The organism is Microcoleus sp. B13-B6, from assembly GCF_036705405.1.
Classification (GTDB): Bacteria; Cyanobacteriota; Cyanobacteriia; order Cyanobacteriales; family Microcoleaceae; genus Microcoleus.
Genome location: NZ_JAUBUJ010000008.1, coordinates 1 through 57,297, shown reverse-complemented (window position 1 = coordinate 57,297; position 57,297 = coordinate 1). Strand labels below are relative to the sequence as shown.

Here is a 57,297-nt window from a genome sequence, read left to right as displayed (position 1 = left end):
TAAAATCTAAAATCGATTGACCACCTCTTTTGCTATAATTTGTGAGCATCTTTCGGCTCGCCCGCACCGAGGGGCAAGACCCCTCACCCAGACAGCGACCGAAAAGCCGAGGATAGATATCAGTTTTCAGAGGATATTGCAATGGGCGAATTTTTTACAGTCGATGTGTTTGCGAACACGATAGCGGTACTCGGCGCTTTGGGTTTTTTCTTTTTGGGATATCAAGCTTTGCAGATGTTGAAAAAATAAAGTATGTCCGAACTGAGATGTTACACCATTGTCAAGAACGGGCAAGATGCCCGTTCCACAAAGAATGATTTTTCTTGTGGAACAGGCATCTTGCCTGTTCCTAAACAAGTAATTGAGAATGGTGCAATATCTCAGTTAGAACTGAGATGTTGCACCCTTGTCAAGAACGGGCAAGATGCCCGTTCCACAAAGAGTGAGTTTTCTTGTGGAACAGGCATCTTGCCTGTTCCTAAACAAGTAATTGAGAATGGTGCAATATCTCAGTCAAAAGTCAGAAGTCAGAAGTCAGAAGGAAAGAGGTCTGAAGGAAAGAAGTCAGAGGGAAGAAGTCCGATGGAAGTCGGAAGAAGGAAAGAAAGAAGAAGGAAAGAAACAACTATTCCGAATACCCACTGCCCTGTTTTGCCCATGCCCAATGCCCTGTTTTGCCCATTCCCCGGAACACCTAATTTACCTGAAAAAGGCTATACAACTGACTCAACAGTGCAACTGTTTCTTGCGAAAATCAACCAAAAAAAGGCTGCGTTATTATCATGGTGAGCCAACTTTTAGATGGACGCTATCAAATCATTGAAGTCATAGAAACAGGAGAATTTGGGCAAACCTATCTGGCCAAAGATATTCGCCGTCCCGGAGAACCGCAGTGCTTTGTCAAGCACCTGCGTCCCGGTACCACCGAACCGAAATTAATTAATACTACGCGCCGTCTTTTTCAAAAAGAAGCAGAAGTTCTAGAAAGGCTCGGTCAACACGACCAAATTCCTCAGCTATTCGCTTATTTTGAAGAAAATGAAGAATTTTTCTTAGTTGAATCTTTTGTTGCCGGTCACTCGCTATCAACCGAGATTGTACCGGGCAAACCTATGAGCGAAGAAAAAATGATTGCTTTGCTGAAGGAACTGTTAGAAATTTTAGTGTTTGTACACGGACAGGGAGTAATTCACCGAGATATTAAACCAGCAAATTTAATCCGCCGCTATTCAGACAACAAGTTAGTTTTGATTGACTTTGGCTCGGTGAAAGAAATTCACATCGCTCAAAGACAAGCACCGGTAACGGTGCGGATTGGCACGCTGGAATATATGCCGATCGAACAATTTCAATACAACCCCCAACTCAATAGCGATATCTACGCTTTGGGAATGATTGGCATCCAAGCAATGACGGGTTTGCCGGCTTACGATTTGCCGAAACTGCGGGATTTGAAAAATTCTAATAAAGGCGAAATTGTTTGGCGGCATTTAGCCGTGTGTTCCCAAGCGCTGGCCGATGTTTTGGACAATATGGTGCGCTATGATTTTCGGGAGAGGTACCAGTCGGCGGCGGAAGCTTTAGCCGATTTGAGGAAAATTGGCGATCGCTCGCGGGCACGGATTCCCAAGCTAACAATATATCGCGAAGAAGTCGATCGGCGCAGCAGCAGCCGGGGTGATATTACAGTCGTCGGTCGGAGAATATTAGATGAACTGCGCGTCAGTTTGGAATTGCTGCCAGAAGAAGCAGAGGCGATCGAAGATGAGGTATTGAACCCTTACCGGAAATACAGGGAAAAAGGCGAACGCTACGAACAATCACTGCAAGAAGCAATGCAGCAAGAATATCCTTTTTCTCTGGAAACTCGCGAGGAGTTAAAACGCTTGCAGCAAGTTTTAGGGCTTACTGACGAAGATGCCGCGACAATCGAAGAATTAGTCATTCCTAAATCTTTATTCGCTAAATTGTACAAGGCGATTACCACAGTTTTGGAGGGACACCGCAACCCCAATGGGCTACCACCGAGTAGCGCCCCTCACCTCGAATTGCAGGCAAGTCCGGCGGTATCCCCGCAGGTAAATCTGAACGGAAAAACCGATTTGTCGAGATCCAGCCCAGCAGCACTTGTCCCCAAAGAAACTCGCAAATTCAATCCTTATCTTGCCGGGGCAACAATTGCGGCTATCTTAGCTGCGATCGGCGGAGTTTACGGATATCTCAAGTGGCAAGAATGGCAGCAGCGAGTCCAGAAAGAATCCCAACAGATCACTCAAATTGAAGCTCTTTATACAGCCAGCAATTATGAAGGCTGCATCAGTCAAATACCAACAATTGCCAACACTTCCAGCACCTATTCGTCCGCTCAGGAGTTACAAGAACAGTGCCAAGCAGGTCTGCGTTGGAAGAACGCCAAAGTCAAAAATTTCGCTCAGCATTCAGATGCAGTTGGGTCTGTTGCTTTCAGTCCAGACGGCTTAATGTTAGCCAGCGGTTCTAAAGACAAAACCATCCAAATCTGGGATTTAGCTACAGGCAAGTCGATCCGCACTTTTCCAGGAGATTCCTCCACTATTTGGTCGGTTGCTTTTGACTCAAACGGTACGAAACTGGCGACTGGCACCGGTTTTTGGCGAGTCATGCTGTGGGATTTGAAAACAGGGCAAGTGATTCGCAGTCTCGACCACACTGCTTCTGTTTGGTCTGTCGCCCTCAGCCCCGACGGACAGCTTGTGGCTAGTGCCAGCGGAGACAAAACCACGAAGATTTCGGATGCAACAACTGGCCGTTTGATTTACAATTTGCCCGACCATACAGATTTTGTTTATTCTGTTGCTTTCACTCCCGATGGAAAAAGTTTGATTAGCGCTTCTAAGGATAACAAAATTACAGTTGTTGATGTAGCAACGGGGAGGTTGCTCAAAACTCTTGAGGGACACGGCGACGCGGTGAGGTCGGTTGCTGTTAGCCCGGACGGGAAGACAATTGTTAGCGGTTCCTATGATGAAAGTATTAAAATCTGGAATCTCGAAACCGGAGATTTAATTCGCTCTATCAAGGGACATTCTGACGATATTGTCTCGGTTGCTATCAGCCCGGACGGGCAGTTTATTGCCAGCGGGAGCAAGGATAAAACTATTAAAATTTGGGATTTTGCTACCGGAGAACTGCTGAATACTTTGACGGGACATTCCGATGAAGTTTATGTGGTGACTTTTAGTCCCGATGGTAAAACTATTGCTAGCGGTTCTAAAGACAATACTATTAAGTTGTGGTTGAGGTAATATTATTTTAGATTTTAGATTTTAGATTTTAGATTTTAGATTTTAGATGGGAATGACTTACTGCATAATGGTTGGGAATTTCCCTACAGTTGCATCCTTTTGAGGAACTGGTGTAATATCAATTCCGGTCGATTACCCCTAATATCATGTCCGATCGATTGACCGCGATTAAAGGCCGGGGCGGGTTTACAGATTTTCCCGTTTCTATTCAATATCTTGGTGAACCCGCCCCTACAGGAATCATGGTTAATTGACCGGACATGATATAATACAGTAGGGGCGGGTTCACGAAAAATATCTGCCAATAATTGACAATCTCAAAAACCCGCCCTTTTAATCGCTCGATCGTAAATGATATAATTAGTCATTGGTCATTTAATTGCTGTAATTAAGCTCGCTTTTTAAGGTTTGGGGAAAGTGCCAATAAGGCGTTTCTAATTCGTCCTCAGTTGGAGAATTTTCAGTTGAGTTTTCTCGGATTTGAAAAAAGTGGTAGAGGTTAGCGACAGTTAAATCGGATATTTCTTGCCAATTCGAGGCAGCTAAACCTTGATAGCCAGTAGCGATCGCCTGCTGGCTGACATAAAATTCGTATCTCCGCCGGATTTCCGGCGACACAGCGAAGGTTAGTTGGTCGCGCAAGGAGAGAAAGTGAGACTTTTGCTTTAAAGTTTCATAAAGTGAAGGTTCGGCAGCTAATACCGCGAATGTAGTGTACACGCTGCTTTTTAAACTATCGCCGGTGAGTTTATCTAAACTAGCTAACTGGTGCTGCTCTTTTGGAGACAAAGTTTGCATCCAATCCACCTCATTTTGCCAAAATTCTATTACACTTAAATCATGACCCAGAATCCTAGTAACTTCGGGAAATAAAAAATCTAGTTCGGGTTCGGATTCACATCCTTTAACAACAGTTAGAATATCTTGACAAATTTTTGATTGGAGTTCCAGCAGGCGATCGCTCACCATATCGTAGGCCCGCTGCAAGTGAAACGTGACCCCGATCGCCTGCTCGATCGCCCAAACACATTCCATTTGCCTGAGCTTTCCGGCAGAACACAGCCCATCCAACAAACTGGGATTGTCATAAATTTTTAAAGCCTCAAACAGCATATCCCGCCCGCCATTAATTTCGGAATTCCGAAGTTTAAGATCGGGTACTGTCAGGGCTGACTGACAGCGTTTGACAGCCTTAGAAAAAATATCGTAACCGTTAACCCATTTCTGGCGGTGCATTTCAAAATTAGAGTCGTGAGCCACCTTAAAAATCTGCTGGATCACCTCTACTCCCCTATCTTTGAGGATGTGTCTGAGATCGATAAATCCGTCTTTAATTTTTAGCTTCTGGTGCTTTGCCTCTTCTCTGATTTTTAATACTTGGTTGAGGTTTACTGCTGACAAAACTGTGCTCGATACAGCGCCAATACCAATGACAGCAGCAGTTGCTTGCATCACTGCCAAATTAATTTTCAGACAGTTAAGCATTCTGTATGTTTTTTGAAACCCCTGATGAGTTTGAGCAACCTGCAACGGCGCCACTGTCACGTACACGGGAGCTACCAGCGGCTGTATGGGGCCACCTCCGGCTAACTGTGCGAGCAATCCTAGAACTCCGCGCGAGGAGCTAGTTCCAGTTGTTGATTGATAAAAGATTTTTGCAAGCTCCACAAACTCCCCTGTCACTGGATCTCTAGCTGCGGGGAGCAATTTTCCTGTTTTGGTAGTAGGCTGTACCAGTTTGCCAGTATTAAGTAGAGCCTGAGTTGCAGGGGTGAATATATAATCCATGTTGTGACACCAGTTTTAAAAAAATGCAACTGTAGGCAAGCTCCAAACCACGATAGTCACCAGTCATTCCCAATTCTTCAATTCTTTAATCTAAAATCTAAAATGGTATGACTTAGCTCGTATTCAAAAAGGCAGATGTTCTGTATTGTATGCTATTTAGGGAAACGAGGCATCAAAGGAAATGAATGAGTATCTCAAGGTATTCCAGGCTCTTACCCAGTTTAGCGATCGATTGCTGGCCGACGAACATCAATCCCTAGAGATCAAACAGTCAGCTACCCAACTCAGCTTAGATGTGGAACCTTGTATTCAGGAAATCAAGCAATCAGCCCTCAGACTCAAGGGGCTACTTCAGGTATGTTTCAAAGATGTATCTCACGCTGAGGATGTCTGGAATAGCAAGCCGAGAATTGCTGGAGCATCTCCTGTTGATGTCTGGGAGCAAATTGGCGAACTAAGCGGATGCGATGTGAGAATTCGCAGTTTAGGAAAACAGGGCCAATATGATGCTGTTTTTAAAGTTCGCAAATCGTGGAGCGACAAGGCTACCAAGTTAAAAAATCAGTGGTTTTTGTGGGATAAAAACCATCAAATATTTCAAAGAGATACTCTCGGTTTTTTTGAAAAAGATAATTTGCACAAAGAGTTACGGAATGAAGTTGATTACCAGGCAGAGCGAGTGATTTTAATTATGGAGAATGAACTCCATTTGATTTTTAAAGAATTACAATCTATTGATATAGAAAAAATTGAATTTTATATTGAATGCTTCGATCTCAACAGTCAATCGAGATTTAGAGAGAGACTGCAATCAATAGGCGGCGAGATTGTGTCGAAGTTTACGGAACCTCTGAAATATTTACCTGGCTCTTCTGTGAAGACTTTTAAAGAAACGCTGAAAGCCCCTGTAGAAGCTCTGGTTCATAAAAGCAAGATGGGAATCAGTTTGGTCGATTTTGAAGATTCCTGTAAAGTGATTGGGTCAATCATGGATAGTTTGATTGTAGCCATTTTTGAGGAGCGCATGAAACTGGCAACTCACACAGTTGAAAAAGCGATAAAGTTCTACAATGATTTTTTAGAGAAGCAGGCGCGGTATCAGCAAGAGACGCCGGAACAGCGAGCGGCGGAAAAAGATTGGATCGAATACCAGCGGCAGCAACTCAGGGAAGTTCAGGAGTATATTGATGCAGTCATTAGTCATTAGTCATTAGTCATTAGTTATTAGTCATTAGTCATTAGTCATTAGTCATTAGTTATTAGTCATTAGTCATTAGTTATTGGTCACTGGTTATTGGTTAGTAGTTATTGGTTATTGGTTATTAGAACGAACAACTAACAATTAACAAATAACCACTGACCACTAAAAACAGTCAACAGTCAACAGTCAACAGTCAACAGTCAACAGTCAACAAATTATTGATATTGACCGCTGATTTCGTAAACGATCGCGCCCAAAGATGCCAAACTAGCTAGAATCAGCATTCCGGCCGGCATGAATTTGCGAGTTTTTACAAGCCGTAAAATAAAGACTATTACTAAAACAGCCGAGATGACTGCTGCTAATGTTAAACCCCAACTTTGTCCCATAAGCTGCGCGGTGCCGGCAAAAATTAGCAGCGAACCGCTAATCAAGCCCGAAATGAGCGAGGCTTGGCTTTTGGCCTTGATATAACCCATGATGCCGCCAACCAGTGTTAAAATGCCGTAGCCGATCGCCGCTGCTGTACCTAAATTCATTTTTAATCCTCCCGATTTCACAAGTGCATCTAAATTTATACAGCGCGGCCTGCAATGAGTGTCACGAATTGTTAGAAAATTTATTAAAGCCAGTCAGGATATCTAACTGTTATACAATTGCCATTATGTCAGCCCTAACTTCTGGTGCGATCGCCCAAATCCGTTACCTCCAGCGCCTCGCAGCATCCCTGCTGCTGTATCAATCGGTTCTCAAAAGCCCCGCCGGCCAAGCTTTTCTCGATTTGCTGCAAGCCCTTCACCACAGCGAAGTCAGCGGTTTGGAATGTCAGATAGCTTACGGGAACTGGTTCAAACTTCAGGCTGCTAAAAATTTAAGCTGGAAAGATTCTTTGATTTCCGAAATTCTCAAAAACGAAAACCCCTTTTCACGCCGAGCACAGCAAACAGATTTTGCAAGTTTGCCCCCCGCTTTGGTGGAGGCCGCCCGACATGATTTAGAAGTGCTGCAAAATATTTACGAATGCAGCAGCGAACAGTTGAGCAAGTGGGTGCGGGTAGCGGGTCAACTTGACGCAGTGCCTCCGATTTGGCATTCAGAAAGTGTAGCAGAACAGGGAGATTTGCCGCTGCACGGAAAACTGGAAAAATGGTCGAGCGCTACGGAATCTTTGGCAGCTTATTACCGACAGTTTGGCACGGGTTTGTTTGCCGAATATCGCGCTTTTGCGTGGCGGGAAGGGCAGTTGGCGACTATTTCGCATCCCGATGGCATCACTTTAAAAGAGTTGGTTTGCTGCGATTGGCAGCGGGATGCTCTGGTGAAAAATACGGAGTTTTTGCTTGCTGGTTATCCGGCTTTGCACGTTTTGCTGTACGGAAGCCGCGGTTCGGGCAAGTCTTCTTTGGTGAAGTCGCTGTTAAATGAATTTGGATGTCGCAATCTGCGCTTGATTGAAGTATCTAAATCGGATTTGCAAGATTTGCCGCTAATTGTCGAGCAGTTGCGGGGAGTTCCTCAAAAGTTTATTATTTTTGTGGACGACCTTTCCTTTGAAGAAGATGACGATGCTTTTAAAGCTCTGAAAGTTGTTTTGGAGGGGAATGTCACTGCTCGCTCTCAAAATGTGGTAGTTTACGCCACATCTAACAGGCGGCATTTAATTCGAGAGTTTTTTGACGACAGGCCTCGTCCCAGCGACGGAGATGAAGTTCACGCTTGGGATACTGTGCAGGAAAAACTTTCATTTAGCGATCGATTTGGCTTGACTTTAACTTTTGAACCGGCAGATCAAAACACTTATTTAACTATAGTCCGACATCTGGCAGAACTCGCTGGAATCAAACTCGCTCCCGATGATTTGGAACACCGCGCTAAAGAATGGGCAACTCGTCGCAATGGGCGATCGGGCAGGACTGCGCGGCAGTTTGTTGATTTCCTGAAAGCAGATTTAGCCATTTTTCACAAGTAGATCGTCTGCGCTGGGAGGGCGGGTTTTAGCCGAGATGTTACACCATTCTCAATAAGTTTTTTATGAACAGGCTTTTCGGCCTGTTCCACAATAAAATTCACTCTTTGTGGAACAGGCCGAAAAGCCTGTTCTTGAGAAGGGTAGAAGATGTCAGTTTTACCTGAAATATGGGAAGGCAATTCAGGATCTGAATAAACCCGCCATTGCAGCGCCGAAGGGCGAAATAAAAATTCTTAATTTTTTCATAATTTTATTGATAATAAATAACTAACAAAATTTGATATAATTATCAAAATCTCCAAAGAAACCTCCAGAGCCAGAACCCATCCTGACTCCCTAAATCCACCACTAAATAAAGAGGAAAATATCATGGGTTTATTTGATAAAGTATCGCAGACTCGCCAAGAAACGGACGTAACGTTAGGGCCTGCCGAAGCATTTGCGGCGATCGCGCTAATTGCAGTAGCAGCAGACGGTTACATCAATGACAGCGAAAGTAAAGCGATTAGCATGACGCTATCTCGGATGCAACTGTTCCGCAGTTATCCCGATGACGTAATGAGAAAAATGCTCGATCGCCTGCTGATGATTCTGCAACGGCAAGGAGTTGAGGTACTGTTTAATGCGGCTTTGGCAACGCTTCCCGACGAACTTAAAGAAACCGTTTTTGCTGTAACAACTGATATCGCTTTAGCAGATGGCGAGGTTTCAGAAGAAGAAGAACAACTTTTGAACGATCTTTACAGTGCATTGGGGCTTTCCGAAGATATTGCCCTCAAGATTATAGACGTGATGTTGATTAAGAACAAAGGTTAAGAAATCAGGGGAAGGAGTGAGGAGGGCGAGTTTTACAATATAAAAAATTAGCGCCTACTTACTTAGCTAATAACTTCTCCAAAAGTGCGGGTTTACGGATATGATGGTTGGTAAAATTGCGATCCAATGTGCGATCGCCAGCTACTACCTCAAATGCCTTTCACTTACACCCGCACTGTTCACTTTCAAGATACCGATGCTGCTGGAGTCGTTTACTTTGCTAACGTTTTGGCGATGTGCCACGAAGCTTACGAGGCATCTCTAGCAGCATCGGGAATCAATCTCAAAGCATTTTTTAGCAATTCCGAGGTTGCCTTTCCCATAATTCATGCTAGTGTAGATTTTTATCGCCCAATGTTTGCGGGCGATCGGCTGATAATTCAATTGACGCCCAAACAAGTTACTGGCGATGAATTTGAAATTGCCTATCAAGTATTTTCTCAGGAAGTTGCAGGAAGAAGCGCTGCTAAAGCTCTGACTAAGCACGTCTGCATCGATGCCGTTAGCCGAACTCGAAAACAGCTATCTGAAGACTTGATGCAGTGGATGAGGAAATTTGAGAGTTGAGATTTCAGATTATACTAATTCTCAAAAGTCATGCAACAGTAGCTGTAGGGTGCGTCGCCACCTGCCAATCCTAAAAAAGAGTGACAATCTCAAAGCGACGCACCTTACCTCATAGTTCAGGAAACAAACCCAACACTCATGATTGTTGCTTTCTGGAGGCGAGAATTGGCATTAGTTCTATCTTTAAATAGTAGCAGGGAATGACAATCAAATTTCTGTTTTGTTGATAATTATTTCTGACTTTTTGATAGTATGTCAAATCGCAATTATGCCATTGTGGGCACGGGAGCTTTAGGCGGATTCTACGGTGCTAGACTGCAACAAGCAGGTTTAGAAGTCAATTTTTTGCTACGCAGCGATTACGATCATGTCAAAAAACACGGTTTGATTGTCGAGTCTCCCGAAGGCGACTTCACCCTCCCCCACGTCCGCGCCTACCACGACGCGCACAAAATGCCTAAGTGCGACGTAGTAATTGTAGCGCTGAAAACAACTCAAAATCACTTATTGCCCAAAATTTTGCCTCATTTATTAAAGGATAACGGCGCGGTTTTAGTTTTGCAAAACGGATTGAATGCCGAACCGGAAGTAGCTAAAATTGTGGGTGCAGAACGAGTGCTTGGCGGGCTGTGTTTTCTCTGCTCTTATAAAGTTGGGCCCGGTCATATCTTCCACCTAGATTACGGCACTATCACGCTGGGAGAATATGCCCAAGACTACAAAGCAATCGGTATTACTGATAGATTGCACCAAATTGCTAAGGATTTTAAACGTGCTCATATTCCTATTAAAATGAGCGAAGATTTGCTATTGTCAAGGTGGAAAAAGCTGGTTTGGAATATTCCTTATAACGGGCTGTCTGTAGTGTTGGATGCGAGAACTGACGAACTGATGGCTAATCCCGATACTCTGATTTTAGTTAAGGAAATCATGGGGGAAGTGGTAGCGGCAGCCAAAAGTTGCGATCGCATTATTCCCGATGACTTTATCCCACATATGCTCGACTACACTGAGAAAATGAAGCCTTACCGCACCAGCATGAAAATCGATTATGATGAATCGCGGCCCCTGGAAGTTGAGGCGATTTTTGGTAATCCGATACGGGTGGCGCAGCAAGCAGGTATTAAGTTGCGGCAAATAGAGGTACTTTACCGAATGTTAAAGTTTATGGATTTTCAAAGGCAAGAAGCGGAGAGGACGAGAAGGCTATTAGGTTTGTCGTAATTAGTCAGTTGACTGTTGACAGTTGACAGTTGACTGTTGACAGTTGACTGTTGACTGTTGACTGTTGACTGTTGACTGTTGACTGTTGTTAGGAGTCGGAAATAAGCATGAGAAATTTTGCCTTCTGCATTGATTGCGATCGCCTAATAATTATTGATATTTTATCGCAATTTCTTGCAATTGTTCTCGATTAACTTTGCCTTGATAATTGCGCGGCAATTGTTCGACGATTACCCAATATTTCGGTCGCTTAAACTTACTCAACTTATCTTCTATTGCCGCTTGCAGATTTTTGACCGTAACTTCGGAATTAGCGGGAACGTAGATAGCTGTAACGACTTGACCCCAATCTTTGTCTGGCAAGCCAATTACAGCAATATCCGCCACTAAATTAGTCGATCGCACAACGGCTTCAACTTCCGCCGGAAATACATTTTCTCCGCCTGTTATAATTTTGTCGCTGCTGCGTCCGACGATGTTTAAGCAGTTATTTTTATCAAAAAATCCCAAATCGTCTAATTGGAAGTATTGGCGATCGGTAAAATTTTTAGGATAATAACCCAACGCCAAAGATTTAGCATTTACCACAATATTTCCGATTTGATTATCGCACAAAATCTCGCCATTGGCACTGCGAATAGTTATTTTAGCGTGCGGTAAAATCTTACCTGAACTGTTATTGCCAGCGAGAAAATCTTGGGGTTTTAGTGTAGCAATTTGCGAGGCGGTTTCTGTCATGCCGTAACTTGGGGCTAATTTGATTTGATAGTTTCTAGCTGTTTCTAAAAGTTCCTGCCAAGCGGGAGCACCGCCCAAAAGTACGGCCCTAAACCGTCCAAGCCAATTAGCAGTATCTGGATTTTGCAGCAGCCGTTGCAGTTGAGTTGGAACTAAAGAAATGAAAAATTCTTCTGGTTCGATATCGCATATTTTACCATTTTCTAATTCTTTAAATGGCTGGATAGCGAGTTTTCCTCCGGTAGTAAAGGAACGCATGAATTGCATTAAACCGCTGACGTGGTATAATGGCAAAACGCAGAACGAGTTGATTTTGTCAACTTGAAAATATTGTTGAAAACCTTGTACTGATGCGGTTAGTGTTTCCCAAGTGTGGATGGCAAAACGGATTTTTCCTGAAGAACCGCCGGTGGGAATCATGATCGTATCAAAACCGCTTTTTGTCGGCGAATGGAATTCGGGCGAATGGAATTCGCGGCTATACAAACGAAGTCCGCCTTCGCGGACTGGGAGATGGGGATTTTTGGGAAGCGGGTATTGTCCCAAAATTAAGTCGGGTTGGACTAAATCAAAGACTTGTTGCCATTCTGGTTTTACCCAGTTGGGATTGCAGAGAAAAATCGGGCATTTGGCGGCGCGGGCGGCGATGAAACTTGCCAGAAATTGCACGGGTTCGGGTTCTGCGAGGCAAATTTTTAGGGGTGTTTTTTGTGCGGGATTTTGGGTGATTTCTTGAAATAGCCGATCGACAATTCTGGCAAATTCGCGACTGTCACAACCGATCAGCCAATTATCGGACAAGCTAGCCGCGATATCCAGGATATTTACTGTGAGATTTGTTGCCATAGATGCTTTCACCAAGTTTCTCGATTCAAAACAATTACAGGAGTTACGCACTCCGACAAAGAAACCGGGTTTTTTACCGAATTTGTCGGCTGCAACGGGTCTTTTCGTAAAAAACCCGGTTTCTGAACCCCAGGAGTAATCTAAAATCTAAAATCTAAAATCCAAAATCGAATGGTTGTCATCGAACCAGGAATCGGTGCCGAAGCCGAGTGCTCTCTTATTTAAAGACAATTGTGTTGCTAAGTTTAAGGCTGCTTGTCGGCCGATTTCGGTTTCAAATACTGATGATAAAACAGCGTCTATATTGTGAGTTTGACAAAATTTTCGCAGTTGGGATGGGGAACCAGCAATCGCAGGTTTAATGACGAAAATGCCCCGCCAGCCTTGGCTGTAGCACTCTTGGATGCGATCGAGGTTGGCGGCAGATTCATCAAGGGCGATCGCGGTTGCATAAATAGCATTCAATTCTACCATTTCCTGAAACTGTGTTACGGGCAGCGGCTGTTCCAAAAATTCAATGTCTGCGGAAAAGTCGGGAGTTGCTTTTACCTTGTCGCAAGCTTCCAGCCATGTTTTAGCCTGCGAGTAACTGAGTCCCCCGTTGGCATCTAACCGCAAAAATGCCGATTCTCGATCGCACAAATTGTGCATTGCTTGGATTAGCTGCTGAAAAATCTTTAATTCTTCCTCAATTGCAGCAACACCAATTTTCCATTTAAACGTGCGATATCCCTCTAACCAAAGCATTGGTAAAGCCTGCAAAGCTGTTTCACCTGCTGGCAATAAACCGCTGAACCGATTTTGCATTTTCTCCCCCTTTTGGGAAAGGTAAGTTAAATTTTCGCTTTTCTCCCCCCCTTGGCAAGGGGGGGCTGGGGGGGGTAAATTTTGCTCGTTTAGTGCTGACTCAAAGCCAAATTGACAAGCCGGCAATTCACCGGAAATAGCAAAAATCATCTCTGATGAAATATTACCTGGCAACGAGTTACAAAAATCTAAAGCTTGGTCAAAAGTTTCGGAACCAAACCAACTCAAAGGGGCAATTTCTCCCCAACCAATTTGATTATTTTCGCCAACAAGTCGCAGGATAATTCCTGATCGAACATCCCAAATGCCGTGACTTGTTTGCAGTGGACGCTTAAATTTTCGCTGATAAGTGCGAAAGTCAAATTGATAAAGCATTTGTTTTTTAGTTAATCATAAAATTGTCTCACAACTGATCCAAACTTATCAATATTTTCAAAATGGATATTGTGGCCAGCTTTTGGTACAATTTCCAGAGTAGCGGCCGGACACAAGCTGGCCATTTCGGTATTTATGGTTGTAAATTTATCATCATATTCTCCCGCTAGCAAGAGGATGGGAATTTGATTTTGTGCGAGTTTTTCCCAGAGAGAGGGCTGGTTACCGGTTCCCATGTTGCGAAGGGATTTGGCTAATTCTAAGGGATTGTTTGCTAAGCGGCTTTCTATGAGTTTGTCGAAGTTGGGAGAGTTTTTTAAAGATTTGAATAAAGGGATATCGTACCAGTTTAATAAAAAATCTTTAATGTTGCTCTTTTCCAGCTTTTGTGCTATCTGTGAATCGGCTTGCAGGCGGTGCGATCGCTCTTTTTCTGTCTTCAATCCCGGAGAAGCTGACTCTAACACTACTTTCTCGAATCTTTCAGGAAAATGTAATGTCATGTACAGTGCCAATCGCCCGCCCATTGAATAGCCCAACAACAAACATTTGCCTATTTGTAAACCATCTAATAACTCGATCAATGCTTGGGCTGTATTGGGCATATTGTAGCAACTTTCGTCGCCGATTACTCTGGTTTCTCCATGACCGGGAAGGTCAACTGCTAGGCAGCAATAATTTTTAGATAGTAAGGAAATGACGCGGCTAAAATCTTGAAAATTTCCAGTAAATCCATGCAAAAATAAAAGTTTTGGCGAGTTTTTATGACCCGTTAACGAATAGTGAAAGTGATAATTATTAAAGTTGACCATTTTCCTTACAACATCACTGCTATGTTATCAGGTATCGAGCCAGTATACTCTATTGCGACAGATTTTCCATTCCTTAATGAAAGCTTACTGTAAATTTCATCGCGTTCTGTTGCATGGGCTAAAACTTCACCTCGAATCACGTTTAATTCTTCATCTAATTCAGGATTGACGATGAGTACCCACTCATCAGGATATAGGCTAAAAATTTCTTCTAAACTCAATATTTTGTCAATTTCTGTTTGCGTAATCATGCTTTGATTCTCCTTTTTTACGATTCAATGTGAGGTACGGATTGCTAAATTAAAGAAGATTTTGAGAAGTCGCCCAACTCTGCCAACTCCACCAACTCCCTCAACTTAGCAAACCATACCTCCATTTTACCCGAATTCTCGATCGCCCGATCTACAAACCAAAGCCCAACGCCAGCAGCAATCCGCTCGAAAAATGCAGCGTAACTGCGATAAACTTAGAGTTGCTGACATGAACAGGTTGGTCGTGATAGTCTGTGACATGGCGGCAAAGGTCGATCGCAAATGGCAAACTCCCAAAAATCAACAGCGTCCAAATTGGGAACATTCCCAAAGCCACAAATAGCACAGTCAAAGCATAAACGCTGCCGCACAACCACTGCAACAACTGGGCACCTTTCTTTGTACCGAGTCGCACAATCGGCGATTTTTTGCCTGCCGCCAAATCGTCATCAACTTGATGAAAGTGGGAACAAAATAAGATGATACTCGTAGTAATTCCCACGATTACCGACGCTGCCAAATTAGTTGCAGACCAAGTTTGAGTTTGACTGTAATAAGCAGCGGCTAAGGCTAGTGGCCCAAAGGTGAAAAAGCAGATTATTTCCCCCAAACCCTGATAGCCAAGACGAAACGGAGGCCCTTGATAAGTGTAGCCCAGAGCACAGCATAAAACTACTAGCAAAATTACTGTTGGGTCTTTTTGCCACCAGCTTATGGCGCAGATTCCAGACACTCCGACTGCTAAAAACAGATTGGCTAGCCCGAAAATTAAAGCTTTATTTCCGGTTAAGTTAACTAGGGAATGCGCTTTGTTTTTATCGATGCCTGTTTCCGAGTCAAATACATCATTGCTGAGATTCAGCCATGCTATAATCAAAATGGCTGACATTAAAAAAGTCGAAAAAATTGACGAATTAATCGTTTGAGTTTCGGCAAAAGCAACTGCTGTTCCTACTGAAATAGGAATCACCGCAACGCTGTACATAGGTGGCTTGATTGCCGCCAGCCACAATTTACTATTTGAACGTTCAATTAACTTTGTTGTCATTACACAAACTTGATGCAATTGATAGCAGCGTAGTAATTTTACAATTTTATTGGTGAAGAAACTCTACTCTGTATCTGGTTGAGTGCGCGGCGGGCATCCCTTGAGAGGCTTTGCGGGCGATCGCGCGCCCGGTAATGCCCGTCTGCAAACCTCTGCGGGGTCGATCGCATGAGAGTCGAAATTGAGTCGCTCAATCTTAAAGTTTTATGTCTAAATGTTTCGATTGATCGCGCCTTGGCGAAAGCGTTGCGATCCGAAGGAAAGCCCGCCCCTACGGGGGCTACGCCAACGAAGACGATCGTCTGTTTTTTGCCCCCCGCTGAGCCCAAACTTTCCGGGAAACTCGAAAGGTCATGTTTTGCGATCGCCCTCCCGTGCTTAGATCGAAATAGGGGTTCTAGCGGGACAAAACCGCACTCTTTCTGACAAATCTGCTATTCTCGCTTTCATGACAGTAATACCGCACCGCGCTAATCTTTTACAAGACCGCAATCAACTGCATCAGTTTCTGTTAGATTGCCAGCAGTCTTTAACCGAAAAAGATCAAACAAAAATAGTTAGTATTTCTCAGGAGATTGCCCCCGTCGATCCGCTAGTTGTACTTCAAGAGATTTCCGAACCTTGCCAGCGGCACTTTTACTTTGAAAAAAGAGACCCGATTTCCGGCAACTGTTTTGCGATCGCCGCCCTAGATTCGGCCATCCATTTAACAGTAGCCGGAAGCGATCGATTTACCCTCGCTCAAAATTTTATTCAATCTTGTCTTGCCCGAACAATTACCATCGGTACAGAACGCTTGCCCTTCAGCGGGCCGCACTTTTTTTGTAGCTTTGCTTTTTTCGATGAGAATGTCGCCACCAATTCTTACTTTCCCCCTGGCACCGTATTTTTACCAAAATGGCAGATTACTCGCCTGAAAGATAGCTGCACACTTGTTGCAAATGCTATTATTAACCGAGATTTAAATATTAATATCATTACGGATAATATTTGGGAAAGTTTTGATAAAATTGCGTCTCCTCCTTACAAAAAAATCACTTCTATTAGAAACAGTTCCATATTTTTAAAACAAATTCCTGTGAATGATGCCACTCAATTTAAAACATCCGTCAAGTCAGCTTTAGAATTGATCCACTCTCAATATTTCAGTAAAATTGTTTTATCCCAAGCAATAAATGTCATTTCCAAAACCCCTTTTAATTTAATAGACTCCTTAAATAACTTGCGCCTTACTTATCCCGGTTGCTACGTATTTTCCACCAGTAACGGCAAAGGTCAAAATTTTATCGGTGCCAGTCCAGAACGGTTAATCAGCATTCACAAAAATGAATTAGTAACAGATGCCTTAGCTGGTTCGGCACCGAGGGGGAAAAATGAAGCGGAAGATGCGAATTTAGGCAAAGGTTTACTCAACAGCGAAAAGGATATTCGAGAACATCGAGTTGTAATTGATTTTATAGTCGATCGCCTGTCGAGTCTCGGTATCAATCCCGACTTTTCTCCGGTTCCCAGGCTGCTGCAACTGTCAAACATTCAGCATTTGTGGACACCCATAAGGGCTAGAATTCCCCGTGATATTCATTTATTAAAGATTTTATCCCAACTGCATCCAACGCCAGCGGTGGCGGGCGTACCGAGAGATATTGCCCTACAGCAAATTCGCGGCTGCGAAAGCTGCGATCGCTCTTTGTACGCAGCACCCCTCGGCTGGATCGATCGCACCGGCAACGGCGAATTTGCCGTGGGCATTCGATCGGCATTAATCGATGGCGATCGGGCTATACTGTATGCTGGTGCTGGTATTGTGGCGGGTTCCGAACCCGAAAAAGAACTAGCAGAAATTCAGCTCAAATTACAAGCACTTTTAAATGCTTTAGTTTAGCAATATATTAGAAAAATGATTGATTTTCGCAACACAAACACTCTCTGGTCTTCAATATTAGCAGAGACATTGCAGCGGTTGGGATTAACTACCGCCGTCATTTGTCCCGGTTCGCGATCGGCACCGCTAACAATTGCCTTTGCCCTGAACAACAAAATAGAAACTATTCCCATACTTGACGAACGTTCAGCCAGCTTTTTTGCATTAGGAATTGCCAAAAAATCCGGTTTACCAACAGCACTAATTTGTACATCAGGAACCGCCGCCGCTAACTTTTATCCTGCGATAATAGAAGCCAGAGAAAGTCGAATTCCGCTGCTAATATTCACAGCCGATCGACCTCCCGAACTGCGGGACTGTCACGCCGGACAAGCGATCGACCAAGTGAAAATATACGGCAATTATCCGAACTGGCAAGCCGAATTAGCGATACCTTCTGCGTCCAGAGGAATGCTAGACTATCTGCGGCAGACGATCGTGTATGCTTGGGAGCGATCGCAATTTCCAACACCCGGCCCCGTCCACCTCAACATCCCCTTTCGTGACCCGCTGGTACCCGTTCCAGACATAGCTGTAGAAGCTTTAGAAACACAATTCAATCCCGAACATTTCTTTGCAGGATTAGAACCCATTTTCGCAGGAGAAAGCTCTACCCCCCCCAGCCCCCCCTTGTTAAGGGGGGGAGAAGAAAGTACCATGCAACAATGGCAAAAGTGCAGCAAAGGCATAATTATTGCAGGCGTTGCACAGCCTCAATTTTCCGAAAAATACTGTAGTGCGATCGGCCAAATTTCCAAATCCTTAAACTGGCCAGTTTTAGCAGAAGGACTATCCCCAGTCAGAAACTACGCCCAACTAAACCCCCATCTAATTTCCACCTACGATTTAATCCTGCGAAACCGCGAACTAGCAGATAAATTAACCCCAGAAATCGCCATTCAAATCGGAGACTTACCCACAAGCAAAGAACTGCGAAACTGGCTAGACAAAACCCAACCAAAACGCTACATAATCGACCCCAGCCACCACAATTTCGATCCCCTACACGGCCAAACAATTCACCTGCGAACCTCCGTAGAAAATCTCGCAACTAATCTCGCAACTATATTAACTCAAGTCCCCTCCCTGAACAAAGGCGAGTCAACTCTTGTCCCCCCCCTTATTAAGGGGGGGTTAGGGGGGGATCGAGCCCCTGCTACCACTAATATCCCCCCTCAAATCCCCCCCCTAAACAAGGGGGAATCAACTCAAATCCCCCCCCTAAACAAGGACAAATCAACTCCAGTCCCCCCCCTTAGCAAGGGGGGGTTAGGGGGGGTTCAAACCTCTCCCTCAAACGAATACCTCCAACTTTGGCACAACACCGAAATCCAAGTCAGACAAACAATAGACCAAAAAATAGCAACAATTAACAACATAATCGAGCCCAAAGTTTCCTGGCTGCTTTCCCAAATTTTGCCACCAGCAACACCGATATTTATTGCCAACAGTATGCCCGTCAGAGATGTAGAGTTTTTCTGGAAGCCGAACAACTTAGAAATAAAACCGTTTTTCAATCGCGGCGCTAACGGTATAGACGGCACATTATCAACTGCTTTGGGAGTTGCTCACCGCAATCAAAGCAGCATCCTGCTAACAGGCGATTTAACACTTTTGCACGATACAAACGGTTTTTTAATTAAAAATAAATTTGTCGGTCATCTGACAATCCTATTAATTAATAACAACGGTGGCGGAATTTTTGAAATGTTGCCCGTTGCCAAATTTGACCCGCCCTTTGAAGAGTTTTTTGCCACGCCGCAGGATATCAATTTTGCTCATTTGTGTGCAACTTACGGCGTGGAACACGAGATAATAGACGATTGGGAACAGTTCAAACAAAAATTAAATTTGCTGCCAAATAGCGGGATTCGCGTCTTAGAATTGCAAACAGACAGGCGATCGGATGCTAAATGGCGGCAAGATAATCTAAGTAAATTTGCCAAAGATTTGTAGTCACGACTTTTGTCAATAAGCTTTTCGCGGGCGGGCAAGATGCCCAACCCCTACTCCCCACAAGCAGAAAATTCACTCTTTGTGGAACAGGCATCTTGCCTGTTCTTGGGAATGCTGCAATATCTCAGTTTAAACTGCTGGTTGAGCTAGCAGCGAATCTAACTCTCCTTCTGCATCAAGTTTGTGAATATCATCGCAGCCGCCTACGTGTTGGTTATTAATGAAAATTTGGGGCACGCTGCGGCGTCCGTTAGCCCGATCGGCCATTGCCTTTCTAGCGGCTTCGTCGCCATCAATTTTGTATTCTGTGAAATTTACGCCTTTCCACCACAGCAAAGTTTTGGCGCGGATGCAGTAGGGACAGGTTTGCCAAGTATAGATTTCCACATTGGCTTTGATGCGATCGGGCTTGCGGCCCAAGATGGGATTGAGAAAATCAAGCATTTTCAGTACGGGGGTAAAAATTAAAGTGGTTGGGGGATTAACGATCATTTTAGCGAAATGCCATCAGCCCCACGTCCTACCCAACAATCGGCGCGGGATGGAATTGCCCGTGGCAACCTGTGGCCCTGTGACCCAAGTCACAACTTGACTCTACTCGGATCACTTGCTTTCACCCCTGACAATCACCTTCGCGGCCTCATTAATATCACTGAGCTTTTGAGGAAAGCAGAAGATGATAAATATATCGAATTCAACCGCACTGCCATGCACCCCGTACAACTCCTCCCCGGCGCTATCTCTGAAATCCTCGCTTCTGTAACGGATACAGGCGTTTTGACTCTGGCCGATCGCTACGGTTTAATGGCCGCCACCTTCGACGACTCTCTGAATGACGAAGACAGAGGCTGTGTCAACCGCTTGCTGCGCGCGGTGCTCCGAGGCCGAGTCCAAGTAGTCAACGAACTTTCAGCAGCATTCTAATCGGGATTTGAAGTTTTGTTCTGAAGGCAAGGTGAGTCAGCGGTAGATAAAAATAGTTGAAACTCAGGCAGGAGTGGAAACAGCAGTAATTTGAATTCGATTTAAAGTTTTCTCCTCTAACTCAACAACGGTTTTTTTGTCAAAGCAGCCTTTACCGGCTGCTTTTTTTTGATCTAATCGCGGATTTCGAGGTTGTACTGGCGGCAGAGGGCGATCAGTTTTTGTTGGAAGCGATCGCGCACTGACTCTGGGGCAACAATCGCGCAATCTTCCCAGTAAGGAGCGATTTCGCGAAAAAACCAGAAGGTATTTGAGATATTCCGAATCACTCGCTTGATAGGCGGATCGCCTTCTGGTTCGCTGACTTCCTCATCTTCCTGCTTGCGTCTGTAGTTAAAGGCAAGTCTGCCGGATAAATGAAATTCTACGGGAATCCGCGCTAAATCTGGCAGCCAAGGTCGATCGACCGAAATCACCGCAGCATCTTCAATGCGATCGAGTAGCAGCGTCCAGTTGTGTTCGAGTCCCGGTACGTCTTGATTACCTTCCGATTCTTCGCAGCGACACATTAAATACTGTCGCTTTTCTATGGGGACAATGCGAGCGTGCAAGATGGTGTAATGCCAAAGGCGATCGGTTGCATCCCGGTAAGACAGGCGGAAGGGTTGCTGTCTGTGAATAAAATTGTCGATTTTTTGCCGCCAAGTAGGTAAGGGGTTGCTCAAAAACTGATCGATTTCAGCCCGGAAAGGGAGAGTCAGTTCGCTGCGATCGCTCAACAATTGGGCAATAGCCAGCGCTTCATCAGTTTTGCCCAAGTCAAGCAATTGCTGTCGGGCGATGTCTAGGGCTTTGATGCGGGTTTGGGGCCAGTCGTGGTTGGGGGCGATCGTCAGTTGGCGGCGGGCGATCGCTTCTATCAGTTTGGATATGTTCGGGCGATCGCCCCACGTCTTCCCGAATTCTTGGGCCAAGGCTTCCAACTCAGTTTTATCTCGTTCAGAAACCGATAGGGTGATCGATTGACCTTTGCGACTCATAAATGTACGGACACTTTATCTTGGTACAGGGTTGATTATCTCTATTGTCGGTGTCAATATGGGAAATATCCAGTTTCTACGGACACAGATTCAGCATATGTCCGATTACCAAATTACTCTCAAATCCGTTTACTCCTGTCCCGCTGCGGAAATTCCCAAGGGAGTCAAATTACCGGAAAATTGGAAACTCTCTTGGCATCAACTCGAAACTTTAAAGGCAATTCGCGATCCGAATATTGATGTCATTATCAATACCGCGATGACCGGCGACGGTAAAAGCTTGGCGGCTTATCTAGAAACACTTCTCCAAGGAATACTCCAAGGGTATTACAATGTCATTGGACTGTACCCAACAAATGAACTAGCTCGCGACCAAGAAATCCAAATTAAGCAATACCTGGAGTTGTTTAAACTCGTTGATGACTTGCGAGTTTCGAGACTGAGTGGCCCGGAGTTAGAAATTTACGCCGAAAGTGAAAACATCAAAAAGTGGGAGGCGATCGCCACTCGCACTCAGCAATCTGAAATAATTCTTACTAATCCTGACATTTTTCACTACCTCCACCGCCATGCTTATTTAACTCCCAAAGATAGTCCGAATAAGCTGTGGAGTCCGATCGATACTAGATTCAAGTTATTCATTTTCGATGAATTTCACGTTTTCACTGCTCCGCAAATTGCCAGCGTTATCAACACCATGCTGTTGATTAAGCACACCAACGGCCGCAAAAAGTATCTATTTCTGTCAGCAACACCAGATGAACAATTAATTCAGCTTTTACAGAAAGCTGGTTTTCAACCGAAGATCATTGATCCGCTGACAGAGAACAAATATCGGTTTCCAGATACAGCAAGCCAAAATCTTGAATTACAAGCAGAGGGATGGCGGCAAGTATCGCGAGCAATTTCTTTAACTTTCATTTCTCTGGAACCTACCTATCAAGCTACCGAAACTTGGCTTTGGGAAAATCGCAATTTAATCGAAGATTATTTTCGGCAGCATCCGGGTAGTAAAGGAGCGATTATTCTCAATTCAATTGCAGCCGTCAAGCGTCTAACTCCCAGATTTAAGGAATTCTTGCATACTCTCAGAGTTGAGGAAAACACCAGTTTGACGGGGAAAGGAGATAAAGAGCGATCGCTCGAAGCCGACTTAATTTTGGGAACTAGCACCATTGATGTCGGCGTTGACTTCAAAATTAATTTCTTAATTTTTGAATCTGCGGATGCAGGCAGTTTCATTCAGCGACTGGGACGGCTGGGACGCCATGACAGTCACGAAAAAGATGGTAAAAAGATAGCATTTAATCAGTTTACAGCTTATGCTCTCACACCTAACTTTTTAGTAGCAAGACTATTTGAAGACAAGGATGAACCGCTAGTAGCAGATGGTATTTACGATCGTCCTAACTTCCACGCTCAAATCCGCGATAACTACCGCAAAATCAATGATTTCCGAGGCTATTACAAACGGTGGGCCGGGGTGCAGTCAGTTTTGCTCAGCAGCAGTCAAGGATTAGCTCACGAAACCATCAAACGGGAATTTGCAGAAAGTCATAAAGCATTTAAGAAAGATTGCGAACAAGTCTTTGACACCAGTTTGGGAAGGGTGAGAGGTTGCGTCAAGAAATGGACAATAGAATGGCAGGAGTTATCGAAACAAAAAACTGGAAATCCCATTGCCGAAGATGCTTGCAGTTTTCGAGGTTCGAGTTCTCTTCAGTGTGGTTTGTACGACCTCACCGAGCGAAACGAAGCAGACCGATTTAAGACCTACGATTTGCCGGGAATTTTGAGCAATTTGGAAATTGAACCTATGACAGAAGCCGCTTATATGCGACTGCTGCAAGAAACCGCAGAACGGACAGGTCAACCCATCCCTAAAGGACGTTTTGAACGTTGTTTAGCCTTTATGAAATTGCAAATTTATCGAGAGGAGCGAATCAATTGGAAATTTATCTATCCCGGAGATTTGGGCGAAGTTGCAGATGCTTGGAAAGTTCAAGTTTTGTTGGGTATTCAGGTTTTGCAGCCGGGAAATCGCTGGATTAATGAAATTAACAAGCGGCTTAAATTGCGTGGTTTGGTGAGTTACGTCATCCGCTATCCGGTTCAGGAAGCTAAAAAACGGCTGCAATTGCCCATGCACTTTCAGATCTACCCAATTGACGAGTCTGGTAGGCACGAACCCGGAGCACCTTACTCGGTGGCCTTCGGTCAATCGGCCCTGCTTTTGGATACTCTCGCTTATCGGATCAAGAGTAAAGGGGGTGAAACGTGGATTTGTTGAAAGCTCAAGCCCTGATAGGGATTTGGGTGAGTGAGACGGAGAGGAAGCTTACGCCAGTAAGTGCAGACGTATTCGTTTCAATCCCTGATAGGGATTTAGACCAAGTATGTTTTTGGTCTTACCCCGCTCAAACATAAGGGTAACACGCGGTAGAGGACAAGTTTAGTAAATACTGACATATTCGACTGTTGTATAAGTCTGAACTTTAATTTTTTAAGCGATCCCTTGATTTGGCCTATGGACAGGTGTTAGCGTCAGATAAATTTAGTTAGGAGGCTCACATGAGTAAAAAACAGCGAATTTTGCAACTTCTGTTAGACGGAAAACCTCACTCCAAAGAAGAGTTGATACCCATAACTCACAGGTTCAGTGCGGCTGTCGAGTCGCTCCGCAAGGATGACGGGTACGACATTGAAACTGTTCGCGTTGCTCACAATGTTTACGTCTACCAGATGGCCTTAGCCAAGAGTGCATAGTTTTATTGAGACTCTTTACTTCTGAAAGAGTCTCTTCATTCACAAGGGAAGCTCATCGGTAGCTTGCGGCGTTAAGTACAGACATAGGTAGTCTCAACCCCCAAAAAATGGCTGGTTAAGTCACTTGTCAACAAAACTGCAAACTCTGAAAAAATTTTATTCTGCGAAAGCTTCCCTTTTCTTTCTACAACCTAATTTTTCACAACTGCTATGAACACTCAATCTCTATTTGATATGAAGATCCTTGATTCACGACTTCAAGAAAAAATTCCTTACCTCAAAATGTTAGTTTTGTTTGGATCTAGAGCAACAGGAAAAACTCATGCTAAAAGTGACTGGGATTTTGCCACACTCTATGATGAAGACAAACGGAAAGCTTGCATTGGAGAGCGTGCTTTTGCTTGGTTTGAGGTTCCTCAAAAACTCGGCGAAATTTTTGAAATCAACAGTGATGAAATTGATGTTGTTGAGCTAAACAGATGCTCCTCACTTATTGCTCATTTTGTCGCTCGTGATGGCAAGGTTTTGTATGAAAGCGAACCGGGAGAATTTGAAAAATTCAAACAAAAGGCTTTGATGAGCGATTCAGAACTGAAGCAAACAGAGTGGGAGCTTCGGAATAAAATTGAGTTGTTTTTGAAGAAATGGGATGTAGTATGAGTATTGAGCCTACAGTTGTTTTAAGCAGATTGGAGTTTATTGGTAATTATCTTCTAGAATTAAGGCGCTTTCGAGGAATGAGTTTAGAAAATTACTTGAGTAGTTTTGACCATAAAACAATTTCGGAGCGAATTATGGAATTAATTGCTCAAGCTGCGATCGATATCAACGAGCATATCCTAAGTCGCGACAAAAATATTCAGCCTCTCTCCAATAAAGACTCTTTTGTCAAGGCTGGACAATATGGAATTATCACCCCTGAACTTGCGACAGATTTAGCACTGTCAGCAGGACTCCGTAATATTTTAGCTCACAGATATTTGGAGATAAATTATGTAGAGCTATTCAATGGTATTCAAGCAGCATTAAATCAATATCCGAGCTATATCCAACAAATCACTGAATATCTTAATTCTAGGAGGAAGTAGAAAATGGCCAAGAAGAATAAACCAACCGAGTCAGAATTTATACAACTATCACTTTTTGACGCACCACAGAATTTGAATGTTGAACAGTTTGATGATTTGGAAGAGGATGATTTGGAAGAAGAAGACGATGATGATGATTTGGGGTTGAGTTTTGAAAGTACCGATCGCGATATTGAGCCGCCCCAACAAGAGTTAATTACCGTCAAGCTTTTGCGCTCGGCAATCTTGGCTCAAAATCCCAATGACCCCATCATGGCTGATTTTGCCGAGTATGTTCTGCCAAATCTGCTGCGAGTGGCGATCGGCGTTACTGCTAAAGGCGGTAAATGGATCGAAGCAAAAGAACAGGAACTCGCAGCAAAAGGCAAAGTGATGAACAGGAGAAATGCCGCCGATCAATCCCTAAATACTCATTTACTTAACGGACTTTTCCCGGCTAATTTAATCGAACAGCGCCTAGAAAAATTGAATACAACCGTTAAGCGCGTGATTCGCGAACCAGAAAGACGGTTACTCGTTGCTGCTTTCATTCTCCACGACTTTGAGAAATTTGATTATTGCAGATTTCCGCAAATGTCGCAGAAATACAAAGATTTTCAGAAAAACAAGGATAATAAAATCCGCGATTTGTCAATCCCAGAACATCGAGAAATTATTGATGCCATCATTCGCGACCTCAATCTGGATCGATTAATTAATTCCAACTATCCAGAAGCCTATCGCGAGTATCTTGATGATTTACTCTGCATCGCTTACAACGCTCAAACGCGATCGGATACCAACTGGAATTTTTCCATACACAGTGGACTTCAGCCTCAACTGGAAGGAGATAAACTGGTTGAATTAGCAAAATTAGCTTGTCTCGCTGACCGTTTAGCATCCATTATCAAACATCCTCAAGACGCTCTTAAACCAGGTGTGAATAATGTGATTGGTCAAGTCAGTGACAGACAACTAAAACTCTCCTATCACAGCATTGCTGAAAATCGCGGTGTCCTCACCAATATTGTCAATAATGCCGTAATGAATGCCCATACTGAAATAAATTCAGAGGATATTCATTACTATGAGCCACTGCTGTATTTACCAACAGGTATCATTTATTTGACACACCGCAATGCACCTTCTGTGACAGTGGATAGCATACCCGATCGAGTTGTCAATCAAATCAAATCTCTCTGTGCCAAAGAACTAGAAGACAGACAAACAGGCTTTAGTCGAGATGGTAAAGGCATGAAATATGCCGATTACTACAATTTATTTTTCGACATCCCTGATTTGATGAAAGTTGCACTTAAAGCAACGTTGAGGATTCTGAAAGATGGAAAAAAGCCTGTTACTAAAGACCGCAGCGATAATCTTGTAAAGTTCCAAAAACAGGAAATTTTATCGGCTGATTATAACTTTCGATTTCCAGATGATATTCGGATAGATCAACTTGCTGAATTTGGGGACGCAGTGAGTCGTAAAATCTGGGGAGATTGCGTTGCTAAAATGGAAGCGGAACGCAAGAAGCGCGACGCGGAACGTAAGAAAGATCCAGAATTACTCAAACTACCAGCAATTGATTTAACTCCCGAAAACTTAATTCATGAAGTTGCAGAGTTCTGGAATCTCTCAGAACACCTGCCAACTATCCGAGAAATTCAACGGATTAATGAAAGCCTCAAAGAACACAAACTTAAAGGCAATACGGGCGGAGTTCCTTACGAATGGTACTATTTAGCCGCTAAATATATAGAACATCACCCTAGCATTGAGGATGTACGTCCAGTTGGTGAGGAGTTGATTGCACATATTACAACTTTAATTCAGCCAATTTTGTCTGAATACAATATCCCCGATGGTTGGGAAGATTTGCGGCTGTGGGTGACGCGAGTTGTAAAGTTGCAAACACCAGAAGCAGAGCCAATCTCAGGTCAGATTTTCTTAGATGAGTTAGAACGTTATCAAGCCGCTAAAAAATCGGGACGGGGAAAACAGTTAGTTTGTTCGATTTCTCACTCGGCTTATACCGTTACCGAACAAATGGAATCAGCCGTTTTATTCACGCCACAAGTTTATACTAACAAGCAAATGCTGGGAGGCTCTAATGCTAAACGCAATATTTCCAGTATTGCTGGCATCGAAATGATGCTGCGGCAGATTTTAATGAGCCAAACTCAGGAAATTGGAGGACGATTTGAGGATGCTAAATACCGATACCTCTACTTTTATCCGACTTATTACTGCACCCCTGAAACGAACGCATTTTTGCATCAGGCTTACGATAATATTTTCCAAACTCGCTTCGATACGGGAGTTCGCAATCACTTTATTAGCAAGGAACTTCAGGCTAATTTTGAATTGAGCCGCTATCAAAGTGTAGATGTCTTTCATTTGGATGAAAGAGCGGAAGGTAAAAAGGACAAGACATTCAAGCTTACTTATCCCGAAAATCAACCGCTTACCTTTTATTTTATGGCATTGCCTCCTGAGAAAAAAGGGAAAGATAAAAAAATAACTGATACAGAATCTTGGATTATGCCAGCTTGGTTAGCGTTTGCATTTCCCATGATTCTGGATGTCAAAACTGTGGTTTCAGAGTCGCCTATTCCGCCATTTAATGACGGTGCAGACTTTGAAGAAAGCGTATTTCTAGATAGCGCACCGCCAGCTTTTAGGGTTTTGACGAAGCGCGATCGCTTTCGCCTCGACTATATCTTAGAAGGATGGGAGGAAAACGGCAAATCTTATCCTGCACCTTTGAATGTTTTAACTGCTGCTTATGCCATTCATCTTGATGTTAATGCGAAACAGGGGAAGTCCGGCTATGACTCCAACTGGGGAAAATTAACTGAACTCGCCACTGATTTTGAAACCAGCCCTCTTTATGTGTTTAGCTACCTCAGTAAGTGGGTGCGGAAACAGAAAAATGAAACGGCGTCAATTCAAAAAATCAAGCTTTATGCTTATCATTTTTACCCTTGTTTTGACGCTTATGCCCAATATAATCATGAAGAGGAACGATTGACTGTGACAAGCGCATCAAGTTTAAACCACCCCCAAAAATTGACGGAATTGTATCGCCGATTTTACCGTGCAAGTAAGCGATATAATCCCAAGGCAAATGCTGTGCTGAAACCGATTGATATTGCTTCTAAAACTATCCTTGAAGCCGATCTGAGTTGTCAAGGTGAATCTTTAGTGTTGACAGTTGCTGCTGAAGTTTCAAAGCTCATGGATCGCGTTCACTCTTCTACTGCGGAAGGACGCTGGATTTTCAGCAATCGAGAGGAAGAAAGACAGGCAATTTTAGAGTTTGGTCGCTACTTTGTTGAGGAGGTATTTGAGAAATCATTTGCGGGCGATCGGGCCCGTTTAGCCGGCCGCCAAATCAACTTAATCCGAGATACCTGCGAATTCATTTATCGTTTAGAGAATGACAAAGAAAATCGCGCTAGAGATGACAAATCCGGTGACGAATCTCAGGAAGAATCTGACAATTAAAGCTGAAGCTAGTGTTTGACAAGCTACACGCAATTTGCACCAGTAACATTTTAACTACAAATTTCACTTAGGAGACAAATCATGCCTTTCTTGAAAACCCTTGATGCTAAATTATTTCATGCCAGCATTCCTTACAAACCAATGGGAAAATATGCCCACTTCCTGACTGTACGAGTGACCGAATCTTATCCTCTCTTTCAGACAGATGGAGAACTAAATAAAGCGCGAGTTAGGGCCGGGATTGAAGATCAAAAACCTATCAGCCGCCTTACCATGTTTAAGCGCAAGCAATCTACACCAGAACGTTTAGTCGGCCGCGAGCTGCTGCGTAACTATGGTTTTATGACCGCTGAAGATTGCGAATACAATGTCAAGTTTGCAATGAATAATCCTGATTGCATTATCTACGGATTTGCGATCGGTGACTCTGGTTCAGAAAAATCAAAAGTAGTAGTTGACACAGCATTTTCAATTACCGCTTTTGATGAATCTCACGAGACTTTTACCCTCAATGCTCCCTTTGAGAATGGCACAATGGCATCTAAGGGTGAAGCAGGTTCTAAACCAGGCGAAGTTACCAGTCGCATCAATCAGCAAGACCACATCAAACCCCAGATTTTCTTTCCTAGCATTGTCACCCTGAAAGACCCTACAGAAGCTAGTTTTTTGTATGTTTTCAACAACATCCTCAGAACCAGACACTATGGCGCTCAAACGACCCGCACAGGTCGAGTCAGAAATGAGTTAATTGGTGTCGTATTTGCCGACGGCGAAATTACCAGTAACCTCCGCTGGACGCAAGCAATTTACGACAAATTGCAGGGTGACGATAAACTTAATTCCAACAACCCTCTCAATGAAGATGATGTGATTATGGCTGCTAGGGCTGCTATCCAAACGTTACTGTCTGAGGAATTTATCGTGCATGAAGACTTTATTGGGGATAAGTTTACACCATTAGTGACAGAGGTTAAAGCTGTTATTGGCAATGAAGATGAACTCAAAAAAATGTTGAAGAAAGCCGATGACGAGGCTAAAGCTTACGCGAAGAAGCATATCAAGGGTAAGGCAGGAGCTACAGCAGCAGCGGAGTAACAACCATGACTTTTATTTACCGCTGTCAAATCGAGTTGCACGATAGCCTTTATTTTGCAACTCGCGAGATAGGGAGACTTTACGAAACAGAGCCGGTAATTCACAATTACGCGCTTTGTTACGCCCTCGGTTTGGTGGATAGCGAAATCTATTCCACCACCGTTTCTGAAGAAGATTCCTATCGCTATTTCTGTCCCGAACAAGTTCCTAAATACGAGACGCATTTAACGGCGCTCAACCAACAGGGGATTTATGTTACTCCGGGGCGATCTATTTCTCACTCCTCTACCCTCAACACTTGGAAATATGCCAACAACAACTATCACGTTGAGATGGAGAAAACTCAGAAAAATATCCCTAGTTTTGGCAGAACCAAAGAAATTGCGCCGGAAAGCAAATTTGAGTTTTTCATAATCTCAGAGAAGTCTCTGAAACTGGCAAAGTGGATACGGTTGGGAAAGTGGATGAGCAAAGCAGCAGTCGAAATCCTAGAACAGAAGGAAGTGAAGCGCTCGACTTCTGAAGCTAACTTAAATTTTCCCTATCTGCTAAATCCTTTAGATGTGATGTTTTCCCATCAAGTGATTAGCTACGATGTGGTTAATATGCCTCCGGTTAGCCTCATCCAAAATGTCAAAATGCTAGGGCGATATTACGAGTTTGAGCCACTCAAAATTCCCGCTTGTATGGAATACCGCTTTCGGGCAGATTAATAGGAGGCAGACCCTCTAGAAATGCGTTCCCAGGTAGAACCTGGGAACGAGCAATTTACCATAATTCCTGTAGGGGCGGGTTCACCAATATCTGTAATAAAAACGAGAGATTCTGTAAACCCGCCCCGATCTTCAATTATGGTCGATCGTTCCCATATCCTATCATATGATATCCCTTGGCTTGACCGTAATACCCCGACCGGGGCGGGTTTTTGAGATTGTCAATTATTGGCAGATATTGTTGGTAAACCCGCCCCTACAATATTATCGGTAATCGATCGCAAATCATATCATTTCCTGGTGGTCTGCAATGCTTTCAACAATCACCAACCATTAACCAAATATGCCACACAGCCTCGTCCTCAACATCCTTCCCCTGGCCCCAATTCCCCCCGGATACCTCACCGGCAGACACCTGCACGCCCTCTTCCTCACCCTCGTGAGCTCCGTTGACAAAAAACTCGGCGATCGCCTCCACGATGCCGCCGCCCAAAAATCCTTCACCCTCAGCCCTTTGCAAACTAAAAAATGCCCTTTCAAAAAACACCATTTCCTGCAATGGGAACACACAGAACCGATTCCAGAACACACCCTCTGTTGGTGGCGAATTACTCTCCTTGATGACACTTTATTCGGCAAGTTAACTCAGCTTTGGCTGAACCTCAATCCCTCGAAGCCGTGGCATCTCGGCCCCGCCGATTTGATGATTACCAAGATTCTCGGAACGCCCCAAGTAGATCAGCCTTGGGCTAATGCTTGCGATTACTCTCAACTGTACGATCGCGCTTCTGAAACCAATCGCTTAATTGCCTTCAGTTTTGCGACTCCTACTACCTTTCGACAGGGCAAATTTGATTCCGTGATTCCTACTAGAGACTGCGTTTTTAATAGTCTCCTTAGTCGCTGGAATAAGTACAGCCCGATCGCACTTCCCGATCTTTCCTTCGATGCACTTTTTTCGACATTTGTCAATATCCGAAGTGAAAAATTGACTAACTATCAAAGCGATTTTGTTGGCATGGTTGGGGAGGTTAGCTATCGGATTTTGGGAGATGTGGAGCCCTTAGTGATTAAGCAAATTAATGCTTTGGCTGATTTTGCTGTTTACTGCGGGGTAGGGAGAAAAACTCCGATGGGGATGGGAATGACTAGGCGAATAGTTGTTAAAAAAGTTCTTGATAACTGAGCGTAAAACCCATAGTCCGCCAGGGGTTGAAACCCCTGCCTAATAGCTAAAGTCCTCTGAAGAGGACTGCAAGAATGAATGGTTAAATTACTTCTTCAGTCGGCTTCAACCTTTGCGCTTACTGTTACCGATAAGCTCAAAATATCATCAATGATTAAATTACTTCTTCAGTCGGTTGAAACCGACATCTTGCAGCAATCTCAATAAGAGGATTTTTCGTGGGAGCGGGCGGGTTTATAGAACCTATTTGCAAGCTTTAAGGCTGTTGGCGAACCCGCCCCTACGGCTAATTGAGAATGGTGCAATATCTCAGTTGAAACTGACATCTTGCAGCCATATCAATAAGAGGATTTTTCGTGGGAGCGGGCGGGTTTATAGAACCTATTTGCAAGCTTTAAGGCTGTTGGCGAACCCGCCCCTACGGCTAATTGAGAATGGTGCAATATCTCAGTTTCAACCGACTTTAGCTATGAGACAGGGGTTTCAACCCCTGGCGGACTGGCGGCTCACTAATTCCTCAAATAACTGGTTCCTAGGCTCTGCCTGGGAACCGATATCCAGAGGCTCTGCCTCGCTTGCTCAGGGAGGAAAATTGGAGGCAGAGCCTCCGGATCTGTGTTCCCAAGCTCTGCCTGGGAACGAGTAGACTCTTGTGGAACAGGCATCTTGCCTGTTGCTAATTCCCCATTACTAATCTCCTACAAACCATCAAAAAAATGAACGATTCTGATTACATTTCGATCGCAACTCTCAACCAGTATTCTTACTGTCCTCACCGCTGTTGGCGAATGTCTTGTGCGGGAGAATTCACCGATAATCAGTATACCATTGAAGGGACAAGTTTGCACGATCGCGTTCACACGATGGGCGAAATTAACCGCAATGAAACTTGGCAGGTGCGGGCGATTTGGCTGAAATCCGAGCGCTACAAACTGATTGGTAAATCGGATTTGATTGAGTCGGCTGAGGGTGAGATTTACCCCGTGGAATACAAGCGGGGACGGAAGGGGGAATGGGATAATGATGAGTTGCAAGTTTGCGCTCAAGCGCTTTGTTTAGAGGAGATGACGGGGAAAACTATTGCGGCTGGATATGTGTATTACGCGCAATCGCATCAGCGGCAATTAGTGGAGATTTCTGAGCAATTGAGACAGGATGCGATCGCCACTATTGAAAAAGTCGGTGCTCTTTGGCGATCGGGAAATATCCCTTTACCAGTTTACACCGCTCGGTGTACGGGATGCAGTCTTTTTCCCCAATGTCTGCCCCAAGCTGCCGCCAAAGTCAACCGCTATCAAGAAGCAAGTTAACCTGCAAATAGGAGATTTCACAATGGGAACAGTTTACATTACTCAAGAAGATGCTTTTATTGGCAAAGTCGATGAACGTCTGACAGTTAAAGCTGACAAAAAAAATCTGTTGGACGTGCCATTAATTAAGATTGATGGTGTTGTTGCATTGGGACGCGCTACAGTTTCGCCGGCTGTGGTTGTGGAACTGTTGGAACGTCACATTCCTTTAAGTTTTTTGACTGTAAACGGACGTTATTTGGGGAGGTTGGAACCGGAGATGACGAAAAATATTTTTGTGCGAAAAGCTCAGTGGCAAGCGGCTGGTGAATCGGAAAAATCGGTGCATTTAGTTAGAGGATTTGTACGGGGAAAGCTCAAGAATTACCGCAATTCTTTGTTAGAATGTCAGCGCAAATATTGTCCCCAAGATTTTGAAAAGCCCATTGCCCAATTGAAACAAGTCATCGCGTCTATTGAGAAAACTTCGAGTATTAATTCTCTGCGAGGATTGGAGGGGGCGGGTAGTGCGACTTATTTTGGCTGCTTCAATCAACTGATTCGCGTGCCGGAATTTAGCTTTGAAGTTCGCCGCCGCCGTCCGCCTACTGACCCGGTAAATTCTCTGTTAAGTTTGGGATATTCTCTGCTGCGGCACGATGTTCAAAGTGCGGTGAATATTGTGGGATTCGATCCGTATTTGGGATATTTGCATTTTGAGCGCTATGGCCGTCCTTCCTTAGCGCTGGATTTGATGGAAGAATTTCGACCTTTGGTTGTTGATGCTGTAGTGTTGAAGGCGATTAATTTGCAGAAAGTTTCGCCTAATGATTTTACGGCAGAACCGTTGAGCGGGGCGGTTTCTTTGACAAAAGAAGCGCTGCACATTTTTTTGCGACTTTACGAAGAAAAGAAGCAGTCAACGTTTAAGCATCCTGTGATGGGAAAGTTGTGCACTTATCAAGAAGCTTTTGAAATTCAAGGGCGGCTGATGGCTAAGTATTTGATGGGTGAAGTTGATAAGTATCCGCCTTTGATTCTTAAATAGGGAGGCAATTAAATTATGTTTGTTTTGGTTTGCTATGATATTTCTGAGGACAAGCGCCGCACTAAGATTCACAAGATTCTCAAGTCTTATGGGGAATGGAAGCAGTATTCGGTGTTTCATTGCGAGGTGACGGATACTCAGTATGCCCGGATGCGCCAACGTCTGAGTAGGGTGATTAAGTCGGAAGAAGACAGCATCCTGTTTCACTATTTGTGTGCTTGCTGTCAGGGCAAGATCGAGCGGATTGGCGGCCGGGCACCGCTGGATACTACGATCTTTATGGTTTGATTTTGCGTCTGGCTGTAGGTGTTAAACTGAGGGGGTGAATTTTAATGGCTGAGAGCTTTACTAGGACTGGGTTTGCAGTGGTTTGTACCTCATGCGGGTCAGACGCAAATGCTGAAACCTTTACTGGGAGAGAGTTTGAGGTCTATTTGAATTTTGCCCCCTTGACAGGGCGATCGTTGAAACGGTATATTGATTGCAGTCAGACGCAACTGAACCTTGAAAACCTTATATTTCAAGCCTCCCAGACCCCGGCGGCCGAAAACAACCTAAAACCCTACCAGGGATTGAAACCGGAATTAACTAATTTGCTGACAGTGCGCGTGTAGGAGCCGAAAACAACCTAAAACCCTACCAGGGATTGAAACAGCCAATCAAAAAAGATAGCAATGAACAGCAGCAAGCCGAAAACAACCTAAAACCCTACCAGGGATTGAAACAAGAGGGCGATCGAATTCTGGAAGAAACAGGGATTGATGGCCGAAAACAACCTAAAACCCTACCAGGGATTGAAACCGCTACCGCCTCCACACAATGCAAACTATCGAAAGCCGAAAACAACCTAAAACCCTACCAGGGATTGAAACATTCCCCCCCGTCAGCTTGGCTTTAATCGCATCGGCCGAAAACAACCTAAAACCCTACCAGGGATTGAAACTTATTTACTTCTAAAACTGCACCAACTGAGGAAGCCGAAAACAACCTAAAACCCTACCAGGGATTGAAACCCTACTCCGGTGCCACCACGAATCCAAATCTTAGTACGCCGAAAACAACCTAAAACCCTACCAGGGATTGAAACGCTTAGAGCATCCACTAAATCTTCCTTCTTGGGATGTAGGGAAGCCGAAAACAACCTAAAACCCTACCAGGGATTGAAACACTTACCTTCTGATTTAGCTGGTGACACGAAAGGCCGAAAACAACCTAAAACCCTACCAGGGATTGAAACTGTGCCAACCAGCGCATGAGAGCAAGCGTGTTCTCTGCCGAAAACAACCTAAAACCCTACCAGGGATTGAAACTTTGCAACGGGTGTAGGCGTGGGTACACGGGCGTGGGTACAGGCCGAAAACAACCTAAAACCCTACCAGGGATTGAAACACGTAAAATTTTGGCTCTCCAGTCTGATTGCTGCCATCGCCGAAAACAACCTAAAACCCTACCAGGGATTGAAACACAGTTAGCGCTGTTCGTGGCAACCTTCGGTTGAGGGCCGAAAACAACCTAAAACCCTACCAGGGATTGAAACCGGCATCCTTGGGGTATTGTGCGCTACCTGTAACCGCGCCGAAAACAACCTAAAACCCTACCAGGGATTGAAACAGGGTCGCGATCCTATCACTGGTGTTTTGAAGGTATGGCCGAAAACAACCTAAAACCCTACCAGGGATTGAAACAGGCAATGGGGCAATATTACCGAACAGAAAGAACATGCCGAAAACAACCTAAAACCCTACCAGGGATTGAAACTTCAAATTCCCCGTACTGGCACTTTTTCTTAAATTGCCGAAAACAACCTAAAACCCTACCAGGGATTGAAACACTCGGCGGGTGGGGCGTCTCCGTGCCCGTGGCGGTGCGGCTTGCCGAAAACAACCTAAAACCCTACCAGGGATTGAAACTTGCATTTGTTAACCATCGTATGCGAGAACTTTAATTACAGCCGAAAACAACCTAAAACCCTACCAGGGATTGAAACTAGCGTGGCTAGAGTCAACCGGGTCTTTCAGATTTGGCCGAAAACAACCTAAAACCCTACCAGGGATTGAAACGAAGATGACTGCTTCTTCTAAACCGATGACGGCGGCTAGCTGCCGAAAACAACCTAAAACCCTACCAGGGATTGAAACTTAATCCAGATGTTTGTAATATATTTTCAGAAAGTGCCGAAAACAACCTAAAACCCTACCAGGGATTGAAACATGATAGTTTTGCTCTTTTGGAAAAACAAGACGAAAAGGCCGAAAACAACCTAAAACCCTACCAGGGATTGAAACGCAGCATCATTATTTCCTACTAGCCAAACGCCAAGCCGAAAACAACCTAAAACCCTACCAGGGATTGAAACGAAACCCATCTAAATCGAAAAAAAGCAAAGCAGACATAGAGCCGAAAACAACCTAAAACCCTACCAGGGATTGAAACACCGACTAAAATCGGCTTGAATCGATTTAAATTTGCCGAAAACAACCTAAAACCCTACCAGGGATTGAAACGGCGATTCGGTGATTAGAAATAAATTTCCAGAGAAAAAAGCCGAAAACAACCTAAAACCCTACCAGGGATTGAAACTTAATTATATAGCAACTGTTCACGCACCCCCGATTTTTGCCGAAAACAACCTAAAACCCTACCAGGGATTGAAACCCAAAATTAAGGAGCTAACAGGGGCAAAACCTAGTGCCGAAAACAACCTAAAACCCTACCAGGGATTGAAACCAGCAATTCCAAAAGCTGTAGCATCAAACTTATGGCCGAAAACAACCTAAAACCCTACCAGGGATTGAAACAAATTACTAGCAGAAATCGGAAAAAGACCGTTAGGCCGAAAACAACCTAAAACCCTACCAGGGATTGAAACCTTTTAATCTTTTCGCCTAAAGTTCCTGGTGCGCCGCCGAAAACAACCTAAAACCCTACCAGGGATTGAAACCCTGGTGCGCCAGACATAGCACCTAGCCCATTTGGCCGAAAACAACCTAAAACCCTACCAGGGATTGAAACACCAGCGGCGCTGACGATATTATTCCAAAAGCGCCGAAAACAACCTAAAACCCTACCAGGGATTGAAACAAAAATTATAAGGAGTAAAAGGGATGCTTGACCAAAGCCGAAAACAACCTAAAACCCTACCAGGGATTGAAACCGCCCGTTCCTTGAGCCTTGCTCGCAACCCTTACGCCGAAAACAACCTAAAACCCTACCAGGGATTGAAACACAAAATATGCTTCTATTCTCATTTCTTTGACACGCCGAAAACAACCTAAAACCCTACCAGGGATTGAAACACCACTTCTCTAGGGTTTCCAAATGTGGCGTTGAGCCGAAAACAACCTAAAACCCTACCAGGGATTGAAACGTGTGAAATGCCCGTGAGAAATTGTCTTAAGCCGGGCCGAAAACAACCTAAAACCCTACCAGGGATTGAAACTTAATTTTTTGACTTCTGCCCATAAAACAGCTAGCAGCCGAAAACAACCTAAAACCCTACCAGGGATTGAAACAAGGCTTTCTGAAGGATCTTCCCAATCCTCCAGCCGAAAACAACCTAAAACCCTACCAGGGATTGAAACCCTCTCCCTTGTACCAGGAGGACGGTAAGTAAGGCCGAAAACAACCTAAAACCCTACCAGGGATTGAAACAAACTCCCATTTAGACTCTGTACCGTGCAGTGCGTTGCCGAAAACAACCTAAAACCCTACCAGGGATTGAAACACACCCCTTAACTGGTAATCAGATTTAGAGTGAAGCCGAAAACAACCTAAAACCCTACCAGGGATTGAAACCAGTAATGAGCCGATCGCACTGATTGAACCCACAGCCGAAAACAACCTAAAACCCTACCAGGGATTGAAACGAAGATATTTTTCATGGGCATCTACAATCTTTTGGCCGAAAACAACCTAAAACCCTACCAGGGATTGAAACTTAAGCGATAGTCTAGATAGTTTGGTATGTTCTGGTAGCCGAAAACAACCTAAAACCCTACCAGGGATTGAAACCTACAGCTTTAGCAAAATCAGCATAACTTGCTATGCCGAAAACAACCTAAAACCCTACCAGGGATTGAAACTCCTGTGTTTTCCTTGATTCTTATACAATAACTGATATGCCGAAAACAACCTAAAACCCTACCAGGGATTGAAACGTATATTTTGGCTTCTTCACCTGCGTATATAATCAATCCATGCCGAAAACAACCTAAAACCCTACCAGGGATTGAAACATTGGCCGCGATGTGGAAACTGTAATTCGGGCAAATCCGCAAGGCCGAAAACAACCTAAAACCCTACCAGGGATTGAAACTATTAGAATTGAACTTTTTCTCCCATTCCTCACGCCGAAAACAACCTAAAACCCTACCAGGGATTGAAACAAATATTTAATCCACAATTTTCAGCCTCCTGCTCCATGCCGAAAACAACCTAAAACCCTACCAGGGATTGAAACCTGCAATTTCCCCTACAACAGACTCTACAATTGAGCCGAAAACAACCTAAAACCCTACCAGGGATTGAAACATCTGCACAAGACCTTCTTGATGAAGGGCATACATTGCCGAAAACAACCTAAAACCCTACCAGGGATTGAAACAATAGCCCTGTACCAGGTTGCATACTTCATTGGATTTCGCCGAAAACAACCTAAAACCCTACCAGGGATTGAAACACTAGAGGCTGAAGAAGCAGTTTTTGAGGCAGAGCCGAAAACAACCTAAAACCCTACCAGGGATTGAAACGGCGACAGAGCGAACCTTGCGGGGAACTTCTGACTTGCCGAAAACAACCTAAAACCCTACCAGGGATTGAAACAATACATCTGACGCTATGTGCTGACAATCAATTTCTGCCGAAAACAACCTAAAACCCTACCAGGGATTGAAACTTCGTTTATACACAGCTCGTTTTTTCATTGAAAAGCCGAAAACAACCTAAAACCCTACCAGGGATTGAAACGAGTTCGCGCCATTTGATAGGCAGATTCAGCAGCGCCGAAGGCCGAAAACAACCTAAAACCCTACCAGGGATTGAAACTTCTAGCGACATTTGGAGAAGAAATTCTCCACGAGAGCCGAAAACAACCTAAAACCCTACCAGGGATTGAAACGTCGATCGAGCGACTTTTGAGCAACGATAACAGGGCCGAAAACAACCTAAAACCCTACCAGGGATTGAAACAAGTTTGAAAATAACTACTGGGAGTCGCGAGAGCAATCTCGCCGAAAACAACCTAAAACCCTACCAGGGATTGAAACGCAAACCAGGACACGGGATGCTAGTAGTTGGAGCGCCGAAAACAACCTAAAACCCTACCAGGGATTGAAACATCTAGCGCTATCAAAAGCTTGCCAGTTGATAGTCGATCGCCGAAAACAACCTAAAACCCTACCAGGGATTGAAACTTAAGTGTATTTGTATAAGTGCTTTTCCAGGTTGTCGGCGACACGCCGAAAACAACCTAAAACCCTACCAGGGATTGAAACGGTTTTCCCTTGAAACGGATACCTTTGCGCCGATCGAGCGCCGAAAACAACCTAAAACCCTACCAGGGATTGAAACCTTGAATCGATAATCCTTTTGAACGTAGCAAGCGGTCTAGCCGAAAACAACCTAAAACCCTACCAGGGATTGAAACTGATAGAGCTAGAGGACGGTAAGGTATTCGAGCTAGAGCCGAAAACAACCTAAAACCCTACCAGGGATTGAAACTCATCCAGTCATACACTTGGTCTTCGCTTCCGTTTAGCCGAAAACAACCTAAAACCCTACCAGGGATTGAAACAGTAAATTTACCCCACCCGTTTGAACTTGATCTAGGCCGAAAACAACCTAAAACCCTACCAGGGATTGAAACTCATATTTTCAAATCACTTCGATAGTGAGTGAGGAGCCGAAAACAACCTAAAACCCTACCAGGGATTGAAACTTACTGTGTACTCTTCATTTTCTACTTCGGCGTAGCCGAAAACGCCGAAAACAACCTAAAACCCTACCAGGGATTGAAACCAGTTGATTGATTGGGTAAATCATTCCCTGATGCAGGCCGAAAACAACCTAAAACCCTACCAGGGATTGAAACTTTCGGTTTCTAGCGTCTAGCCCGGTGTAGTTGGGCCGAAAACAACCTAAAACCCTACCAGGGATTGAAACCGCTACCGCCATCAATTCCATGCAAACTATCGAAATGCCGAAAACAACCTAAAACCCTACCAGGGATTGAAACAATAGCGTGTTTCTTGCGGGTATTCTTAATAGTAATGCCGAAAACAACCTAAAACCCTACCAGGGATTGAAACGAGCAACAGGGAATAATTAGTGATTGTTATTCACTCTCGCCGAAAACAACCTAAAACCCTACCAGGGATTGAAACATATCACGCTAATGATGATTTAATTAAATGGTATTCAGCCGAAAACAACCTAAAACCCTACCAGGGATTGAAACGTAGGAGATTACGTTAATCTCAAATAATCTCTCATCGCCGAAAACAACCTAAAACCCTACCAGGGATTGAAACATATCATCCATAATAAAGACTGATGATATTACCCTTGCCGAAAACAACCTAAAACCCTACCAGGGATTGAAACCTTATTAACTCGATATTAAATACAGAAACAGTGCGCCGAAAACAACCTAAAACCCTACCAGGGATTGAAACAGCATAACCTTCATCAAGTTCACCGCCGGATAATGGCCGAAAACAACCTAAAACCCTACCAGGGATTGAAACTCGACATCGGTAATGTACCGGGTTTTATGATTCTCGCCGAAAACAACCTAAAACCCTACCAGGGATTGAAACGGAATCCTTACAGTATATGGATTTAACGCCTACGCCGAAAACAACCTAAAACCCTACCAGGGATTGAAACGCCACCTTTCCAACTTTCTCAGGAGCTTTGCCCAGCATTGCCGAAAACAACCTAAAACCCTACCAGGGATTGAAACAAAACAAAAACTGTACGATATCCTTGTTGACCAAGAGCCGAAAACAACCTAAAACCCTACCAGGGATTGAAACATCGTTGCGACAATAGGTGGATACTGGGCCCAGGCCGAAAACAACCTAAAACCCTACCAGGGATTGAAACCAAATCCTATCTTTGCTCCGCTAGCAAATAACCAGTCAAGCCGAAAACAACCTAAAACCCTACCAGGGATTGAAACGAAACAGAAACATCGAAAACCTTGACACTTCACGAAAGCCGAAAACAACCTAAAACCCTACCAGGGATTGAAACGTCTTGATACCGCTTGGCGGATACAATTTCAGCGCTAAGCCGAAAACAACCTAAAACCCTACCAGGGATTGAAACATTGGCCTAGTTGGGGAAACTGTAATTCGGGCAGCCGAAAACAACCTAAAACCCTACCAGGGATTGAAACTCTACACAGAATTTTCCGATCGATCGGCCCTGGCTCGCCGAAAACAACCTAAAACCCTACCAGGGATTGAAACCGACTTCTAACTCTCTAATTCGCTGAGATTTTTTAACGCCGAAAACAACCTAAAACCCTACCAGGGATTGAAACTGGAGAAAAAGTTGAGTTTTGTTGGGTTGACGAAAACAGCCGAAAACAACCTAAAACCCTACCAGGGATTGAAACATCAATATTAGTCTGCGAACGAATTGCCTTTATTAACGCCGAAAACAACCTAAAACCCTACCAGGGATTGAAACTTTTATAAACCAGTGGGATTGCCGCCGACAGCCGTAAAGACTGCCGAAAACAACCTAAAACCCTACCAGGGATTGAAACACGATAATCATCGACAAGCTTTACAAAAACGTATCCAGCCGAAAACAACCTAAAACCCTACCAGGGATTGAAACGCAGAAGAAGAAAATCCTTCTAAACCAACAAACAAATGCCGAAAACAACCTAAAACCCTACCAGGGATTGAAACTCAATTTGCCCGTGCTTCCAAACATAGAGCTAAGGCCGAAAACAACCTAAAACCCTACCAGGGATTGAAACGCATCACTGGTATAAAAAAACCAATAATCAGTGCCAGGCCGAAAACAACCTAAAACCCTACCAGGGATTGAAACTACTCCTAAACTAGAAACTAGAAACCTAAATCAAGCCGAAAACAACCTAAAACCCTACCAGGGATTGAAACTCGAGTAAAGCTTTAGAAAAATCACCATCATTTCGCCGAAAACAACCTAAAACCCTACCAGGGATTGAAACTTTCTGAGGAGCGCGTAAACCGGCTGCCGCCTTTCCGCCGAAAACAACCTAAAACCCTACCAGGGATTGAAACCACAAGATTTAGCTAAGGTTGTCACCGATTTTTATCATGCCGAAAACAACCTAAAACCCTACCAGGGATTGAAACGAGGCCGAACAATACGGCGTTACCGTGACCTTTTACGCCGAAAACAACCTAAAACCCTACCAGGGATTGAAACTCCAATTAACGGTTCCATCGCTTAAAGAGATAAGCCGAAAACAACCTAAAACCCTACCAGGGATTGAAACTTCTTCTTGACCGATTCAACCGGCACCGGCAATCCGCCGAAAACAACCTAAAACCCTACCAGGGATTGAAACACCGGTACAGGGCTGCCAGCGGGAACGATAGTTAAGCCGAAAACAACCTAAAACCCTACCAGGGATTGAAACGAACAGGAGTGTTAACAGTAGAAGGAGCGATCGCTTGGCCGAAAACAACCTAAAACCCTACCAGGGATTGAAACGACCCTGATATAAATACGGCCGCTGAAGTATTAAATTTCTAGCGCCGAAAACAACCTAAAACCCTACCAGGGATTGAAACCGCGTGGTGTCAGGGGTCGGTTGTCCATGTGATTGCCGAAAACAACCTAAAACCCTACCAGGGATTGAAACCTTAGAAAATAAGAATCGTTCTCACTATGATATCAGAAAAGCCGAAAACAACCTAAAACCCTACCAGGGATTGAAACCGGGCCGCGATGCGACGCTACGGACAATCACAATGCCGAAAACAACCTAAAACCCTACCAGGGATTGAAACTCGACAAAGCCATGTAAGCAATAGCTGTAAAAATCCGCCGAAAACAACCTAAAACCCTACCAGGGATTGAAACGGAGCTTTTGCCACAGCGCTACACTTTGCAGGCGAAGGCCGAAAACAACCTAAAACCCTACCAGGGATTGAAACCGGCCACTTTATCCACTAATTTGCGAAGTTCAGCAGCCGAAAACAACCTAAAACCCTACCAGGGATTGAAACACAATCCCCCGCAGCGCATCTCGTTCTATCTCATCCCGTGCCGAAAACAACCTAAAACCCTACCAGGGATTGAAACTATTATCTCAGGAACCAGAACAGCCAAAACGTAAAGCCGAAAACAACCTAAAACCCTACCAGGGATTGAAACCCAGACAGCAGACGAGAAACCAGACTCTATCAAATAGAGCCGAAAACAACCTAAAACCCTACCAGGGATTGAAACTATGTAAGTTATCTTAAATCAAGAATACGAAACGGCCGAAAACAACCTAAAACCCTACCAGGGATTGAAACCGCTGCTATTAATAAAAAGAAGCAATCCAAGTACGGCCGAAAACAACCTAAAACCCTACCAGGGATTGAAACGCGGTCGAGAAGCTTAGGCAAAAGTGGGAGTCCCTAAAATCGCCGAAAACAACCTAAAACCCTACCAGGGATTGAAACCCTAAATCAAGTTTCTTTAAGAATGTGACAATTGGTGTTGCCGAAAACAACCTAAAACCCTACCAGGGATTGAAACCAAAGGGCTGGACAAATTAGTGCTGTACGACAATCTGCCGAAAACAACCTAAAACCCTACCAGGGATTGAAACTTTATTCTCACTTCTATAATTGCTTTATGAAAAGAGCCGAAAACAACCTAAAACCCTACCAGGGATTGAAACTTTATTCTCACTTCTATAATTGCTTTATGAAAAGATTTAGCCGAAAACAACCTAAAACCCTACCAGGGATTGAAACGTTTCACTTTGGGGGGAAGCAGAGATTTAAAGAAGCCGAAAACAACCTAAAACCCTACCAGGGATTGAAACTTCCCGAAGCAAATCGGGATGATGCTACGGGTTACAGCCGAAAACAACCTAAAACCCTACCAGGGATTGAAACAAAAGATATACGACAGGAACAGTCAAGGGCGTTTATGCCGAAAACAACCTAAAACCCTACCAGGGATTGAAACAACACCTTTACTGAATCGGCGGGCATCCCTCAACAGCCGAAAACAACCTAAAACCCTACCAGGGATTGAAACAGCCCTCTGCTACTGGCGCGGCCGCATCAACTTTGCCGAAAACAACCTAAAACCCTACCAGGGATTGAAACTAATTGGCTTTTCTACGGTGGGAGACGGGGGAAGGCCGAAAACAACCTAAAACCCTACCAGGGATTGAAACCGTTACCGAGCCTGAGCATGGATCGAGCCAAATTTGCGCCGAAAACAACCTAAAACCCTACCAGGGATTGAAACTTGATAGCAGCCTGTTGATTATCTATAACCCCTGTGCCGAAAACAACCTAAAACCCTACCAGGGATTGAAACTTGAACTATTTTTAACTGATCGTTAGCGCTTTTTTGCCGAAAACAACCTAAAACCCTACCAGGGATTGAAACCTATTAAAGATTTACTCAAGAAGCCGTTACCAAAAGAGCCGAAAACAACCTAAAACCCTACCAGGGATTGAAACTTCTCTAAGTAGTCTGGAACCTGTGAATAAATAGGGCCGAAAACAACCTAAAACCCTACCAGGGATTGAAACACTGGCTACAAGTGCAAGACGGCAAGGGGATTGAGGCCGAAAACAACCTAAAACCCTACCAGGGATTGAAACTTTTTGCAATACCAGGAGAACTCAAGCCGCTCATTCGCCGAAAACAACCTAAAACCCTACCAGGGATTGAAACGAAACCGTTATCCGCGCTCTGAGAAATTCTAAGGCTGCCGAAAACAACCTAAAACCCTACCAGGGATTGAAACTGCTGAATGGCTTTATGGAATTACTGAGCAGCTCGCCGAAAACAACCTAAAACCCTACCAGGGATTGAAACCTGTAGACATTGTAGACAGCACTGTAGACAGCATTGAGCCGAAAACAACCTAAAACCCTACCAGGGATTGAAACCGGAACATTCCCCATGCCATAAGCAGTGCTAATCAGCCGAAAACAACCTAAAACCCTACCAGGGATTGAAACGAAATTAAAAGCCTCAGTCCTCCTGCAAGTTTAGGCCGAAAACAACCTAAAACCCTACCAGGGATTGAAACTAGCGCTGGGGTTAATGCTGCTTTAGCTGAATTTTTCGGCCGAAAACAACCTAAAACCCTACCAGGGATTGAAACGCATTCAGTTTTCATGGTTCGGGATAACTAATTTGCCGAAAACAACCTAAAACCCTACCAGGGATTGAAACTGAATTGGCGATCGAAAAGCTGCACCGCGTCCGGCTAAGCCGAAAACAACCTAAAACCCTACCAGGGATTGAAACGATTGTCCTGGGCGCAAAGGTGAATTTGAAGATTTTTGGCCGAAAACAACCTAAAACCCTACCAGGGATTGAAACCGATCTGAATCGGTAGCCAACGACGCTTACACTCGGCCGAAAACAACCTAAAACCCTACCAGGGATTGAAACTTTCGGTACGCCTGCCGCCACATCTGATAATGCTTGCCGAAAACAACCTAAAACCCTACCAGGGATTGAAACTTGGGCGATCGCCGATCGGCTCGCCGAAAAGTTGGCTGGCCGAAAACAACCTAAAACCCTACCAGGGATTGAAACGGCTACTTTTCCCTAAGTCCCCAAAGAATTTAGCAGCCGAAAACAACCTAAAACCCTACCAGGGATTGAAACCTCTTTTTGCAAACCATCAATCAACTTAATTAATGCCGAAAACAACCTAAAACCCTACCAGGGATTGAAACCTGAATCATTTAATCCTGCGGAAATGTCACCTCGCCGAAAACAACCTAAAACCCTACCAGGGATTGAAACGACAACTTCGGCAACAATTAGTTCTACTATCAATACGCCGAAAACAACCTAAAACCCTACCAGGGATTGAAACAGACCAAATAGAGGTTGATGGAATGCTAGAGGCTCTGTACGTGCCGAAAACAACCTAAAACCCTACCAGGGATTGAAACGATAACCCTACTGGTATCTACCCCTGTTGGTAGGCCGAAAACAACCTAAAACCCTACCAGGGATTGAAACTTTTAAGGTTGTTGCAGCGAAAGCTCCGGTGGCCAAAGAGCGCCGAAAACAACCTAAAACCCTACCAGGGATTGAAACTCTGCAATCGCATTTTCGAGCAAAGCTTCTAAGCCGAAAACAACCTAAAACCCTACCAGGGATTGAAACTCTGCAATCGCATTTTCGAGCAAAGCTTCTAAGCCGAAAACAACCTAAAACCCTACCAGGGATTGAAACATCAGGCGATCGCACTCAATCGGTGAAAGTATTTCGAGCCGAAAACAACCTAAAACCCTACCAGGGATTGAAACCGATCGCCCGTACATTCTCAAGCTTCCAGGCATAGCGCCCAGCCGAAAACAACCTAAAACCCTACCAGGGATTGAAACGGCACATCGCTGGCCATGCTACAAAATCCACATCGCCGAAAACAACCTAAAACCCTACCAGGGATTGAAACCTCGCAGCTATCCATCTCCTTACTCATCTCCTAGGCCTTAAACAAGTTTACTTCCAACACTTGTCACAGTACAGGTGGTGCTCATCGATAATCTCACATTTGATAAAAGTGCTCCGATTCAGGAATTGATTCAAACAGCAGGGTGTAGACTATTATATTTACCCCCATACTCTCCAGAGTTTAACAAAATTGAACAAAGAAGAGTCTTGGCTAAAAAGTCAAAATCGTAAACAGCTTGATGAGTTTGATTGCTTACATTTTGGCGACCCTTGGATGTCTTGCGCCTTGCGTCCTAACACCGGCCGTTGCTAAATGTAATTTCCCAGATTCTTCAGTTGACAAAACCTCAAAATTATGACCACTCAAACAACTTCTCCACTCCTACTCAGTCCCTTCAAAATCGGAGATTTATCCTTAAAAAACCGGGTACTCATGGCACCCATGACCAGAGCCAGAGCCGGTGAAGCGCGGATGCCCAACGCCTTGATGGCAGAGTATTACACTCAGCGAGCCTCCGCTGGTTTAATCATTACAGAAGCCACAGTGGTTTCTACTCAAGCTAATGGTTGGCTCAATACCCCCGGTATTTATTCAGACGAGCAAGGCGAAGCTTGGAAACAAATTGTGACTGCGGTTCATGCCCACGAAACGCCGATTTTCATGCAGCTTTGGCACTGCGGACGAGCTTCCCACAGTAGTTTTCATCAAAACAATCAATTGCCAGTTGCAGCCTCTGCCATCAAAATAAACGGAGAAGGAATTCATACCCCTCTAGGCAAACAACCCTACGAAACTCCCCGCGCTCTAGAAACCGATGAAATCTCCCTGGTTGTAGAAGATTATCGCAAGGCGGCAGAACGAGCAAAAATGGCAGGTTTTGACGGTGTAGAAATTCACGCGGCAAACGGCTATCTCATTGACACATTCCTGCAAACCAAAACCAATCACCGCACTGATTCCTATGGCGGCACAGTTGAAAATCGCTACCGTTTTCTTAAGGAAATTGTCGAGGCAATAATCACAGTATATCCGGCAAACAGAGTGGGAGTTAGACTTTCTCCCAACGGTGTTTACAATGACATGGGTTCTCCCAGTTACCGCGAAGATTTTCTGTATTTCGCGAAGCAGTTAAATGCCTATGATTTAGCTTACCTGCACTTGGTAGACGGTCTGGCATTTGGCTTTCACGAATTGGGAACGCCGATGATGATAGGAGAGTTTCGCGATGTGTTTGCAGGGCCGCTCGTCGGCAACTGCGGATATACTCAAGAACAGGCTGAAACGGCCCTGAGCAGCAAACTTGCCGATTTAATAGCTTTTGGTCGGGATTTTATCAGCAATCCTGACTTGGTAGAGCGTTTTACTAATGGTTGGCCGCTCAATCCGCCTGCTGAAGTCGGCGTCTGGTATTCTTTTGGGCCTGAAGGTTATATCGATTTTCCTACCTATAGCAATCCTAAATCATTTGCATAATTATTGTAGGGGCAATCCCACGCCCGGTTGCCCGATAGATAGGGGGTAGGCACGGGGAGTAGGGGTAGCACTACCCCTACAAATGTATCTGAATCATTTAGGATTGCTATATCAGGAACCAGCAGCTATTTCTTAGTTGAGTTTTTAGGGGCGGGTTTATCAATAAATACCGAGTAAGTGCATCATAGAGAATGGTCAACCCGCCCCTAATATCATGTCCGGTCAATTAACCATGATTCCTGTATGGGCGGGTTCACCAAGATATTGAATACAAACGGGAAAATCTGTAAACCCGCCCCGGTCTTTAATCGCGGTCAATCGATTGGACATGATATAAAAGATGTATGGTTAATTTCTCCAAATAAGAGTCGGAGTTGGACTCATATTTAATTTTCATCCCCCGTTGAAAACGAGTATTTATTATTTGTAAAAACACTTCTTATGGCTCCTGCCTCCCGTCCCCTGCCTCCTGCCCCCTGCCTCCCCTCTCCTGCCTCCAATTTCTAGCTTGGCTGCAAAAGTGAGAGGCTCCCAGTTGAGATCGAGAACGTTTCCCCATATCCTAATAACCATAGGGTACTTCAAAACATCCAAGCTGCTAGCTCAGCGTTTGAGTGCCTGAAAAAAATCCATAGCGGAAGCGCTTTTAACAAGATGGCACAAAATCACAAATCAACGGTTATCATTACCGGCGCTTCCTCCGGCGTCGGTTTGTACGGCGCGAAAGCTCTCGCAGACAAGGGATGGCACGTAGTCATGGCCTGTCGGGACGTGCGGAAAGCCGGAGACGCCGCGCGAGAGTTGGGCATACCTGAAGGCAGTTTCTCCATCATGGAGATTGACTTGGGCGATTTGGAGAGCGTGCGCCGGTTTGCTCGCGCATTTAAAGCCAGCGGCCGGCCTCTGGACGCTTTGGTGTGCAACGCCGCCATTTATATGCCTTTGATTAAGGAACCGCTGCGGAGCCCGGAGGGTTACGAGTTGACGATGACTACCAATCACCTGGGTCATTTCCTGCTGTGCAACCTGATGATGGAAAATATGAAGCCTTCCTATTATTCCGATGCCAGAATCGTGATTTTGGGAACCGTGACTCACAATCCAGACGAGTTGGGCGGGAAGATTCCGCCGCGCCCGGATTTGGGCAAGTTTGAGGGTTTTGAAGCGGGTTTCAAAGACCCGATTTCGATGGTTGATGGCAAGAAGTTTGAACCGGTCAAGGCTTACAAAGATAGCAAAGTTTGCAATGTGCTGACGATGCGGGAATTGCACCGCCGCTTTCACGAATCCACGGGGATTACTTTCACTTCGCTGTATCCGGGATGCGTCGCGGATACGCCGCTTTTCCGCAACCACTATCCTTTGTTTCAGAAGCTGTTCCCGCTGTTTCAGAAGAATATCACCGGGGGTTACGTGTCGCAGGAGTTGGCGGGGGAAAGGCTGGCGATGGTGGTTGCCGATCCAGAATACAAGCAATCTGGGGCTTATTGGAGTTGGGGAAATCGCCAGAAAAAAGATGGTAAGTCTTTTGTGCAAAAGGTTTCTCCCCAGGCCCGCGATGATGAAAAAGGCGAGCGGATGTGGGAGTTGAGCGCTAAGTTGGTGGGATTGACTGACGGCGCTCAAATGGGTGCTGCGGCTGGTGCGGGCCGGTCTGCATAATTCATTACCAACCCCCTTTATCAGGCTTGGCGGTTGAAACGGCGTCTACGCACAGGATGTGGGTAGACGCGGACTCCATAATAAAGGGGGTATTACAGTCGGATTTGGGATGATGCACCACAATCAAAGAAACCGGCTTTTTTAGTGGCTATGCGCGTTGTAACTCACATCTTCCACCATTCTCAAGAACGGGCAAGATGCCCGTTCCACAAGAGATGACTTTTCTTCTTGTGGAACAGGCATCTTGCCTGTTCATAAAAAGATTATTGAGGATGGTGTCCGAGCTCATTGCACCATTCTCAAGAACGGGCAAGATGCCCGTTCCACAAGAGATGAATTTTCTTCTTGTGGAACAGGCATCTTGCCTGTTCATAAAAAGATTATTGAGAATGGTGCAATATCTCAGTTGTAGCGCGTTTCTGGTTTACCCTGGTGTCCAGGACTGTTCTGGTCGCTGCTTTAGCATGAAAGCGTAGGTTTTGCAACTAAAAAATTTTGGTTTTTTTTACGGTTTACGATCGACTTACACGATATTTTTTCGGATAAGAACCTGGTTGATGCGTAAGTGTTGGGAAATGAACAGCCGTCGATCGACCTTTTGGTTTGTAGCCGTCGCCGAAACTGTTGGCTGCGACGGCTGTTTCTTTTTTTTGCTGTTAAGATTGATTTTTACTTGAGGGTGCTCTATTGCGGAAAATATTTTCACCCAATTATTCGAGATAATTAGATTCTATGGCTTGTCGCTCGCAAAAAATATTTTTATTCGCTGGTATTTTGGGGTTAGTTGTGTTAGCAAAACCAGCGAAAACATCCGCTAGCACAGTTGAAATTTTGACCTCAAATGTTGAGGATTTGGCAGCAGTTAGCAGCAGAGGCGATCGAGCTTTCCTTCCCGATACTAATCTTGACAAACGCCAAGAATTGCCCGTAAAAGACGAGGAAACGCAGTTACCCGCTGAATCAGAACACCCGGTGGCGGCGGAAACTCCCGACTTACCGCCTTCCTCGGCAAATTCAGTCGATGTGACATCTTACACCATTCTCAAGAACAGGCAAGATGCCTGTTCCACAACGAGTGAGTTTGATTGTGGGGTGGGCATAGAGCCCGCCGGTAACAGGCTTATTGACAAGGGTGCAACATCTCAGACCGTTAGCGAAGCCCTCGGAGAGGATCGCACATTTAGCACAAAAACTCAAGAAACCGAGCTTTTTAACTCAGATCAAAAACTAGAAGAAAGTATTGACAGAAAAAAAATTGAATTGGGTATCGATCGAGCCTCGCAACTCAGCCAACTGCCCAACCCAATTCTGCCGCGAGAACCAGAATTACCAGCTCCTGAGCCGCCGCAACCCCCTGCGCCGTCTCCCCTCCCACCAGCCCCGCTAACACCTGTTCCCGGCGATGATAGACCGGGGATTATAGGTACAATTAGGGTCGATCGCTTTGAATTTGAGGGCAACACAGCCTTTAGCGATCGCGAACTCGCAGAAGTTACGCAACAGTTTGCCGGCCGCGAAATCACCTTTGCCGAACTGATCGCAGCCGAAGCAGCCGTCACTCAAAAATATGTAGCCGCCGGATACATCAATTCCGGCGCTGTAATCATCGCCAACCAAACCTTTCCGAGAGAAGGAGGTGTGGTGAAAATGCGGATTGTAGAAGGCGGATTAGATGAAATTGTGATTACTGGAAACAGGCGCTTAAATTCAAATTACGTGCGATCGCGCCTAGAACGTGCTACCAGACGGCCCCTCAACCGATCTCGCTTGCTGGAAGCCTTGCAACTGCTGCAACTCGACCCCTTAATTGGCAATATTTCCGCCGAATTGCAAGCCGGAAGCCGCCCGGAAAACAGCCGCTTAGAAGTGCGGGTAAAAGAAGCAGACAGCTTTAGCGCTGAAGTGTTTGCAGACAACAATCGATCGCCCAGCGTCGGCAGTTTTCGGCGCGGTGTTCGCATCAATCAAGCAAATTTGCTCGGTTTGGGCGACGGATTAGAGGTATCTTATGCTAACACCGACGGCAGCAACGAATTCAACGGCAGCTACACAGTCCCCGTCAACGCGCGTAACGGCACGATTGGGTTCGCTGCGAGTGCTGCTAGCACCAATATCATCGAGGAACCGTTTGATGCTGCACAAATTGAGGGGAAATCGCGGACTTACGAGTTAACTTACCGCCAGCCGATTGTCGAAAAGCCCGATCGCACTTTGGCCTTGGGACTGAGTTTTTCGCGGCAAGAAAGCGATACATTCCTGTCAGGGGAACGATTTGCGCTTTCGGCGGGAGCAAATGAGCGCGGCGAAACGCGGGTTTCGGCTGTGCGGTTTTTTCAAGAATACGTGCAGCGGACTTCCAACCAAGTGTTCGCGGCGCGATCGCAATTCTCCCTCGGCACTAATCTGTTCGGCGCTACTGCGAACGATAGCGGCCCTGACAGCAGTTTTCTGGCGTGGCGCGGCCAAGCCCAGTACGTGCGGCTGCTAGCGCCAGAAACCTTGCTGATTGTGCGTTCTGACATTCAATTAGCCGATCGCCCCCTGCTTTCCCTCGAACAAATTGGGATCGGTGGCGTTCAAAGTGTGCGCGGATACCGCCAAGATTTGCTGTTAACTGATAGCGGTGCGATCGCGTCTGCAGAAGTGCGAATTCCGGTTTGGCGTGTCCCGGAAGTCGAAGGATTGTTGCAAGTGGCTCCGTTTATCGATTTTGGGTTAGGATGGAACCATTCAGGAGAAAAGCCGAATCCTGACTCGGATAAACTGCTGGGTGCAGGTTTGGGGCTTATTTGGCAGATGGGCGATCGGTTGAATGTGCGTCTCGACTATGGTATTCCTTTGATAAATGCTCGATCGGGCGATCGAACTTTGCAGGAAAAAGGCATCTACTTTCGGATTAATTACTTTGGTTTCTAGCTAGTTGTGGCTGGGGTTGAAACCCCTGTATCCTAGCGGAATTCCACCGCTAGAACGATTAAATATAGTTCATACCAATTTTTTATGAGGTTGCATAGAATCCGATCCCCCCTAGCCAAGAGGGCGGGCACGGGGAGTAGGGGTCGCACCGCCCCTACAAAGGGGGGGACAAGATTCTTCTCAAAGTCAACCCCTACTCCCCTTCTTAAGGGGGATTTAGGGGGATCGAGATATGTGCAACTTCACATTAAATTGCTATCAGCTAATTCCATGCTCTACTTCAATCTAATATTAATTCCGGTTAGCTTGGAATGATTTAACCGCAGAGAACGCAGAGAACGCAGAGGAAGGGAAGAGAGATGAATAATTCCGATAAAGTGCGGATTAGATATAATATCAAATCCGCACTTCATCGGAATAGTAAATTCCAGTTCACTGTTCACGGCGTCAACAGTCAACAGTCAACCGTCAACACTCAACATCATTCCGGTGTTACCGGAAATGATATAAAATCTCAACTCTCAAATCTCAAATCTCAAGTCTCAATTGTATAACTTAGTTAACACAAGAGGGCTGGTTTTATGGTTCAGACAAAAACTAAAATAACATTTGCAGAGTTTCTCGAAAAGTACCCAGACGGATCTGGTATCTACGAACTTGTAAATGGGGAGATTGTCAAAGTGGAAGCAACCAGGGCTCATAAAAATGTGGCACGATTTCTAGTATTTGGCTTTAACGATGAAATCAGGCGTTTGGGACTTGACTATATCGTTGACAAAGATATAGTTTTCAGAACTGTAACAGCTTCAGGACAAGAACAAGGCAGAAATCCTGATGTCGGCGTGGTTAAGGCATCAGTATGGAACAGTAATGTACGTGGCTACGGAGCCCTTACCGAACCTATCGAATTAGCAGTAGAAGTTGCCTCTACTAACTGGGAAGACGACTATGTAGATAAGCTAGATGAGTATCAAAGGCTCGGCATTTGTGAGTATTGGATAGTGGACTATTTAGCCATTGCTTCTAGGGCTTATCTAGGCAATCCCAAAATTCCCACCGTTTTCGTTTACTCTTTGGAAAATGGCAGTTATTTAGTTCAAAGTTTTAGAGGTAATGAGCGCATTATCTCTAAAAATTTTCCCGAACTAGAAATCACGGTTGAGCAACTTGTACTCAGCAGCCAAATTCAAAAGATTTAGAGCAACGAGATGAGATTACACCGATAAACTTTATCCTGGAAAGAGTGTTTTTATGTCTCCCTTGCATTACTCGTTACTATTTGCACCATTCTCAAGAACAGGCAAGATGCCTGTTCCACAAAGAGTAGATTTTATTATGGGGAGTAGGGGTTGGGCATCTAGCCGGGCCGTAAGTTACTCCCTACTGTTTGCCTTCCTGTTGCTATTTCCCACTTCCGCGATCGCCCAAATCATTCCCGATAATACCCTGGGCCCGGAAAGTTCCCGCACAGTTCCCGATACTATCAATAACATACCCTCAGATAGAATCACTGGCGGAGCAACACGCGGCGTTAATTTATTTCACAGCTTGCGGGAATTCAACATTGGTGAAGGGCGGGGAGCTTATTTTGAAAATCCCAGCGGAATTTCTAATATTTTTACCCGCGTTACGGGCCCCAACTCCTCAAATATTTTAGGGACTCTGGGAGTTTTGGGAAACGGCAATTTATTCTTAATTAATCCGAAAGGAATTGTATTCGGGCCGAACGCTCGGTTAGATGTGCGCGGATCTTTTCTGGCTGGAACTGCCGACAGCATTGTATTTAATAACGGCTTTGAATTTAGCAGCGCCAATCCCCAAGCAGCGCCGCTATTGACGGTTAATATTCCGGTGGGTTTGAGATTTCGAGAGAATCCCGGCGCAATTGTCAACACTTCCAGTGTCACCCAAGTTATTCAAGACACAACAATTCCAGTCGGTTTGGCAGTTCCTCCCGGTCAAACCTTAGCACTGGTAGGAGGAGATTTAATCTTTAACAATGGTTTTGCCAGCGCTTTTAGTGGCAATATTCAATTAGGAAGTGTGGCAAGTCCGGGTTTGGTAAGCTTCAACATCACGCCCATAGGATTAGGTTTAGATTATACAAATGTTGCCAATTTTGGCAACATTGAATTATCAGGTTTATCGGCGGTGACAGCGAGCGGGCCCGGTGGGGGCGCGATCGCACTCCGGGGAGGAAATGTGATTTTGCGCGATCGATCGAGCCTAGTCTCCGATACCTTGGGAAACATTGACGGCCGCGGCATCAATATCGAAGCAGCACGATTTAGCCTTTTCGATCGAGCCTTTGTCGGCTCCACCACTACCGGAAGCGGAGCCGGAGGCCCGATCAATGTCCGAACCGCCGAGAATATAGAACTCAAGGGAATAGGATTTGAGAACTTTCGGCGACGGCTTCTCGATCGTGCTGCAGCACAAGAGCCGGGAGATATCACCGAGCGCGAAAGCAGCATCATTACCGGAACCCTCGGTGCCGGCAGATCCGGGGAGATCGCGATCGACACGAAACGATTAACTCTCCGAGACGGATCGGTAATACTCAACCCTACACTCGGTACGGGAGACGGCTCTGGTGTGACAATTAGAGCCTCTGAATCGGTAGAAATAAATGCCTCCGGGCTGTTGACCACAACTTTTAACAGCGGAAATGCAGGCAGTATCGCTATCGAAACCGGTCAACTGAGTGTCACCGACGGAGCCATCGTCTCACCCTCGACTTTTGGTGCCGGGAACAGCGGAAATCTGAGCGTGAGAGCTTCTGACTCGGTAATAGTAGCGAGAGAGCGATCGGATAGCCCTTTGAGTACGGCTCTAGTCGCTAACAGTATTGGCGGCACGGGAAGGGCAGGAAATATTGAAATTAACAGCCGCTCCCTGCGCGTAGAAGCAGGGGCTAGCATCTCTTCTGCGAGCGGGCTGAGCACAGGACAAAGGTTGATTCCTGTGGGCGGGCCTGGCGGAAACATCACCATCAACGCCTCAGACTCGGTGGAAGTGCTCGGCACCGCACCGGGCGCTCGCCCTTCCCGAAGTATAATCGCTGCGGGAACGGCTGGGGGCGGCAAAGGGGGTGATGTGACGGTGAACGCCAGACGGTTGATTGTCCGAGACGGAGCAGCCATCGGAGCCTCAACTCTGGGTACGGGACAAGGGGGAAATGTGACTGTCACTGCTTCGGAATCGATGGAAATAGCCGGAACTACCAGAGACGGGATCTTTCCCAGCACCATTGGCACAGCTTCGGGAGATTTGCTGTACCAGACTTTGTTGGGGCTGCAACCTCCATCTGGTGCCGCGGGAAGCTTGAGCATTGCAACGGGCAGGTTGAGTGTCCGAGACGGGGCGACGGTTAGCGTCCAAAGTTATGGAACGGGGGCGGCTGGCAGCATCAATGTTGTCGCAGATTCGATCGCCCTCAACAACAAAGGCAGTATTGACGGCACGACTGTATCGGGTATCGGGGCTAATATTAACTTGCGATCGCGAGACATCCAATTGCGCCGCAACAGCCGAATTACCACTGATGCGGGTGCTGCAGACGGCGGCAACATCACCCTCAACAGCGATATCCTAGTGGGGCAAAACAATAGCGACATCACCGCCAACGCCAAGAGCGCTGCAGGCGGCCGCGTTAATGTCAATGTCCCGAATATCTTGGGCTTTGCAGCAGCGGGCCGCGAACAGGTGAGAGACCGGTTGGGGCTGAGCGACGCTCAATTTGCAGCTTTGCAAGTAACTCCTACATCTGAGCTTTCCACCAGCGACATCGCCGCCATTTCCCAAAGTAGCGGCCCGGCTTTGCAAGGTACTGTTACATTTAGTGCTTCTGGCGTCAATCCCGCTCAAGGTTTAGTGGAACTGCCGCAAAATGTTGTCGATCCGACTGCTTTAATTGCGGCAAATCCCTGCACGCAAGGGGTCGAGAGCGCATTTACTGTCACTGGGAAAGGAGGAGTGCCACCGAGTCCTAATGATGCCCTCAGCAGCGCTCCATCGCCGCTTCCGTGGGTGGAAGAGGCAGGAAGTTCGACAACGGGCAATGTACGGGATGTAACCGATCGAGCGAAGACGGAATTGGGCCCAATCCAGGATGGGGAAGTTGTTCCGGCTCGCGGTTGGGTGATGAATGCTCAAGGAGAAGTTATGCTTGTGGCGAATCAAGTTGCGGGTCAATTGGACGATCGCACGAGGCATTCTGTATCGGTTTGTCCGCCCCGATGACCCATTGATTACAACTCACATCTTGCACCATTCTCAATTAGCCGTAGGGGCGGGTTCGCCAACAGCCTTAAAGCTTGCAAATAGGTTCTATAAACC

The 57,297-nt window shown here is 45.1% G+C and carries 38 protein-coding genes and 1 CRISPR repeat array; of the genes, 29 read left to right on the top strand and 9 right to left on the bottom strand.

The features are described from left to right. The first annotated feature begins 252 nt into the window (after positions 1 to 252). Together QUB35_RS05635 and QUB35_RS05630 are read left to right on the top strand one after the other, a co-directional pair. Positions 253 to 789, top strand: a complete 537-nt coding sequence (locus QUB35_RS05635; RefSeq protein ID WP_333140155.1) for a hypothetical protein — start codon at positions 253 to 255, stop codon at positions 787 to 789. Further along, positions 783 to 3,284 carry a protein kinase domain-containing protein gene (locus QUB35_RS05630; RefSeq protein WP_333140153.1) on the top strand — a complete coding sequence of 834 codons (2,502 nt, stop codon included), beginning with the start codon at positions 783 to 785 and terminating at the stop codon, positions 3,282 to 3,284. Before QUB35_RS05635 ends, QUB35_RS05630 begins: the two co-directional genes overlap by 7 nt. Before the next feature lie 375 nt (positions 3,285 to 3,659). Here QUB35_RS05630 and QUB35_RS05625 read toward each other — a convergent pair whose 3' ends face one another. Next, on the bottom strand, positions 3,660 to 5,072 hold the full coding sequence (locus QUB35_RS05625) for a hypothetical protein (RefSeq protein WP_333140151.1): 1,413 nt from the start codon (positions 5,070 to 5,072) through the stop codon (positions 3,660 to 3,662). A 181-nt stretch (positions 5,073 to 5,253) separates the two neighbouring features. Between QUB35_RS05625 and QUB35_RS05620 the strand changes: the two genes are divergently transcribed. After that, positions 5,254 to 6,279 (top strand): hypothetical protein, encoded by a 1,026-nt coding sequence (locus QUB35_RS05620; RefSeq protein ID WP_333140149.1) that lies wholly within the window; start codon positions 5,254 to 5,256, stop codon positions 6,277 to 6,279. 209 nt (positions 6,280 to 6,488) lie between these two features. Here the strand turns inward: QUB35_RS05620 and QUB35_RS05615 are convergent, their stop codons facing one another. Further along, positions 6,489 to 6,812 (bottom strand): TMEM14 family protein, encoded by a 324-nt coding sequence (locus QUB35_RS05615; protein ID WP_333140147.1) that lies wholly within the window; start codon positions 6,810 to 6,812, stop codon positions 6,489 to 6,491. Positions 6,813 to 6,937: 125 nt separating this feature from the next. Here QUB35_RS05615 and QUB35_RS05610 point away from each other — a divergent pair, with 125 nt between their 5' ends. The 4 genes from QUB35_RS05610 (at position 6,938) to QUB35_RS05595 (ending at position 10,849) form a co-directional block, all read left to right on the top strand. After that, on the top strand, positions 6,938 to 8,242 hold the full coding sequence (locus tag QUB35_RS05610; RefSeq protein ID WP_333140146.1) for an ATP-binding protein: 1,305 nt from the start codon (positions 6,938 to 6,940) through the stop codon (positions 8,240 to 8,242). A 369-nt stretch (positions 8,243 to 8,611) separates the two neighbouring features. Further along, positions 8,612 to 9,058: a tellurite resistance TerB family protein gene (locus QUB35_RS05605; RefSeq protein ID WP_190739853.1), complete on the top strand. Its 447-nt coding sequence runs from the start codon at positions 8,612 to 8,614 to the stop codon at positions 9,056 to 9,058. 153 nt (positions 9,059 to 9,211) lie between these two features. Continuing rightward, positions 9,212 to 9,625 carry a thioesterase family protein gene (locus tag QUB35_RS05600; protein WP_333140143.1) on the top strand — a complete coding sequence of 138 codons (414 nt, stop codon included), beginning with the start codon at positions 9,212 to 9,214 and terminating at the stop codon, positions 9,623 to 9,625. 252 nt (positions 9,626 to 9,877) lie between these two features. Then, positions 9,878 to 10,849, top strand: a complete 972-nt coding sequence (locus tag QUB35_RS05595) for a putative 2-dehydropantoate 2-reductase (RefSeq protein WP_333140141.1) — start codon at positions 9,878 to 9,880, stop codon at positions 10,847 to 10,849. 150 nt (positions 10,850 to 10,999) lie between these two features. On the opposite strand, the gene QUB35_RS05590 is transcribed toward QUB35_RS05595, so the two are convergent. The 5 genes from QUB35_RS05590 to menA all read right to left on the bottom strand — a co-directional run bounded on the left by QUB35_RS05590 (position 11,000) and on the right by menA (position 15,726). Further along, positions 11,000 to 12,433, bottom strand: a complete 1,434-nt coding sequence (locus QUB35_RS05590) for a 2-succinylbenzoate--CoA ligase (RefSeq protein ID WP_333140139.1) — start codon at positions 12,431 to 12,433, stop codon at positions 11,000 to 11,002. A 147-nt stretch (positions 12,434 to 12,580) separates the two neighbouring features. Continuing rightward, complete coding sequence (locus QUB35_RS05585; RefSeq protein WP_333140137.1) at positions 12,581 to 13,615, bottom strand: o-succinylbenzoate synthase; 1,035 nt, start codon at positions 13,613 to 13,615, stop codon at positions 12,581 to 12,583. A gap of 11 nt (positions 13,616 to 13,626) precedes the next feature. Next, on the bottom strand, positions 13,627 to 14,427 hold the full coding sequence (menH, locus tag QUB35_RS05580) for a 2-succinyl-6-hydroxy-2,4-cyclohexadiene-1-carboxylate synthase (protein WP_333140135.1): 801 nt from the start codon (positions 14,425 to 14,427) through the stop codon (positions 13,627 to 13,629). 5 nt (positions 14,428 to 14,432) lie between these two features. Next, on the bottom strand, positions 14,433 to 14,678 hold the full coding sequence (locus tag QUB35_RS05575; RefSeq protein ID WP_333140133.1) for a hypothetical protein: 246 nt from the start codon (positions 14,676 to 14,678) through the stop codon (positions 14,433 to 14,435). Positions 14,679 to 14,829: 151 nt separating this feature from the next. After that, positions 14,830 to 15,726 carry a 2-carboxy-1,4-naphthoquinone phytyltransferase gene (menA, locus tag QUB35_RS05570; RefSeq protein WP_333140131.1) on the bottom strand — a complete coding sequence of 299 codons (897 nt, stop codon included), beginning with the start codon at positions 15,724 to 15,726 and terminating at the stop codon, positions 14,830 to 14,832. 448 nt (positions 15,727 to 16,174) lie between these two features. Here menA and QUB35_RS05565 point away from each other — a divergent pair, with 448 nt between their 5' ends. Then, entirely contained in the window at positions 16,175 to 17,608 is a 1,434-nt protein-coding gene (locus QUB35_RS05565; RefSeq protein ID WP_333140129.1) for an isochorismate synthase, read from the top strand. A gap of 15 nt (positions 17,609 to 17,623) precedes the next feature. After that, entirely contained in the window at positions 17,624 to 19,603 is a 1,980-nt protein-coding gene (gene menD / locus QUB35_RS05560) for a 2-succinyl-5-enolpyruvyl-6-hydroxy-3-cyclohexene-1-carboxylic-acid synthase (protein WP_333140127.1), read from the top strand. A 129-nt stretch (positions 19,604 to 19,732) separates the two neighbouring features. On the opposite strand, the gene grxC is transcribed toward menD, so the two are convergent. Continuing rightward, the gene (grxC, locus tag QUB35_RS05555; RefSeq protein ID WP_333048639.1) at positions 19,733 to 20,047 is read right to left on the bottom strand and encodes a glutaredoxin 3; all 315 of its coding nucleotides are present in this window, start codon (positions 20,045 to 20,047) and stop codon (positions 19,733 to 19,735) included. 264 nt (positions 20,048 to 20,311) lie between these two features. On the opposite strand from grxC, the gene QUB35_RS05550 reads away from it, so the two are divergent. Then, entirely contained in the window at positions 20,312 to 20,527 is a 216-nt protein-coding gene (locus tag QUB35_RS05550; RefSeq protein ID WP_172188518.1) for a hypothetical protein, read from the top strand. A 173-nt stretch (positions 20,528 to 20,700) separates the two neighbouring features. On the opposite strand, the gene QUB35_RS05545 is transcribed toward QUB35_RS05550, so the two are convergent. Then, positions 20,701 to 21,567, bottom strand: coding sequence for a WYL domain-containing protein (locus QUB35_RS05545; RefSeq protein ID WP_333140126.1), 867 nt, complete (start codon positions 21,565 to 21,567; stop codon positions 20,701 to 20,703). A 97-nt stretch (positions 21,568 to 21,664) separates the two neighbouring features. Here QUB35_RS05545 and cas3 point away from each other — a divergent pair, with 97 nt between their 5' ends. The 19 genes from cas3 (at position 21,665) to QUB35_RS05450 (ending at position 57,201) form a co-directional block, all read left to right on the top strand. After that, positions 21,665 to 23,857: a type I-D CRISPR-associated helicase Cas3' gene (cas3, locus tag QUB35_RS05540; protein WP_333140124.1), complete on the top strand. Its 2,193-nt coding sequence runs from the start codon at positions 21,665 to 21,667 to the stop codon at positions 23,855 to 23,857. Positions 23,858 to 24,138: 281 nt separating this feature from the next. Continuing rightward, the gene (locus QUB35_RS05535; RefSeq protein ID WP_332980042.1) at positions 24,139 to 24,333 is read left to right on the top strand and encodes a hypothetical protein; all 195 of its coding nucleotides are present in this window, start codon (positions 24,139 to 24,141) and stop codon (positions 24,331 to 24,333) included. 210 nt (positions 24,334 to 24,543) lie between these two features. Then, positions 24,544 to 24,993, top strand: coding sequence for a type VII toxin-antitoxin system MntA family adenylyltransferase antitoxin (gene mntA, locus QUB35_RS05530; protein ID WP_333140122.1), 450 nt, complete (start codon positions 24,544 to 24,546; stop codon positions 24,991 to 24,993). Further along, positions 24,990 to 25,421: a type VII toxin-antitoxin system HepT family RNase toxin gene (hepT, locus tag QUB35_RS05525; RefSeq protein WP_333140120.1), complete on the top strand. Its 432-nt coding sequence runs from the start codon at positions 24,990 to 24,992 to the stop codon at positions 25,419 to 25,421. Before mntA ends, hepT begins: the two co-directional genes overlap by 4 nt. Before the next feature lie 3 nt (positions 25,422 to 25,424). After that, complete coding sequence (gene cas10d, locus QUB35_RS05520; protein ID WP_333140118.1) at positions 25,425 to 28,910, top strand: type I-D CRISPR-associated protein Cas10d/Csc3; 3,486 nt, start codon at positions 25,425 to 25,427, stop codon at positions 28,908 to 28,910. 81 nt (positions 28,911 to 28,991) lie between these two features. Next, positions 28,992 to 30,005, top strand: a complete 1,014-nt coding sequence (cas7d, locus tag QUB35_RS05515) for a type I-D CRISPR-associated protein Cas7/Csc2 (RefSeq protein ID WP_333140116.1) — start codon at positions 28,992 to 28,994, stop codon at positions 30,003 to 30,005. 5 nt (positions 30,006 to 30,010) lie between these two features. Beyond that, positions 30,011 to 30,718, top strand: a complete 708-nt coding sequence (gene cas5d, locus QUB35_RS05510) for a type I-D CRISPR-associated protein Cas5/Csc1 (RefSeq protein ID WP_333140114.1) — start codon at positions 30,011 to 30,013, stop codon at positions 30,716 to 30,718. 343 nt (positions 30,719 to 31,061) lie between these two features. Then, positions 31,062 to 31,904: a CRISPR-associated endoribonuclease Cas6 gene (gene cas6 / locus QUB35_RS05505; protein WP_333140112.1), complete on the top strand. Its 843-nt coding sequence runs from the start codon at positions 31,062 to 31,064 to the stop codon at positions 31,902 to 31,904. Between the two features lie 716 nt (positions 31,905 to 32,620). After that, positions 32,621 to 33,214, top strand: a complete 594-nt coding sequence (gene cas4 / locus QUB35_RS05500) for a CRISPR-associated protein Cas4 (RefSeq protein WP_333140110.1) — start codon at positions 32,621 to 32,623, stop codon at positions 33,212 to 33,214. A 22-nt stretch (positions 33,215 to 33,236) separates the two neighbouring features. Further along, entirely contained in the window at positions 33,237 to 34,241 is a 1,005-nt protein-coding gene (gene cas1d, locus QUB35_RS05495; protein ID WP_333140108.1) for a type I-D CRISPR-associated endonuclease Cas1d, read from the top strand. A 15-nt stretch (positions 34,242 to 34,256) separates the two neighbouring features. Next, positions 34,257 to 34,529: a CRISPR-associated endonuclease Cas2 gene (gene cas2, locus QUB35_RS05490; protein WP_333140106.1), complete on the top strand. Its 273-nt coding sequence runs from the start codon at positions 34,257 to 34,259 to the stop codon at positions 34,527 to 34,529. Between the two features lie 254 nt (positions 34,530 to 34,783). Continuing rightward, a CRISPR array of direct repeats spans positions 34,784 to 46,908; the repeat unit is 37 nt; unit sequence GCCGAAAACAACCTAAAACCCTACCAGGGATTGAAAC. A gap of 74 nt (positions 46,909 to 46,982) precedes the next feature. After that, entirely contained in the window at positions 46,983 to 47,138 is a 156-nt protein-coding gene (locus QUB35_RS05485; RefSeq protein ID WP_445251122.1) for a transposase, read from the top strand. Positions 47,139 to 47,262: 124 nt separating this feature from the next. Continuing rightward, complete coding sequence (locus QUB35_RS05480) at positions 47,263 to 48,381, top strand: alkene reductase (RefSeq protein WP_333140104.1); 1,119 nt, start codon at positions 47,263 to 47,265, stop codon at positions 48,379 to 48,381. Between the two features lie 654 nt (positions 48,382 to 49,035). Beyond that, positions 49,036 to 50,043: a protochlorophyllide reductase gene (locus QUB35_RS05475; protein ID WP_333099251.1), complete on the top strand. Its 1,008-nt coding sequence runs from the start codon at positions 49,036 to 49,038 to the stop codon at positions 50,041 to 50,043. A 244-nt stretch (positions 50,044 to 50,287) separates the two neighbouring features. Beyond that, on the top strand, positions 50,288 to 50,455 hold the full coding sequence (locus tag QUB35_RS05470) for a hypothetical protein (RefSeq protein ID WP_333140101.1): 168 nt from the start codon (positions 50,288 to 50,290) through the stop codon (positions 50,453 to 50,455). Positions 50,456 to 50,829: 374 nt separating this feature from the next. Beyond that, positions 50,830 to 52,959 (top strand): ShlB/FhaC/HecB family hemolysin secretion/activation protein, encoded by a 2,130-nt coding sequence (locus QUB35_RS05465; RefSeq protein ID WP_333140099.1) that lies wholly within the window; start codon positions 50,830 to 50,832, stop codon positions 52,957 to 52,959. A 359-nt stretch (positions 52,960 to 53,318) separates the two neighbouring features. Continuing rightward, complete coding sequence (locus QUB35_RS05460; RefSeq protein ID WP_333140097.1) at positions 53,319 to 53,513, top strand: hypothetical protein; 195 nt, start codon at positions 53,319 to 53,321, stop codon at positions 53,511 to 53,513. A 27-nt stretch (positions 53,514 to 53,540) separates the two neighbouring features. Then, on the top strand, positions 53,541 to 54,158 hold the full coding sequence (locus QUB35_RS05455; RefSeq protein ID WP_333140095.1) for a Uma2 family endonuclease: 618 nt from the start codon (positions 53,541 to 53,543) through the stop codon (positions 54,156 to 54,158). Between the two features lie 106 nt (positions 54,159 to 54,264). After that, positions 54,265 to 57,201, top strand: a complete 2,937-nt coding sequence (locus QUB35_RS05450) for a two-partner secretion domain-containing protein (RefSeq protein ID WP_333140094.1) — start codon at positions 54,265 to 54,267, stop codon at positions 57,199 to 57,201. Positions 57,202 to 57,297 lie beyond the last annotated feature (96 nt).

What these genes read in the sequence shown, in the direction of transcription:
- QUB35_RS05565 (WP_333140129.1), top strand. Translation starts at nt 16,175, where the DNA reads ATGACAGTAATACCGCACCGCGCTAATCTTTTACAAGACCGCAATCAA.
- QUB35_RS05635 (WP_333140155.1), top strand. Translation starts at nt 253, where the DNA reads ATGTCCGAACTGAGATGTTACACCATTGTCAAGAACGGGCAAGATGCC.
- QUB35_RS05610 (WP_333140146.1), top strand. Translation starts at nt 6,938, where the DNA reads ATGTCAGCCCTAACTTCTGGTGCGATCGCCCAAATCCGTTACCTCCAG.
- cas10d (WP_333140118.1), top strand. Translation starts at nt 25,425, where the DNA reads ATGGCCAAGAAGAATAAACCAACCGAGTCAGAATTTATACAACTATCA.
- cas1d (WP_333140108.1), top strand. Translation starts at nt 33,237, where the DNA reads ATGGGAACAGTTTACATTACTCAAGAAGATGCTTTTATTGGCAAAGTC.
- mntA (WP_333140122.1), top strand. Translation starts at nt 24,544, where the DNA reads ATGAACACTCAATCTCTATTTGATATGAAGATCCTTGATTCACGACTT.
- QUB35_RS05455 (WP_333140095.1), top strand. Translation starts at nt 53,541, where the DNA reads ATGGTTCAGACAAAAACTAAAATAACATTTGCAGAGTTTCTCGAAAAG.
- cas6 (WP_333140112.1), top strand. Translation starts at nt 31,062, where the DNA reads ATGCCACACAGCCTCGTCCTCAACATCCTTCCCCTGGCCCCAATTCCC.
- cas5d (WP_333140114.1), top strand. Translation starts at nt 30,011, where the DNA reads ATGACTTTTATTTACCGCTGTCAAATCGAGTTGCACGATAGCCTTTAT.
- QUB35_RS05600 (WP_333140143.1), top strand. Translation starts at nt 9,212, where the DNA reads ATGCCTTTCACTTACACCCGCACTGTTCACTTTCAAGATACCGATGCT.
- QUB35_RS05550 (WP_172188518.1), top strand. Translation starts at nt 20,312, where the DNA reads ATGCACCCCGTACAACTCCTCCCCGGCGCTATCTCTGAAATCCTCGCT.
- QUB35_RS05450 (WP_333140094.1), top strand. Translation starts at nt 54,265, where the DNA reads ATGCCTGTTCCACAAAGAGTAGATTTTATTATGGGGAGTAGGGGTTGG.
- QUB35_RS05545 (WP_333140126.1), bottom strand. Translation starts at nt 21,567, where the DNA reads ATGAGTCGCAAAGGTCAATCGATCACCCTATCGGTTTCTGAACGAGAT.
- QUB35_RS05575 (WP_333140133.1), bottom strand. Translation starts at nt 14,678, where the DNA reads ATGATTACGCAAACAGAAATTGACAAAATATTGAGTTTAGAAGAAATT.
- menD (WP_333140127.1), top strand. Translation starts at nt 17,624, where the DNA reads ATGATTGATTTTCGCAACACAAACACTCTCTGGTCTTCAATATTAGCA.
- hepT (WP_333140120.1), top strand. Translation starts at nt 24,990, where the DNA reads ATGAGTATTGAGCCTACAGTTGTTTTAAGCAGATTGGAGTTTATTGGT.
- QUB35_RS05475 (WP_333099251.1), top strand. Translation starts at nt 49,036, where the DNA reads ATGGCACAAAATCACAAATCAACGGTTATCATTACCGGCGCTTCCTCC.
- cas4 (WP_333140110.1), top strand. Translation starts at nt 32,621, where the DNA reads ATGAACGATTCTGATTACATTTCGATCGCAACTCTCAACCAGTATTCT.
- QUB35_RS05625 (WP_333140151.1), bottom strand. Translation starts at nt 5,072, where the DNA reads ATGGATTATATATTCACCCCTGCAACTCAGGCTCTACTTAATACTGGC.
- menH (WP_333140135.1), bottom strand. Translation starts at nt 14,427, where the DNA reads ATGGTCAACTTTAATAATTATCACTTTCACTATTCGTTAACGGGTCAT.
- menA (WP_333140131.1), bottom strand. Translation starts at nt 15,726, where the DNA reads ATGACAACAAAGTTAATTGAACGTTCAAATAGTAAATTGTGGCTGGCG.
- QUB35_RS05480 (WP_333140104.1), top strand. Translation starts at nt 47,263, where the DNA reads ATGACCACTCAAACAACTTCTCCACTCCTACTCAGTCCCTTCAAAATC.
- QUB35_RS05535 (WP_332980042.1), top strand. Translation starts at nt 24,139, where the DNA reads ATGAGTAAAAAACAGCGAATTTTGCAACTTCTGTTAGACGGAAAACCT.
- QUB35_RS05585 (WP_333140137.1), bottom strand. Translation starts at nt 13,615, where the DNA reads ATGCTTTATCAATTTGACTTTCGCACTTATCAGCGAAAATTTAAGCGT.
- QUB35_RS05590 (WP_333140139.1), bottom strand. Translation starts at nt 12,433, where the DNA reads ATGGCAACAAATCTCACAGTAAATATCCTGGATATCGCGGCTAGCTTG.
- QUB35_RS05630 (WP_333140153.1), top strand. Translation starts at nt 783, where the DNA reads ATGGTGAGCCAACTTTTAGATGGACGCTATCAAATCATTGAAGTCATA.
- cas7d (WP_333140116.1), top strand. Translation starts at nt 28,992, where the DNA reads ATGCCTTTCTTGAAAACCCTTGATGCTAAATTATTTCATGCCAGCATT.
- cas3 (WP_333140124.1), top strand. Translation starts at nt 21,665, where the DNA reads ATGTCCGATTACCAAATTACTCTCAAATCCGTTTACTCCTGTCCCGCT.
- QUB35_RS05620 (WP_333140149.1), top strand. Translation starts at nt 5,254, where the DNA reads ATGAATGAGTATCTCAAGGTATTCCAGGCTCTTACCCAGTTTAGCGAT.
- grxC (WP_333048639.1), bottom strand. Translation starts at nt 20,047, where the DNA reads ATGCTTGATTTTCTCAATCCCATCTTGGGCCGCAAGCCCGATCGCATC.
- cas2 (WP_333140106.1), top strand. Translation starts at nt 34,257, where the DNA reads ATGTTTGTTTTGGTTTGCTATGATATTTCTGAGGACAAGCGCCGCACT.
- QUB35_RS05615 (WP_333140147.1), bottom strand. Translation starts at nt 6,812, where the DNA reads ATGAATTTAGGTACAGCAGCGGCGATCGGCTACGGCATTTTAACACTG.
- QUB35_RS05595 (WP_333140141.1), top strand. Translation starts at nt 9,878, where the DNA reads ATGTCAAATCGCAATTATGCCATTGTGGGCACGGGAGCTTTAGGCGGA.
- QUB35_RS05460 (WP_333140097.1), top strand. Translation starts at nt 53,319, where the DNA reads ATGAATAATTCCGATAAAGTGCGGATTAGATATAATATCAAATCCGCA.
- QUB35_RS05605 (WP_190739853.1), top strand. Translation starts at nt 8,612, where the DNA reads ATGGGTTTATTTGATAAAGTATCGCAGACTCGCCAAGAAACGGACGTA.